The organism is Secundilactobacillus oryzae JCM 18671, assembly GCF_000740055.1.
Lineage (GTDB): Bacteria > Bacillota > Bacilli > Lactobacillales > Lactobacillaceae > Secundilactobacillus > Secundilactobacillus oryzae.
This window is the reverse complement of the sequence record NZ_BBJM01000014.1, coordinates 1-47,364: the sequence shown is the minus strand read 5'-3', so window position 1 is coordinate 47,364 and position 47,364 is coordinate 1. Positions and strand designations below refer to the sequence as shown.

The following is a 47,364-nucleotide window of genomic DNA, read 5'->3' as shown; positions in this document are numbered from 1 at the left end:
AAGATCGTCCAGCTGAAATTTCTGATCGTAATACTTCAGGTCACTTCGAAGCTGATACAGTTTTATCTGGAAAACGTAAAGGTCAAGCAGTAGCTACGTTTGTCGATCGTAAGAGTCGGCTTACCATCGTTAAACGGCTGAATGGACGAGATAGTACTTCAATGACCAAGGCTATTTTAGAATTGGCTAACCAGTTAGGAGATAATCTCAAGACCCTTACTGTTGACCATGGGAAAGAATTCGCCAACTACAGTTTGATTGAAGAACAGACCGGTGTTCCGCTGTACTTTGCGCACGCTTATTCGCCACATGAACGAGGCAGTAATGAAAATCGCAACCGAGTACTATGCCGCTTCATTCCCAAAGGTCAACCGATTGATGAGATTACCGATGATGAATTGATTCAAATTAACTGGTATTTGAATTGCCGACCACTCAAATGTTTAAATTGGCGAACACCGATTGAGATATTTTTGCGTAATCTGCGTTACTAAATTTGTTCAAGTTATTTCTTGCAATCTGCCATTTAAATAAAATTGTGACACTCAGACTCCGGTTTGAGTGTTTTTTGGTGAAAGTTGCTTGAATTAATAAGGAACTTTTAGCGTTTCACAATTTTGGGTCGGTCCAATTGTCAAAAAGGTTGACTTTTTGAAAAAACGAAGTATTATAGTTATTGTAAATTGATAATTTTAGTGATTTACGTTATCGTTACTTAGGCTACTTCGGTAGCAATTCATGTTAATGAAGGAGAGTAAAAATTAATGGCAGTAGATTACGATTCCAAAGCATATTTGGAAAAAGTCGACGCTTGGTGGCGCGCAAGTACCTACCTTTCAGGTGGTATGATCTTCTTGAAGAGCAACCCATTGTTCTCAGTTACTAACACACCACTTAAAGCAGACGATGTTAAAGTGAAACCAATTGGTCACTGGGGTACTATCTCAGGCCAAACTTTCTTGTACGCACATGCTAACCGTTTGATCAACAAGTACGGTTTGAACATGTTCTACATCGGTGGCCCTGGTCACGGTGGACAAGTTATGGTTACAAATTCTTACTTAGATGGTTCATACACTGAAGACTATCCTGAGATTACTCAAGATCTTGAAGGTATGACTCGTCTTTACAAGCGATTCTCATTCCCAGGTGGAATTGGATCACATATGACTGCTCAAACTCCTGGTTCACTTCATGAAGGTGGAGAATTAGGTTACTCATTATCACATGCAGCTGGTGCAGTTCTTGATAACCCAGATCAAATTGCATTTACGGTTGTTGGTGATGGTGAAGTTGAAACTGGTCCTGCTATGACTGCATGGCACTCAATCAAGTTCTTGAACCCTAAGAACGACGGTGCTGTATTGCCAACACTTGACCTTAACGGTTTCAAGATTTCTAACCCAACTATCTTCTCACGTATGAGTGACACTGAAATCACTAAATTCTTCGAAGGTCTTGGCTGGTCACCACGTTTCATCGAAAACGATGACATCCATGACTACATGACTTATCACGAAAAGGCAGCTTCTGTCTACGATAAGGCTATTGAAGATATCCAAAACATCCAAAGAGACGCACGTGAACACGGTCGTTACGAAGACGGTGAAATTGCTGCATGGCCAGTAATCATCGCTCGTTTACCAAAGGGTTGGGGTGGTCCTACACACAACCCAGCCGGCGAACCAATTGAAGGTTCATTCCGTGCTCACCAAGTTCCACTTGGTCTTTCACAAAAGAACTTAAAAGAATTACCAGAATTTGAAGAATGGATGAACTCATACCGTCCTACTGAACTCTTCAATGCTGATGGTTCATTGAAGGCTGAAGTTGCTGACTTCGCACCTAAGGGTGACAAGCGTATGGCAATGAACCCAGTTGCTAATGGTGGTCGTGCCCGCGGCGAAAAGCCAGAAACTTTGAAGCTCCCTAACTGGAAGGACTTTGCTAACAAGATTGACGCTTCAAACCGTGGTACTGAATTAGCTGATGCTAACCAAAACATGGATATGAACGTTCTTTCTGGTTTCCTTGCTAAGGTTGCTACTCAAAACCCAACATCATTCCGTTTCTTCGGCCCTGACGAAACTATGTCAAACCGTCTATGGGAAATGTTCAAGGTTACTAACCGTCAATGGATGGAAGAAGTTAAAGAACCATATGACCAACATGAAGCCCCAGAAGGCCGTATCTTGGATGCTCAATTATCTGAACACCAAGCTGAAGGTTGGTTGGAAGCTTACACATTGACTGGTCGTACTGGTATCTTCGCTTCATACGAATCATTCCTTCGTGTAGTGGACTCAATGATCACTCAACACTTCAAGTGGATTCGTCAAGCAGCTGACCAAAAATGGCGTAATGATTACCCATCATTGAACCTCATTTCTACTTCAACTGTATTCCAACAAGACCACAATGGTTACACTCACCAAGATCCAGGTATGTTGACTCACTTGGCTGAAAAGAAGTCTGACTTCATTCGCCAATACCTTCCAGGTGACGCTAACACATTGCTTGCTGTCTTTAACCGTGCCTTTGGCGAACGTCAAAAGATCAACCACGTTGTTGCTTCAAAGCAACCTCGTCAACAATGGTTCTCAGTTGATGAAGCTGAAGAATTAGCTACTAAGGGTCTTAAGACAATCGACTGGGCTTCTACTGTTGCTGAAGGCGAAAAGGCAGATATTGTCTTCGCTTCAAGTGGTGTAGAACCAACAATCGAAGCATTCGCTGCTATTAACTTAGTTAACGAAGCATTCCCACAAGTTAAGATGCGTTACGTAAACGTTGTTGAAATCAACCGTCTTCAAAAGAAGAACGGCCCTCTTAACGAAGACCGTGCATTAACTGATGAAGAATTTACTAAGTTCTTCGGTGAATCTGGCACACCAGTTGTCTTTGGATTCCACGGTTACGAAGACTTGATTGAATCAATGTTCTACGAACGTCAACACTTAGGTCTCCACGTTCACGGTTACCGTGAAGATGGTGATATCACAACTGCATACGATATGCGTGTTTACTCAGAATTGGATCGTTTCCACCAAGCTAAGGACGCTGTTCAAGTTCTTATGTCTGAAGGCGTTGTTTCAGAAGCCGACGGAAAAGCATTCGATGACAAGATGGACGCTATTCTTGCAAAGCACTTCAAGATCACTCGTGACGAAGGTCGCGATATTGAAGAATTCACTGACTGGAAATGGACTGCTCTTAAGAAGTAATTCGTTCTCACTAAGCTGAATATGAAAAGGTCAACCGGATTTCCGGTTGACCTTTTTTGCGTCCTAATCATTTTTCTCATGCCATTGCTTAATTTGTGCTAGGCGTTGTTTAAAACGATCCTCGTTCCCTTGAGAAGTCGGGAAGTAATACTCATGGCCTTCAAGTTCTGGCGGCATCGTCTTCATAGAAGTAAGTTTATCCTCGGTATTATGCGCATAAATGTAGTCTTTGCCATAATCCAAATCACTCATGAGTTTAGTTGGTGCATTACGAATCTGAAGTGGTACAGGTTCATTACCAGTTTTCTTAACGTCCTTCTTGGCATTTTGCCGAGCAACGTAAACTGAATTGGATTTGGGTGCTAAGGAAAGGTAAATGACGGCTTCAGTGAGATGGACATCACATTCGGGCATCCCCAAAAACTGACACGCCTGAAACACATTAATGGTTAGTTCAAGTGCCCGCGTATCGGCAACGCCAATATCTTCGCTAGCAAATCGTACTAATCGTCGGGCAATGTACAGCGGATCTTCATCGCCATCCAGCATCCGTGATAACCAGTAAATGGCAGCATCAACGTCGCTATTACGCATCGATTTGTGTAGGGCAGAGATGATGTTGTAATGCTCCTCACCATGCTTATCGTAGCGCAATGATCGCGTCTGAATGAGTTGACTTAAGTCGTCCGTTTGAATGGACACTTCGCCATTCTCTTGGTTGGCATTCAGTACCACCATTTCTAGTGTATTCAGTGCAATTCGGGCATCGCCGTTGGCAAATTCAGCGATTGTTGCCAGCGCATCATCGGCTATCTGAATTTTTAAGTTTGGGAAGCCGTTGGGATGCTTCAAGGCATTTTTCAGGACTTTCAAAATATCAGTCGACGAAAGTGAATGGAGCACGAATACTTTGCACCGCGAAAGAAGGGCGGCGTTGATTTCAAACGATGAGTTCTCAGTCGTTGCGCCAATCAGGATGATACTGCCTCGCTCAACGAACGGCAAAAATGCGTCTTGCTGGGCTTTATTAAATCGGTGAATTTCATCAACAAATACCACCGTTTTCTGTCCGATTTCTCGGTTGTTCTCGGCTTCCTTCATGATCTTTCGAATATCATTAATTCCGCTTGTTACCGCGCTAAACGTGATGAATGTTGCCTTAGTTTGATGAGCAATAATTTCGGCTAATGTCGTTTTTCCCACGCCGGGTGGACCCCAGAAGATAATCGACGGGAGGGTATCAGCGTCAATGATTTCCCGCAAAACTTTACCGGCACCAATGAGATTTTCCTGGCCCGCAAATTCGTCCAATGTTAGTGGTCGCACCCGATTAGCTAAGGGGCTATTTTTCATTTTATTCGTTTCAAAAAGCGATTCTTGTTTCAATAGTTGTCACCTCAGTTCACTGACTACCCTTATTTTAAGCTAGTTTGGCTATAAATTACATTAATTAACTTTAACCCGGGTTCTATGCTTTAAACCTATAGTACGTCATAAAAATTAAGTATTAGACGGTCGTTGGTTTTAGTCCTAGACTCAATAGTAATAGGAAGGACTGATCTGATTGACAAAGAACGAAGAAACAGTTAAAAATGGTATTTTCCCAATGGGCGACAAGAACGATGCTTACGCTCAATATTTTGTAGGCCAAAGCTATTTACAAGGCTTGGTTGCTGACCCGGATGTGAACGTGGGGGTTGGAAACGTCACTTTTGAACCTGGCACACGAAATAAATGGCACATTCATCACGATGGTTACCAAATTCTTTTGGTCACGGCTGGTGAAGGCTGGTATCAAGAAGCAGGCAAGCCAGCACAACGCTTAAAACCTGGTGATGTTATCGTAACTCATGATGGTGTAAAGCATTGGCACGGTGCAACCAAGGGCAGCTGGTTCTCTCACATTGCGATTACAGCAGGAACGCCAGAATGGCTAGAAGCCATCTCCAATGAAGAATATGCAGTACTGGAGGCGAATGATTAATGGCTAAAAAGCAAACGGCTGGTCGTGATAACCTGGGAGAATTTGCCCCAAAATTTGCTGAATTAAACGATGATGTCTTATTCGGCGAAGTTTGGTCAAGAGAAGATAAGCTTTCAAGTCGTGACCGTAGTTTGATTACGGTTGCTAGCTTATTGACCCAAGGTGTACCACAATTAGAGGCTCATATGAACATTGCTAAGCAAAACGGGGTGACCAAGGATGAAATGGTTGAATTGATTACTCATTTGGCATTTTACACGGGTTGGCCAAAAGCATGGAGTGCATTTGGTCTGGCTAAAAAAATTTACGAATCTGAAACGATTTTTCGGCGGGTCTCTTTTTAGGGATACCGCTTTTTTGTTGCTACATTAGGGAATAACCTCACAATCTTAAGGATTGACGACGGTAAAAAATGACGTTATGATGAAACCGCTTACTGAAATTGGTATATCAAAATTGGAGGTTTGAAAATGGCTTACAAAACTGTTAACCCTTTTACAAATGAAGTCGTCAAAACTTATCCGGATGCAACGTCGGAACAAGTTGAAAATGCGTTACAAGCAACCCACAAGCTTTTTAAACAATGGGAATTGGAAGGTCCTGAAACTCGGGCCGATCAGTTGCATGAAATTGCGCGCTTAATGCGTGAGGATAGCGACCATTTGGCTGAAGTCATGGTTACTGATATGGGAAAACTTTTCCGTGAAGCGAAGGGTGAAGTGGAACTCTGTGCCATTATCGCCGATTACTTTGCTGACCACGGGGCAGACTTGTTGAAACCTACTACAATCGATACCATTGCCACCGGAACAGCAAAAGTGCTTAAGCACCCAACTGGGGTCTTAATGATGGTTGAACCATGGAACTTCCCATATTACCAAATCATGCGGGTCTTCGCGCCTAACTTTATGGTAGGGAACCCAATGATTTTGAAGCACGCCTCAAATACGCCCGGTTCAGCGGTTGCGTTTGAAAATGTAGTGAAGCAATCGAGTGCTCCTGACGCCAGTTTGATTAATCTATTTGTTAACTATGACCAAGTTTCCGACATCATTGCTGACCCTCGTGTTCAAGGAGTGGCCTTGACGGGTTCTGAACGTGGCGGTCGGAGTGTCGCGACGGAAGCTGGCAAGAACTTGAAGAAGAACACAATGGAATTAGGAGGTACGGATGCCTTTATCGTGCTTGACGATACGGATATCGATACGGTCTCCGAGATTGCTTGGCGAGCACGCCTCTATAACGCCGGACAAGTATGTACTTCATCCAAGCGTTTTATCGTGGCGGACAACCTTTACGATCAATTCGTTGCCAAGCTAAAGGAGAACTTTGCAAGCGTCAAACCAGGTGATCCAATGGCAGCTAATACAACGCTTGCCCCAATGAACACAAAGCGGGCAAAGGATAAGCTCCAGTCACAAGTTGACGAAGCAATTGCCAGCGGGGCAACTTTAGTTTACGGAAATGAGCCAATTGACTTACCAGGGCAATTCTTCCAACCAACCATTTTGACGGATATCAAACCAGATAATCCTGCTTACTCAGAAGAAATGTTTGGTCCAGTTGCTGAAGTTTACAAGGTCCACTCTGATCAAGAAGCTATTGATTTGGCCAACGATTCACAACTCGGACTTGGTGGCATTGTCTTTAGTGGCAATCCAAAACGTGGTGAAAAGGTCGCTGCTCAGATTGAAACCGGCATGGTCTTTGTAAATAACTTCATGGTTTCACTACCTGAGCTGCCATTTGGTGGTGTGAAGGAATCTGGCTATGGCCGTGAAATGAGTGCAATTGGCATTAACGCCTTCGTTAATGAGCAATTAATCGTGACTGCCGATGCGCCTGACATGAGTAACTTAGCAGGTGGATTAGTGGCAACCGATCCGGAATAAATGGCATAATAAAGGAGCTATCAATACTTGATAGCTCCTTTAATCTTGATGAAAATGAGGTGGATCAGCATGTGACGTGTTCAATTTTATGGTGCAACATCCTTGGATGGCTATCTAGCCAATCGTGACCGAAGTCTTCAGTGGCTGTTTGATACGGCCGGTGGTGAAGAGGCTAATACAGACCAATTTTTGGCAGATGTTGACACAGCGGTCATGGGTCGCAAAACATACGAGGAAACCAAGCAGATTATGGCCGATGAGCCGATGTTTCCTGGTAAACAAAATATTGTGCTGTCAAGTACGCGAACCGGCGATGTGGAGGATGCGACGTTCCATAATGGGGATGTCGTCTCGCTTGTACGACAACTCCGAGAACAGGATGGCCAAAACATCTGGATTGTGGGTGGTGGCAAAATTGTCACCGAGCTGCTACAGGCCGATTTAATTGACGATTGGTGGATTCAAATTGCACCAGTTGTGCTGGGCAGCGGCATCCGGCTATTTCCTGAAGGCGACTACTTTCAAAGATTTAAGCTGGTTGATGTGACCCATTACGATCAACTCGCAGAAGTTAGATATACCCGCTTAGATTAAGCTTTTGGGCGTTCATCTACAATTTGTAAGTTGTCTTCAATGACTTCACCGTCATCCGACAGATTTAATAGATTGAAGTTTGGTTTAAAGTCGATTTTGAGGTTGTTACCAAAGAATTCTTTTGAGTAGCCTTTAGCGTAAATAGGTCCAGGTCCCAGTGGTGACTCGATTGCTAAATCATAGTCGGCGAGGGGCATTTCATCGCTAATGATGACCAACTGAAAAGCAATTTGAAGGGCAACCAAACCGTGATGAGAATAGGGGCCCACCCCGTCATCATAACTCAGTAGTAAGCGGGTATGTGGATCTAAATGAGGTTTAATAACAGCCATTGCAGCATCGGAAATTTGAATTTTCATGATCGACACTCCCTTGTTTTAGTTTCAAGCAAATTATAGCGATTTTCCGGTTAAATTAAAGTAATTAGCTTATTATTTTTAGCTGATGGAATGTTTGGGGCTGGCTTGTCAAAGTGTTAGTATGGAAAGTATAAGAAATGGAATTGAAATTCCTCAAGTTGGTTTTGGAACCTGGCAAATCCCTGGTGGCCAAACAGCTTACGATGCGGTAGCCAATGCACTGAAAACGGGCTATCGTCACATTGATACAGCGCAAGCGTACGCTAACGAAAGTAGTGTCGGTAAAGCCATTAAGGATTCCGGCATTGCCCGTGAAGACATTTTCCTCACAACAAAATTACCAGCCCGAATTAAAGGGTACCAAGCAGCCTTAGATGCGTTTGACAAGACGCTCGAAAATTTGGATATGACCTATGTGGATCTTTATTTGATTCACGCGCCATGGCCATGGGATGCAATTGGTACGGAACATGATAAGGAGAACGTTGAAACCTGGCGTGCTATGGAAGAAATTTTAAAGAGTGGGCGCGCTAAGGCTATCGGTGTTTCTAACTTTGATGTTCATGATATGAGGAACATCTTAGAACACGGCACAGTTACACCCGCCGTTAACCAAATTCAATACTACATTGGGTTTACCGAGCCCAAGATTGCGGACTTTGCAAAATCAAACGATATTTTGATTGAAGCTTATTCACCACTTGCAACCGGTGATTTATTGGATAACGATGAAGTGAAAGAACTAGCTGCGAAGTACAAAGTGAGCGTGGCACAACTCGCTTTACGCTTCTGTATTGAAAATGGGGCCTTGCCATTACCAAAGGCAACGACCCAAGCTCATATTGAAGCAAATGCACAACTGGACTTTACCATTGATAATGCTGATATGAAGCGTTTGAACAAGATGGTGGATGCGGCGCCAAGTCATTTCCATAATCCAACTCAAGGCTAAATTCATTTAGGAGGTTACCCAATGTCAATTTACGACTATGATGTCACACTCGAAAACGGTGAATCCTATTCAATGTCCAAGTACAAGGGCAAAACGCTTCTGATTGTGAACACGGCAACCAAGTGTGGTTTTGCGCCACAATTTGAGGGCCTAGAAGACCTTTATGAGACGTTTAAGGATCAAGACGTGGTTGTCTTAGGTTTCCCTTCCAACCAATTCAAACAGGAGCTAAAGGACAGTCAAGAGGCAGCAGAAGCTTGTCGCATGACTTATGGTGTGACCTTTCCTATGCATGACATTAACGATGTCAACGGGAAAAAAGCCTTACCACTGTTCCAATACCTGACGGCTGAAGCTCCAGGTGCGCTGGGAGACGCCATCAAGTGGAATTTCACTAAGTTTTTGGTAGATCGTAACGGCGTTGTTCGAAAGCGATTTACACCGGAAACGGTTCCAGAAAAAATTATTCCCGAGTTGAAACAAGTTCTGGCAGAAAGCTGAGTCTTGTCGCTAGTGTTTTAGTGGCGAGTCATGCTATGCTAAATAACTGAATAAACCAATAATGAGGTGATTTTGACCTCATTATTTTTTTGGCTGAAAGGGAATTAAAAAATTGACTAGTAAAAAAACACGTTTGATCTTATTAAGTGTTTTCTTCGTTGCCGTCAACATGCGACTACCGATCACGGCAATTCCACCGTTGTTGCCCAGCCTGCAAAAGGCAATCGGTTTGCCTAGTAGCGCGGCTGGTTTAATTACCACCATTCCACTACTGACGTTTGCGGTAATTTCGCCGATTTTAGCGAAGTTAGGTAAACGGTTTGGTAATGAACGCGTCATCTTGGCTTTCACTGTGCTGCTTGTATTGGGAAGTTTGCTGCGAGTTAACCAAAGTATGATGGCCGTTATGTTTGGGACATTTTTGATCGGGTTAGGAATTGATAGTGCCAACGTTTTACTACCGGCCGTCATCAAGGATCAAATTCCAATGAAACCCATGCTTGGGGTGAGTACTTACACAACCACAATGTTGGAAATTGGGGCATTAGGAACGGGCCTTGCTGGCATTATTGTGGTTGCCACTAATCTCCGGTTCGCAATGTTGACACTTTTTGTCATTTCATTGATTAGTTTGGTGGGCTGGTTTCCAATGGTCAAACGCCAGGTTGCTGATGATGAGATGACCAAACAGCGAAAGACAGAGAAGGGCCGCTCAGTGTGGACTTCAAAAACGGGATGGGTGATTTCCCTGTTTTTCGGTCTTCAATCATTGATTTACTATTCTTTGTTAACTTGGTTGCCTTCAGTATTTGTTTCTCAGGGGTTCACGAGCATCCAAGCTGGGACCTTTGTAACGGTGATGCAGATTAGTTCATTACCATTTGCTTTTTTAGTGCCTTTATTATCAGACAAAAAGGGTGGCGATGCCGTCATGGTTTGGGCGGTCGGAATCGGGTTTGTCGGTGGGAGTTTACTGTTTGCGATTCCTGGATTGAATGTCCTAGCCGTCACCATTATTGCTATTTTTGTCGGGATTGCTTCCGGGATTGCGTTTAACCTGTCAATTGTGTACTTTGCTCAAAAAACGGCCAATTCAGTGGAAACGGCAGAGGTCTCGGGGATGGCACAAACGGTGGGGTATCTACTTGCTGCTTCTGGGCCAATTGTTTTCGGTTATATTGAGTCACTTTTAGACTCCTGGACGCTGGTATTACTGCTCAACGCAGTCTTAGCATTTATCCTCTTTGGAGCCGGTTTATACATCAATCGGAAGACACATATTTTTGACGTAGCACACAAATAAGCCTAATTTAACGGTTTTTAAGGTGTAAAGAAAAAAACCTTTACAAGCATATAAAAGACTGGTATATTATTTATCGTTGAAAGAATTACAGGAGGTGGAAATAATATGTCAGTAAAAATTCGTTTAAAGCGTATGGGTTCTAAGAAGCGTCCATTCTACCGAATCGTTGTTGCAGATTCACGCAGCCCTCGTGATGGTCGTTTCATCGAACTTGTGGGTACTTACAACCCATTAGTTAACCCAGCTGAAGTTAAGCTACAAGAAGAAGATATCTTAGACTGGTTAGGCAAGGGTGCCCAACCTTCAGATACTGTTCGTAACTTGCTTTCAGATGCTGGTATCATGAAGAAGTATCACGAAGCTAAATTCTCTAAATAATTAAGAGATAAGTGAAGACAGATGACTGATTTCAAAACACTTATTAAAACAATAGTGGCACCGCTAGTTGAGTATCCCGAAGCGATTCGCATTGAAAAAAATGAAACTGATCGGTTTTATGAATTTCAATTGTTTGTCGATTCGAAAGACGTCGGTCGCGTTATTGGGAAGCAAGGCCACGTTGCGCAAGCAATTCGGACGATTGTGTATAGCGTTCGTGTCCAAGGTCCTAAACGTGTGAGACTGGTTATCAACGATAGTGCAAAGTAGGCTTTTGAGCGAAATAACCTTTCGCTTGAGAGCTTTTATTTTTTGGAGGTGAAAAAATGACCCATTACAATGTCGGTAAAATTGTGAATACTCACGGTATTCGCGGGGAACTTAAGATTGTGTCTTCAACGGATTTCCCTGAATCTCGCTTTAGAAAGGGCAGTGTCCTGGACCTTTTTAAGGATGAAAATAGTACACAACCGTTGCGCACGTTGACGATTAAGTCAGCTAAGAAACAAAAGAATGTTTACTTGATTCAGTTCGAGGGCTTCAACAACATTAATGATGTGGAGCAGTTCAAAGGGATGGTTCTGAAAATTTCCGAGGCTAATTTGGATGAGGACGAACTTGAAGAGGGCCAATATTACTACCATGAAATTATTGGTTTAAAGGTGGTTGATGAAACTGGTCAGCTAATTGGCACGATCTCAGATATTTTGGCGTTGGGACCAAACGATGTCTGGACGGTTAAACGTGAGAAGCAATCTGATCTCCTTTTACCAGTGATTAAGCAGGTTGTGAAAGACGTTGACCTCGAAAAGGGTCAAGTCACTGTTGAATTGATGGAAGGGCTAGACTAATGCGAATTGATGTTTTAAGTTTATTTCCTGATATGTTTAACGGCCCAATGACGGATTCTATTGTGGGTAAGGCCATTGATCGTGATAGCTTCGATATGCACGTCACGGATTTTCGAAAATACTCCACCAATAAACACGGTAACGTTGATGATTATCCGTTTGGTGGTGGTGCAGGCATGTTGTTGCAAGCCCAACCAATTTTTGACGCGCTAGAAGCCGTTAATGAAGAGGCTACTGCGGCCGGTTTCAAAACTAATCGGGTTATTCTGACCGATCCAGCGGGCCAACAATTTGACCAAAAAATGGCGGAGTCCTTTGCCCAAGAAGAACACTTAACGTTTATCTGTGGTCACTATGAAGGTTTTGACGAGCGAATTAAAAGCTTGGTAACCGATGAGGTGTCCTTGGGAGATTTTGTCCTGACTGGTGGCGAGTTACCTACCATGGTAATGATTGATGCAACAGCTAGACTATTGCCAGGTGTTTTAGGCAATCAGGAATCGGCGCCGGGAGATTCATTTTCTAGTGGCCTGCTCGAATACCCACAATACACGCGTCCAGCTGATTTTCGGGGTATGAAGGTACCAGATGTCTTATTGAGCGGGAATCATCAAAAGATTGACGACTGGCGTGAAAAAGAGGCTCTGCGGAAGACCTACTTGCGTCGGCGTGACTTAATTGACTATGATCAACTGACAGCAAAACAAAAAGAATTGTTAGCTGATGTGAAGGTCGAAGAAAACCCAGAAGATTAACTTTACACAGATTTTCAATTATGATATGATTTAACTCGGCTGTTAAGCCACATTAACAATATTCCGCTGTCGAAATGAGAATGAATGTTGATAGAAGGGTAGAAAGCAATAATGAGACAAAATGCTTTGATTCAAAAAATTAACCAAGACCAATTACGTGAGGATATTCCTAACTTCCGTGCCGGTGACTCTGTTCGAGTTCACGCCCGTGTTGTTGAAGGTACTCGCGAACGTATCCAGTTATTCGAAGGCGTTGTTATCCGTCGTCGTGGTACTGGTATCCAAGCAACTTACACTGTTCGTAAGATTACAAACGGTGTGGGTGTTGAACGTACTTTCCCAGTACACTCACCACGTGTTGCTAAGTTAGAAGTTGTACGCTTCGGTCAAGTTCGTCGTGCCAAGTTGTACTACTTACGTGAATTACATGGTAAGGCTGCGCGTATTCCAGAATCACGTCGTCCTCGCAAGTAATTTTCAACTTAAAAAGATCGATTTGGAATTTTCCAAGTCGATCTTTTTTTGTGTTTTGCGTTATTTCAATTGTTGTTCCCGTTCAGACATGAAATGTTCCAGCGCCTCTTCTAAATTAACATCGCTCGCAGTTGCAATGCTACTGAGCCACCAAATACATTCGGCAATTTTATAATCTAGTGTTGGTTCTTTGACATCCGTGGGCCAGCTGCCTTGGTCAGCCATGACGAGTCGGCTGACTAATCCAGCGTCGGATTGAAACGCTAAGGTGTCTTGTTCGATGGTCCAAGCGTGACCATCTTGTTTTAATTCAAGCTGATGGTAAGCGGAACGAATGGCCTCTGAGCGATTAACGAGTTCTTCTAAATTCAAATGGTTTTCCTTAATGGGGCTTTATTGGTTGTGCGTTTTGATTTTATAGGGATAGGTCTTGTTGAAATTGCAGTGGTGATAAATCCGTCATTTTGGTAATTAGGGTAGCTGCAAGCTCACGATACTTGGATAGGGCTAACTCAGCCACTTGGATACCTTGTTCAGTTAAGTACGTTTCACGCGCTGCACCGGTTAGTTTGGCCGCTTCCTGATCGGCCGTGATGATGGCCTCGTCGAATGCAATTCGTAATTGAGATTGGGTTGATTGTAAATCATCCTTAAATTCCTTAGGGTGACTATCAAACAAGACGCCAGCGTGTTTAAACACCCAGTAGGCAGAATCAGCAGAATAGGTACCTTCACCTTTTTGGTAGGCAGGGTGAGTGCCATTGATGCCGGCGTAGAACGGCACATACACACTTTCAGCAGCAACGCCCATAGCTAACCAGTGAATATTTGCAAGATCAGGATCAGCCATTTGGCGCATTTGCAGGATATGCGATTCTTGAGTAGCTGCTAAACTAATTGGACGGAAACGGTGGTCCTCGTGAGTGCTTGGATCCAACAAGTCGTATTTGGTACCAGCGTAATGACTGGATAAGACGACCTGAGCGTCACGAACGGCGATCAGGTGATCAGCTTTTTGGATAAAGGGAAGTTGAGTAATTGCTTCTTGGTGCAGACTAGGTGACAAAAGGCGTTGTCCTTCCCATACTCGAGGTAAGTTATAGTAGGAATCCATTTGATTATTGGTACCAAAGATTTCACGGAAATTAAAACCGGTGCGATTGGGTGAAAGGTGGTGTTCGGCAACGAATTCTTGAATGCCGGTTGCCCACATGAAGTTATCTGAATCCGTAAAATCAATTTCTTCGATAGCCATTTGATTTGCGACTACCGCATAGCTATCGTCCGGGATTCGTTGGGCGACCCACTGGTGGCCAGCAGCGGTTTCCATGTACCAAGCCTCATTTTTATCAGCAAACAGAATTCCATTTGACTCGCTAGTACCAAATTCCGCGATGATTTGACCTAAACGGGCAACCCCTTCTCGGGCAGTTTTAATGTAAGGAAGTACTACCGTCACCATAGCTTCTTCGGCGATACCATCTTTCACTAAAGGATCACATGCTAAGACTCGGTCATTAGAGTAGGTACTTTCGGTCGCGCTCATGGCGACCCCATGTTCGTTAATTCCGTCTTCCTCAAATAAACCGAATTTAAGTGTCCATTCTGGTGTTGCGGTATATTTAAAGGCTGTTTTGGGGAGTGTTAGCTCGAATTTTGAGTCATTTGATTTAAAAATGGGAGCCTCGTCGTGAGTTACACGGGGATGGGCCACAAAGTGTTTTGGCCAGGCCGCTTTAGAGTCCTCATTTCGACCAATCATGACGGAACCGTCAATGGATGCTTTTTTACCAATTAGGATACTGGTACAAGCAGAGTAATAGTTTTTATTCATAGTCTTTTTCCTCGATTCATTTCGCTTCTTCTCATGGTACCATTTATAGCGAAAACGAGAAAATAATATTTATCAGTCTAAAAGGGTTCAATTTAGCTGGAAATGTGTTTAAATAGACGTACTGATTTTTTTGAGAAAGGTGACAAACATAGTGCTGAAACAAGGAAAAGATTTACTAATTAAAATTGTGATGATGATCGGTTCATCGATTGTCAGCGCCATCGCATTGAACGAATTTTTGATCCCGGGAAAGATTTTTAGCTCGGGAATAAATGGTATTTCGCAGTTGCTATCGACGTTTGTTGAACATGTTTTTCAAGTTGATATCAACACCGGTTGGTTTATTTTGCTATTGAACCTGCCGATTGGACTACTGGGCTGGCTGATGATTGGCAAACAGTTTACACTGTACAGCTTCCTGACGTCGATTTTGACCTCCTTCATGGCAGTGATCATCCCCATCCAGACCATTTCCCACAATCCGCTCTTAAGTGCCTTATTTGGTGGCATTATCACCGGTGTCGGTGTGGCCTACCCATTGAAGTACGGTTTCTCAACAGGTGGGATGGACATTGTCGCGGTAATCTTGGAAAAAACGACTGGTAAGACAATCGGTACAATGATGATTGTGACCAATTTAGTGATTATTTTAATTGCCGGTTCCGTCTTTGGCTGGGAAAGTGCACTTTACACGATTATTTCGATTTATGCCATGTCCCGAGTGGTTGATGCCATTCATACGCGTCACCAAAAGCTCACGGCCTTTATCGTGACCTTTATGCCAGATGAGGTAGTCGCAAATCTTAATAAGACTCTGATTCGTGGTGTTACGATCATGCCTTCAGAGGGGGCTTACAAACGTCAAAAGGGTGCCGTCCTCATGGTGGTCATTTCGCGGTACGAACTCTATGATTTAGAACACGTCGTCAAATCAACCGATCCTAATTCATTCGTCAATCTGGTTAACACGGTTGATATCGAGGGTAATTGGTACGATGAAAAGGATCAACTTAAGGCCAGACAAGCGGATCAATCCGCTAACTGATTGCGCTTTGAAGCGAGTATCTGTATAATGAAATCTTGTAAAAAGTAGAAGGTGAGGGGTTAATATGCCAATCGTAAACATTGATTTAATTGCTGGTCGTAGCCAAGATCAACTCAAAAACTTGGTTAAAGACGTTACTGACGCCGTGACTAAGAACACAGGTGCACCTGCTGAACACGTTCACGTCATCTTACGTGAAATGGAAAAGAACCGCTACGGTGTTGCCGGCGTTTTGAAGAGCGACGAAGAAGCATAGATTTGACGAAAGATTGCTGAAGAGCAGTCTTTTTTTAGTTAAGGGACCCTTATTTTTGCCTTTTATAGTTGGATAAAACGCGTTAATTCGGTATACTTAGGACGGTTGAGTTCACAAAGAACACCAACAGAACGCATAAGTAGACTAAGTTGAAAATCTTCAAATAATCAATGAATGGAGAATTCAAATCATGAATGATCAACAATACATGTTAGCGATTGACGAAGGGACCACTAGTGCCCGCGCCATTTTGTTCGATCGCCACGGTCACGTTGCCGGGAAAGCTCAGCGTGAATTTACTCAGCATTTTCCTAAGCCCGGCTGGGTGGAGCATGATGCTAACGAGATTTGGAACGCTGTACAATCCGTAATTTCAGACGCACTCATTTCAACTGATATTCGCCCTTATAAAGTTCGCGGAATCGGAATTACTAATCAACGGGAAACCACTGTTGTTTGGAATAAAAAGACCGGAGAGCCTATTTACAACGCGATTGTTTGGCAATCTAAGCAAACTAGTGAAATCGCAGACGGCTTGAAGGATGCCGGTTATTCAGATTTTATTCATAACAAAACGGGGTTGGTCATCGACTCATACTTCTCAGCCACGAAAATTAAGTGGATTTTGGATAACGTTGAGGGCGCCCGTGACCTTGCAAACCAAGGTGACTTGCTCTTTGGGACCATTGACACTTGGATTCTCTGGAAGCTGACCGGTGGCCAAGTTCACGCCACCGATTACACCAATGCTAGTCGGACCATGCTCTACAACATTCACGAACTAAAATGGGATCAAAAAATTTTGGATCTTTTAGACATTCCAGCTTCAATGCTGCCAGACGTTCGTTCCTCATCCGAGGTTTACGGTTATACATCTGGCTACACGTTCTTTGGCATTCAAATTCCGATTGCCGGGATTGCCGGAGATCAACAAGCAGCCCTCTTTGGGCAAACGGCCTTTGAACGTGGTATGGTGAAAAATACGTACGGCACTGGTGCCTTTATCGTGATGAACACGGGAACCGAACCTACATTATCCGATCAAGGATTATTAACAACGATTGCTTATGGCATTAATGGTGAAATTACGTATGCCCTAGAAGGTAGTATTTTCGTAGCGGGCTCGGCAGTCCAGTGGCTCCGAGACGGTATGAAATTCTTCAGCGATGCTGCAGATTCAGAACGCATGGCGGTTGAAGCCAAGACGACAGAAAACGTCTACGTGGTCCCAGCCTTCACTGGATTGGGTGCGCCTTACTGGGATCAAGAAGTTCGTGGCGCCGTTTTCGGACTCACCCGGGGAACGACACGTGAGCAATTTGTGCGGGCAACGGTTGAAGCCATTGCTTATCAAACTCGTGATGTCATCGAAACCATGCAGGCGGATACGGGATTAGATCTTAAATCGTTGAGTGTTGATGGTGGTGCCGCTAATAACGGCTTCTTGATGCAGTTCCAAGCGGACATCTTGAACACGCCAATTGAACGAGCTAAATTAGCCGAAACCACTGCTTTGGGCGCCGCCTATCTAGCTGGATTGGCAGTCGGTTTTTGGAAGGATTTAGATGAAATCAAGCAAATGCACGAAATTCGTGATGAATTTAAGCCGGCGATGTCAGAAGATCGTCGTAATAAGTGCTATCGAGGCTGGCAAGCAGCAGTGGCTGCTACGCAAGCTTTCAAACCAAATGAAGAAGACTAAAATAAAAAAGCTGGGAATTTTCCCAGCTTTTTAAATGTCATGAATGACCCTTAGATTAAACGTTAAACTACGTCTAATTTTAAGTAATCTTGCAGGTAGGTAGCTAAACCGTCATGCTCGTTATTCAATTGTGTAACATCGTTGGCAATGGATTTTAGATGGTCATTCGCATTATTCATTGCAACACCCCAACCAGCGTATTCAATCATTGCATTATCGTTGCTTTCATCACCGAAGGCAATAATATCTTTTCGCTGAATGTGATAGTAATGGGCAATTTTTTCCACGCCCGTTGCCTTATGAATGCCCTTATGACCAATTTCAATGACATTGTGTGGACCACCCCAGGGATTTACGTCCACTAAGGAACCAAATTTAGCCTCGATATAGGTCGACAGTGGTTGTAACTTGTTTTCTGTCACTTGAATCGTTAAACTAGTAGGGTCTTCATTAAGTGATTGGCTACTTAAAATTTCGTTTGTTTCCAAAGTAGCCGGAAAGAAGTTGAGCCCGGATGGCGCTTGTTGCTGTGCCAAGAAGAGGTTCTTACCTTCCGCCGCAATAAGTTGAATCTGGTAGTCATCACGCACTGCCAACAGATCCAGAACGATTTCGCGATTAATCGTGTATTGGTATTCCTCGGACCAGCGTTGATGGGGATTGAATCCCAAACTACCATTAAAATTAATCATTGGCGATTGTAGTGCAAGTTCATCATAGATAGGCGTCGATAGCCGATTTGGTCGACCAGTCACGATACTCACAATGTGGCCAGCACTTTGAGCAGCCTTGATGACGCGAATGGTTTGCGCAGACAACTTAGAAGCATTGTTCAGCGTGGTGCCATCTAAGTCGATAGTGATTAGTTTTTTAATTTCTGACATTGTTTCACCTCAAGCGTTTAGTTATACATAACCATGCCAATCTATCACAATCGTTCACGCAATGCACGGGTTAGATTAAAAATAAGGAGAATTATTTTGAATTTACCAGAAGCTTTCATTACTAAATACCAAAAATTGTTAGGAACCGAGTCTGAGCGCTTCTTTGCTAGCTTTGAGCAGCCAGTAAAACATGGGTTTCGGGTGAACCCCTTGAAAAAAGCTTTACCCGCTACGATTGATTTAAGTGAGCCAACGCCATTTAGCCGGTGGGGCTATTTTGGTCGGGTAAAGGGGAAATCCATGGAACATCAAACTGGGGCAGTTTATAGTCAAGAACCCAGTGCCATGATGGTTGGTGAGGTGGCTGCCCCTAAGCCGGGCGACCGCGTCCTTGATCTTTGTGCAGCACCGGGTGGGAAATCTACTCATTTAGCGAGTTTTCTTAATCAAACGGGGTTGTTAGTGACTAACGAAATTATGCCAAAGCGGGCCAAAATTTTAGTTGAAAACGTAGAGCGTTTCGGTGTTAAAAATGCCCTTATTTTAAATGAAACGCCGGAATCAATTGCACGATCATTTCCAGGTTTTTTTGACGTGGTATTGGTTGATGCACCTTGTTCGGGTGAGGGAATGTTTCGGAAGGATCCAGAATCGGTAAGTTACTGGACGGAAGATTATCCAGCAAAGTGTGCCGACCGTCAAAAGACAATTCTGAATGAGGCTGTGAAAAATATTAAGCCAGGCGGTGAACTCGTTTACTCGACCTGTACCTTTGCACCAGAAGAAGACGAGCAAATGATTAGCTGGTTACTGCAAACTTACCCTGAATTCGAGCTGGTGGCGATTGATAAGCCAGCAGGGGTTGAAGATGGGCGGCCAGAGTGGGCAGATGGTAATCCGGAGCTTAAAAAGACAGCCCGACTTTTTCCTCATAAGGTTGATGGTGAGGGGCACTTTATTGCCAAGCTGAGATTTAAGTCGGCTATTTCCCCCGAGCCTAAGACACGTGAGCAGAGTGAAAATTTAACCAAGGATCAACGTCAACTCTTGAACGAGTTCATTTCAGACTACTTGCCTGATTTTGGACCTCACCGATTCATGACGTTTGGGGATACCGTGTACTTACTAAATGAAGGGACACCGGATCTTGATAAATTAAAGGTCAAACGGCCAGGACTCGAGTTAGGTGTGTTCAAGAAGAACCGATTCGAGCCTAGTTATGCTTTAGCGCTTTCGTTGGATCAGCAGGCATTTAGTCACACCATTAACATGACGCGTGATCAATGGGCTAAGGTGGTCCACGGGGATACGATTAATGTCGAGAACACCGATCAGTTTAAGGGCTGGGTGTTACTTGTGTGTGAAGGCCAATCCGTTAGCTTTGGTAAATTAGTGGGCACAACGGTAAAAAATTATTTTCCAAAGGGTTTGAGATTTCAAGCTTAACAAAAATGAGCCATGACGATTTGTCATGGCTCATTTTTTACTTGGTTAAGTGACGCTGATTCATGTAATTCATTAGTTCCAGTGAAAAGATTGGCTGGATTTGATGTAAGTCAGTAATGGATTTAGCGCCAAGGAGAACCATAATCCGTTTCAAATCCTTAAGCCATTGTGTGAGCATCGATTCAGTTTGCTCGACACCCGTTGTAATCAGTGTGTGCAAGACCACACCCGCAATGCCAACTGAACTGGCGCCTAGAGCTAATGCCTTAATGACGTCGAGTGGATTGCGGATACCACCACTTGCTGAGAAGTTGGCTTGATCTTGATAAGGTTTGGATTCCAAAAGCGCTTCGACAGTTGAAATTCCCCAATTTTGAAGGTAGTCGAGTGCCTTGTCTGAGCGACGAAAGTTCTCAATTTGAGCGAAGTTTGTACCACCACGTCCGCCAAGATCAAAATCGTGGATGCCGTTTTGAATCAAAATCCCAATGACTTCTTGATTAAGGCCGAAGCCAACTTCTTTAATCACGACCGGCACATCGACTGCCTGATGAATGTGTCGGATGTTGGCTAACCATCCATTAAATTTGCGGTCGCCCTCAGGCATTATGAGCTCCTGTGCGGGGTTCAAATGAATTTGTAGGGCATCAGCCGAAATCATTTCGACAGCGGTCTTAGCTGCCTCAGGAGGGGTTCCTGCACCAACATTTCCAAAGAGCAGGCCATTAGGATTCGTTTCTCTCGCAATACTAAAGGTTGTAGCAAGGCTAGCATCTTTTAGCGCAACGCTTTGGGAACCCGTCGCCATGACCAAATTTAAATCTTTGGCGATTGTGGCTAATTGCTGGTTCAGTTTACCAGTTCGTTCGCTGCCACCCGTCATTGCTTCGATGAAAAGTGGAAACGGCACAGAATGGCCGGCGATTGTGGTCGATAAATCAATATCTGCTAAGTCAATCTCAGGGAGCGCATTGTTCACAAAGCGAACCTGGTCAAAATCGCTAGGTTGCGTGACATCATGAAATTTTTCTGCTAGGGAAACGTGTTCATCCTTGCGATGCGATTGAATGGAAGTCATGGGAGTCACTCCTCTTAGTTCAGGGTATGGACGTTGAAGTTTAAAGGTTCAATGGCATTCTTCTGCCATTCGGCAATTAATGCCGTGGTGGGAACGTTTTTATCAATGATGACAATACCACAGTCACCACCACCGGCACCAGAACTTTTGGCAGCACCATTGAAGTGCTCAGCAATATCACAAAGTTGTTTGAGATTTTCGGTTTCGATAATGACACCACTTAAGCGTGATAGGCCAGCAAGAATCTGGCGATTGCGACTAATCTCCGTTTTAATGGCGGCAAGATCGCCCCGTTTGAAGCCTTCAATCATGGCCAGCAAGCATTTTTTGCTTTCATTCAAGAAGGTCTGGTAATCCATGTCGTCCTTCGCTTTAGCAAGTGCAACTTTATCAACCAAGTGTGAAGTTGACGCAGGTGACCCCGTCCAGCCAATCATCAATTTCAAGTCAGCAGGTGGTGTTAACAAGTCGACTTTTAAGCCTGGCCATTTTTCGGTGAGTAGCTGAGGCAAGTCATAGTTTTTACGTGCTAGTTTTAGCCATTCGCGGTCAAACGAGTGGTAGGCAATCCAACCACCGTAGACACTGGCCGCAATATCTCCAAGTGAGCCGTTACCTTGAACCTCAAAATGAGCAATGGCGGCTAATTTAAATAGCCGGTCCTTATCGAGTGGTAATTCATAAAACTGACAAAGAGCATGAATTGTGGCAACCGTCACTGCAGCAGAAGAACCTAAACCGTACTTTTTGCCATCATCACTATCGAGTTCACTGTTAATTTTTAGATGATAGAGGCCAAGCGGTTTATTGAGGGTTTTCGCATATTCTTCAGTTAACTTGATGGCAGATAGAATGTAGTGAAAGGGGTTATCCCGATCATCGAAGACCATGCGATCATTTTCACGGGTCCAATAGAGGGAATTTTCTTGGTACTGCTTGGACATAATGCTACCAAACTGGTCAGCCGTGGAAACGGTGACCTTAACGAATTGATCCAGGGCGACAATGATTGCGGGAAAGCCAGTTTCAACGACTGCATATTCGCCGGCAATATAAAGTTTTCCTGGTGCTTTTACTGAAATCATGAGGTGGGTCCTTTCAACTGAATTTAATCTAAGTAAGAAATACCTGGTCCCGGCTGGGCGAGAATGAGCTGGTCTGGTGCAAAGTCAGCTGAGAGGACGGCAGTAATTTTGGGTGCGTCGGTTGGTCGACAAATGATTTTGACATTTGGACCGGCATCCATCGTGTAGTAACAAGGAATACCAGCATCCCTTAGCTGATTGACCGCTTGCATGACTTTTAAGGAATCAGCGTTAAAGTAAGTGAAACTAGGGTCCGAACTAAGCGTCAAGGCATGCATTCGCATCGCGTTGCGTTCACTAATTTGTCCCACTTGTTCGAAATTCTGGCTGGCAATGGCTTGTTTAATTTGAGTCAGGTCTTGGGTGGCGTTTGCAACCCAAGCTGAATAGTAAGGGGAGGTCAACACTGAGCGTTTCATCCCCACACTACTACTAATCTTCTTTTCTTTGGCGGTAACCACGACCGTGAGCATGGCAATTTCCCAATCAACCGTTTCTTGAATGGGGACGGCATACGATGTTTCATCTGAGTCACCTTTTTGCCACTCCGCAAAGCCACCAAAAATGGAGCGACTGGCCGAGCCGGATCCCCGACGAGCGAGCCGAGATAGGTCGCGCTGAGTCAAATCCAGTCCTGCTGCTTTACTAGCAGCTGCAGCTAAAGCGGCAAAACCGGAAGCTGACGAAGCTAAACCAGCCGAAGTTGGCACATGATTGGTGGAAATCACTTGAGCATGCGCCGTTTGACCAGATAGTTGGCGAACGTGATCAATCAGTTGCTGAATTTTAATGGCATTCTGAGGAGCCAGCTTTTGGCCGTCCAGCTGAAAGTCATCGGTTGCAATCGATGAGTCAAAAATAACAGTCGTATCCGTATAGAAGTGATCTAAGGTCAGCGATAGACTGTTGTTCTGGGGGAGTTTTAGTTGTTCATCCTGTTTTCCCCAATATTTAATTAAGGCAATATTTGTGTGTGCACGGGCAGTTGCTTGGGTCATTTGATTAATTCCTCGGTCTTGGTAAATGGTTGAACCCAGGTGTTAGTTGCGCCCGAGTTAAGTAGAACGGACTGCAGATCTTTAGCAGCACTAACGGTATCGGTAAGTGCAATGACACAGCCACCAAGGCCACCACCGGTAAGCTTGGCACCTAAAGCGCCGTTTGCAAGTGCCACATCGACTAAATGATCAATGTGGGGATGACTCACTTGAAGGTGAGTTAAAATGCGTTGTGCTTCAGTCATGGAGTCGCCAAGTGACAACAGGTTATCCTCTTCGATGGCAATTCGCGTGAAAGCAGCCAAGTCACCTAGTTGATCAATCATCGCCCGAGTTTCTAATTGCTGGGTAGCCAGTTTGTTGGCCACGGACTGGACAGCTTCACTAGTTCGTCCGTGAATACCAGTGTCCGCAATCACTAACGCGCCGGATAAGTTCAAATTGAGTTCTGTGCTGCCCTGATTGTGGACAAACCAAACTGGATTTGTAGCGGTGGTTGTCGCAACATCAATGCCACTGGGATTGCCGTGGGTAATTGATTCAGCAATATTGGCTGACTGGGTTAAGACGTCCGCTGAAATGGTTGCTCCAAAAAAGTGATACATCGCACGAACAATGGCGACAGCGGTTGCTGCGGAGGAGCCCATGCCGCGTTCTGCGGGGACATCACTTTTAATGGTCATTTCAAAACCGGCTGTTTGTGCGTTAAACCGATTTAAGAGGGCGTGAATCAGCCGGCGATTACCATTCATTGAACCTGGAAGAGCCGCCAACGAGCCTGAGAAAAAGTCACTATTGATGAATTGGCGACCATCATAGCGACTCGTGATTGTTACCTTTGCTTCAACGGCTGGTAAGGGAAGGGCGATTGCGGGTTGGTTGTAAACAACGCTGTGTTCGCCGATTAATATAATTTTTGCGTGACTGGTGCCAGTCGAAATATTAGTCAATGTTATCGCTCACTTTCTTTACTAGACGTTGAATGATTCGATTCAAAATCCAGTCTATATCATACTCTATCTTCCAAAAAATGGCTATATTTCCTGTTTGTTGGTGAGAATTTAACACAAAATCTTTAGAATTAGCTTAACCTGTCAAGCGAACGTGGATTAATTTATGTGGTTTGTAGTATGATATGAAGAAGAACAAGGGATGGTGAGTGGCTGATGGCCTAAGCCACCCTTTTGAAAAAGAATTTGGTGGATTTATAAATGGAAACAGAAACGACGTATGCGGTGGTCGATTTAGAGACAACCGGTACAAGCCTCACTGAAGGCGGTCGAATCATCCAGTTTGGATGTGCATTCGTAAAAAACAATCAAATAATAGACCAGTTTTCCACCGACGTTAATCCGGAGATGCCGATTTCAGAGGCAATCACCCGCTTAACCGGGATTACAAACAAACGGGTAGCCAAGGCGCCAATCTTCGATGATGTCGCCGAGGTCATCTATGGGATGTTGGCTAATACCACGTTTGTCGCACACAACGTGAATTTTGACCTCCCGTTTTTGAACCACGAACTTGAACGTGTCGGCTTTCCTGCATTGACGGGACCCGCTATTGATACGGTTCAATTGAGTCAGATCTTACTTCCAACGGCAACGAGCTATCGGCTGCAGGACTTAAGCCAACTCTTTAGTATTTCACACGAGAATCCGCATTCTGCCGATAGTGATGCAGAAGCGACGGCTAATTTGCTCATTTTTTTGTTGGATCGGTTACGAACGTTACCGTTGACGACTTTGAAGCAATTGAATCAAATTCAAGCGGTGCTCACCCGAGAAACGGGCACCTTGTTTGCTGAGGCGATTCAGTACGTGAACCACCATCTGGAGCCCTTGCCGGATTATTTGTTAATCAAAAATGGACTGGCATTGCGTAAACCGATGGAACTGGCTCAGACGACGCCGTTAACGCCTAACTTAACTTATCCGAAAACCCAGAAGCAAAAGAAGCAACGTTATCAAAATCAGTTAGAATGGCGACCGGAACAAGCCAAGATGATGAACTTGATTTATCACAACTTTGACCAGGCGGATGATCAAAAACAACTATTGATTGAAGCCCCTACCGGAGTTGGTAAAAGCATGGGTTATAGTTTACCGATGGCTTATTTGGCAAAGCAACATCATCAAGTCGTCATTAGTACGGCGACGACGCTACTCCAAGATCAGCTCGTTAACCAAACGATGCCGGTGCTTAACCAAATTTTGCCGTTTAAGACTGCTGCCATTTTATTGAAAGGTAGTCAGCACTATCTTGATTTGGATCGGTTTGCAACGAGTTTAAAAGTCGTTGATCACTCTCCACAGTCACAGTTAGTGAAGATGAAGATTTTGGTCTGGCTGACGCAAACGTTAAGTGGGGATTTAGATGAATTACATTTGTCTACAGATCAAGTCCCTTATCTTGAGACCATCACACACATGGGCTTTAACTTTCAAAAGCGCCGGTCAACGTTTGGCGATGACGACTTTTTGGTTCGCCGCAACCAACGTTTGGATCAAGCGGACTTCGTCATTACAAACCATGCTTACTTAGTTAAGCACGGGGCCGACCTAGGACAGAAATTGAATCAACCCTATTTGGTCATCGATGAGGCTCAAAACTTAGCAGAAAACGCCTTAAATGAAGAACGCCAAACCGTTGAATTCAATGCCTTTCAAAAGGAAATGCGCCGATTACAAAATATTATTTCCAATCAGCACGGGAAAGATTTATTGGATTTATTCAATGAAGATGGCTTAGCCATGTCGGCGTTAGAACGACTTATGGGGATGCTTGATAAGAATCAAGTTGAACTTCAAGTGTTCGTGAACAAATTGTATAAGGAATTTTTAGGGCGACGTCGAGCAGCTGATCAAGACGGCTACCTAGAGGTTGAAGTGAAAACAGCACAGTTGCGTAGTTTCTTTGCGGATAACGTTGCACAACTCAATAGCTATCAACGTTTTAATCGGTTACTTAACGAGCTAGCCAAGAAATTGATGCATCAATACCGATTGAATGAGAAACGATGGTTGGTGACCGATAAGCTTTTAGTTGCCAAGTTTGAGAAAGTTGTGCTGCAAATTACGGCGCAATTGGATCAATTAATTGTGTTTGAAGGCCAAATTGCCGATGAGCAAACCAACCGAGTCTTTTGGTTACGTGTCAACCACGTGGGAGATACCAGTAGTTTACAGTTAATCAGTAACCTGTTGACCACGCACAATTATCTGTCCAGCAAGATCTATTCCCATTTTCAACCCGTGGTGTTGACTGGTGCGTCACTGTTATCATCAAGGAATTCACCATTCATCTATGATCAGTTGGATGTGGACAGAACCGAAACCAAGACCCGTAAGATTAAGTCGGATTTCGATTTTAGTCTGCAAAGTCAGCTTTACATTGCCACGGATTCGCCGGACCCAGTCTCAACCATCCAACCACAGTACGAAGCCTATTTAGTGAATGCTTTGTCTAAATTATTGGTGGCCTCAAATAAGCAGACGCTGGTACTGTTTAACTCCTTAGAGACCATCCAGCATGTATACGGTGGTTTACGCGCTAATCCTCAACTCGCCAAACGCGTGATTTTAGCCCAGGGCGTCACTGGAAGTCGGGAGAAAATCATCAAACGATTTAAATCAACTGGCGAAAATGCTATTATACTTGGAGCAGCTAGCTTCTGGGAGGGTCTTGACTTTCCTAGTTCACAACTAGAATTACTAGTGGTTACCCGGTTACCATTTGATTCACCGGGGATGCCAATGGTCAAAGCAGTTTCAGATATGTTAAAGGAACAGGGCAAGAGTCCGTTTTATAGTTATGCTTTACCGAAAGCAACTTTGAAGCTTAAACAGGGGATTGGCCGACTCATTCGTTCCCGCCAAGATACTGGTGTTACCGTGATTTTGGATAGTCGCATTCAGCAGCGCCAGTATGGGCATACCATGCTAAGTGCGATGCCAGATGGCTTACCCATTTTTAAAAAGAAGCTTGATCAAATTACTGAAGAAATGAAGTTATTCTTTGAGCAGCACAATCATCCAACAAATGAAGAATGAGGAATGATAAATTGAGAAGAGAAGTTATGAAAAAGCCACGTTCCAGCTACCGGCGGCCTATTATTCTCACTTTAGTCGTGGTATTGGTGGTGATGTTGGCCGGCGTGTTCATTTTAAATCGGTCAATTGCGCCTAATGCGCGAGCAGAAAATCAAGCTAGTTCACTTGCTAAGAAGTATGCGGGGGTAACCGAAGTGTCTGACGTTTATTGGACGAACCTGCATAAGACTTACTACACGGTAGACGGGGTGAACAAGGAGAAGCAAGCAGTTTACGTCGTTGTTCCCCAAAAGGGTGGTAACTTGGTTGTCTTAAAGCAGAAGGATGGTTTGACGCGTAACCAAGTCTTACAACGTATCTGGAGTTCACGCAATCCCAAGAAAGTACTCCGAGCGTCAATCGGAATTTTTAACGGTAAGCCGGCCTGGGTGGTCACTTATCTAAGCCAAAAGGGCAAGTTGAATTACGAAACGATTCGGTTTACTACTGGTAAATCACTGCAGAAAATAATTAATCTCTAGGAGGACCCGCTAGTGAAATTATCAAGACGGATTCAAGACATTCAACCCTCAGCAACGATGAAAACGTTGGGGCTGGCTAAGCAGCTTCAGGCCGAGGGTGTCGACATGATTAATATGGGGATTGGTGAGCCGGATTTTACCACCCCAGAAGTGATTGAAACAGCCGCAATTACCGCCATCAAGACGGGTAAGGCTAGTTTTTATACGCCGGCGAGTGGCCTAAAAGAGCTGAAGCAGGCCATAAGTGACCATTTTGCTGATGCTTTTCATCTTAACTATGATTTAGATCAAATCGCCGTGACGACCGGGGCTAAAATGGCGCTCTATGCAACATTCCAGGCAATTCTTGATCCAGGGGATGAAGTTTTGCTCCCGGAACCGTATTGGGTGAGTTATGCCGAGCAAATTAAGCTGGCTGGCGCTAAACCTGTAGCCGCGCCATTGGATGCCAATGGTCGATTAACGGTGGATCTGTTGGCTGCCAAAGCCACAGATCAGACCAAGGCAATAATTTTGAACAGCCCGCAAAATCCGACTGGTGAGATTTATAGTCGTGATGAGCTTATCGCGTTTGGTAACTGGGCGGTCCATCAAGGCATCGTGATTATCTCGGATGAAATTTACGGTGAATTGGTTTATAACGGCCAAACTTTCCATTCGATGGGGGCTCTCGGCGAGCAAATTAAAGCGCAAACCATCATCATTAACGGGGTGTCGAAGACTTACTCGATGACCGGATGGCGGATTGGAATTGTGATGGGGGATGCTCAAATGATTAAGGCAATTAGTGCCTTTGTCTCCCATGCAACTGGTAATCCTGCCGCTGTAAGTCAATATGCTTCGATTGAAGCTTTTCGTTCGGGTGCCACTGCAGCTGAAAAAATGCGAAAAGAATTTGAAACTCGTTTGAATACGATATATCCTAAGTTAGTTGCCATTCCGGGATTTAGGTTAACTAAAAAACCGGAAGGCGCCTTTTACCTGTTTCCAAACATTGAGGAAGCTTTGGCGCTCACCCAATTATCTAGTACAGAATTCGTATCCGGCTTGCTGACAGAGGCCCACGTGGCCGTTGTTGATGGTATCGTATTTGGTGTGCCTGGTCATATCCGGCTAAGTTATGCACTTTCGCTTGAACAGCTAGAAACTGGTGTTGAACGGATTAAAAACTTTGTGATTAAAAATAGCAGTGGAGGAAAGAACTGAAATGAAGCAAATTAATATCGTTGATTCAAAAAATCATGTTGATGAGAAGGTCCAGATTGGGGCTTGGCTCACTAACAAACGGTCTAGTGGTAAAATTGCCTTCTTGCAACTACGAGATGGTACCGAGTTCTTCCAAGGCGTTGTGGTTAAGGCCAACGTCGACGAAGCCACTTTTCAACTAGCCAAAGAATTAAAGCAAGAAACAAGTATGTTGATTACCGGTGTCATTCATGAGGATGCCCGGTCTAAGTTTGGTTACGAAATCGAAGTTGAAGCGATTGAGGTTGTTGGCGAAAGTGCTGAATACCCAATTACGCCTAAAGAACACGGAACTGATTTTTTAATGGACCATCGCCACTTATGGCTACGTTCAAGTAAGCCTCACGCCATCATGACAATCCGGAACGAAGTGATTCGGGCAACATACGAGTTCTTCAACAAAGAGGGCTTCACCAAGATTGATGCCCCAATTTTAACGGGGAGTGCGCCAGAAGGGACATCAGATCTCTTCCATACGGAATACTTCGATCGTGACGCTTATCTATCACAATCAGGTCAATTGTATGAAGAAGCTGGGGCAATGGCCTTTGACAAGGTCTTTTCATTCGGTCCAACCTTCCGTGCTGAAAAATCAAAGACGCGTCGTCATTTGATTGAATTTTGGATGATTGAACCAGAAATGGCCTTTATGCATCAAGAGGACAGTTTACAGGTTCAAGAAACCTATATTGCCTATCTTGTTCAAAATGTGATTGATCACTGTGCCTCAGCGCTGAACACGTTGGAACGTGATGTGGACACCTTGAAGAAGTATACGCAATTGCCTTTCCCACGAATTAGCTATGATGAAGCGATTGACTTGCTGAAGGCCAATGATTTTGATATCGAATGGGGTGCCGATTTTGGTTCGCCTGAGGAAACTTTCCTGGCCGACCATTTCGACAAACCAGTTTTCGTATTAAACTATCCAAAGGCAATCAAGCCGTTCTACATGAAGCCACATCCAACGCGTGACGACGTGGTCATTTGTGCCGATTTATTGGCACCAGAAGGCTATGGTGAAATTATTGGTGGGTCAGAACGGGCAACCGATTATGACTATCTCTATAGTGAAGTTGTGAAGGCAGGATTGGATCCAAAGGAATACAGCTGGTACCTCGACTTACGTAAGTATGGTAGCGTCCCTCACTCAGGATTTGGTTTAGGGCTCGAACGCGCAATCACTTGGATTACGGGTGAGGAACATGTTCGGGAAGCTATTCCATTCCCACGTTTGTTAAACAGAATTTATCCATAAAACAGCATGAAAGAAATTGGGTGATGATATGACGAACTTTTTTAAAACGTATGTAAAAGCTGGTAATACGGTTCTGAACAATTTGCTCATCGCCAATTATCGTCGTCTTAACATGACCCATCAGGAGTTTTTGGTCTTCATCCAAGTTAAATCTTTCATTGATAACGGCCAAGATTTCCCCGATATTCAGCAAATTGCCCAACACATGGATGAGTCTGAACAGGCTATCTACCAACTTCTGCATGAACTCATTAAAAAGAAGCTTTTAACCATTGATAGTTTAAAAGGTGCTGATGGCTTGACCCATGATGTATATGACTTCTCGTTGCTTTACGAGAAGTTAGCCGTTTTGGAAGAGCAAAGCATCGAAAAAGTCCAGGTAGAAACCCAGCAAACCACTCGGCGTCAGTTGTTTGCGCAATTTGAATCAGAATTTGGACGAACGTTATCGCCAATCGAGTTGGAAACGGTTGGTAATTGGATTGATGAAGATCGTTATCAACCCACTTTGATTCAATTAGCCCTTAAAGAGGCGGTTTTAAACCAGGTTTATAACTTCAAGTACATCGATAAGATTTTGATGAACTGGGAGAAACGGAACATTCGAACCCCTGAAGAGGTGCAAAAGTACCGAAATGCACATTCAACCGGTAAAGTTGAATCTAAGGTGAACAAGGGGTCTCAACCAAAAATTCCGATTTTTAAGATTACGGATCAAAATCCGAATCATTAGCCAACCTGTTTGATCAGGAGGACGACAAAAAAGCCACTAACCATCAAGTTTAATTGATGATTAGTGGCTTTTCTTATTCTTCAGTAGTCGAGGTTGAATTTGCATTACTTGATTCGTTGTTTGTACCATCGCCACCAGGTGTTTGTTCAGTCTGCGTATTCGATTCGCTATCGTTTGATGAGCTAGTTGAACTTTCGCTTTCTGAATTAGTGGTTGCCTGGCTGTTGCTACTGTAACGAGAAGAGCTAGAATTGTTAGTACTACTATATTGATTTGTGGCTCCGGAGTTGGCAATAGCACTTGTGCCTGGGTGTCCAGAAACGTAATATTCGGTGGTGCCGTTTCGTTGAACTGGCACAACATCGCTAGGCGCCGTCCAATTTTCGTTTGTTGAATTTTGTGCCATATAAGTCATTTGACTCTTATAAATGAGCTGAGCAATCTTAGTTTGGTCCTGAGTGATGTAGTGACCAGCCTTAAACTGGTGATCATAACCAGTCCAAACTGAGAGGGAATAATTCTTAGTATAGCCGGTCATCCAAGAATCCATGACTGAACTATCTGGAACGGAGCTGGCGTATTCGTCAGGGTAAGCGGTGGTCCCAGTTTTACCAGCTTGGTAGAGTCCTGAAATGTCAGCAGCTGTTCCGGAGCCATTTGAATCCGTCATAACACCCTTCATCATATCAGTCAGCATAAATGCTGTGGCTGGTGACATAGCTCGTTTGCCTTTGCTCTTGAAGGACTTAGACTCACCATCCGAAGTGACGACTTTGCTAATCAGGTATGGTTTATAGTAGGTTCCACCATTTGAAAAGGCGGCGTAGGCAGCAGCTTCCTGTTCAGATGAAATATATGCACCGATACCATTTTGTAGTTGAAGCTCATCCTTGAAAGTCATGCCCAATTTGCCGAGGAAGGTTGTTGCTTTATCAATTCCGACGGCTTCCAAGGTTCGAATAGCAGGAATGTTTCGTGATTCGACCAATGCTTTGCGCATCGTAATGGTGCCTTGATACTTACGGTCAAAATCGTAAAGCTGTTTGTTGGTTCCAGAATACGTATACGCTGTATCGCTAACCGGTTGGTAAGTGGGGTACTTCAGATATTCGATAGCAGGACCGTAATCCATGAGCGGTTTCATTGTAGAACCACTGGAACGGTCGGTTCGAGTCGCTCGGTTGAAACCAAAGGAGACATTGCCGACTTTTCGACCGCCAATCATTGCGACTACTTTACCGTTCTTTGCATTAACCATTGTCGCACCAACTTGAAGCTTATTATCTGGGAAACCAATGGTTGAGTCATTATTAACGGTGTTATATAGATGCTTTTGCGCGCTTAGATCCAAGTTTGTGTAAACCTTGAGACCGCCCGTATTAGTGTTATAACCTTTTTTCTTCAGTTCGTCGTAAACATTCTTAAGATAAGAGTCAATCACTTTAGCGTTGGTGTTGGTTCTAGATGAATCAGAATGACGGGTGACTAAATCGGTTGTGATGTCCACTGATTTAGCCTGGTTAGCTTGCGCTTCGGTAATGACGTTGTTGGACGCCATTGCTGTTAACACCGTATTTCGACGTTGGGTAGCGAGTTGAGGATACTTGATTGGATCATAGGAAGTTGGAGATTGTGGCATTCCGGCTAAGGTCGCCAATTGGGAGAGATTCAAGTTGCTAAGCTTCGTATCATAGTAATACTTAGCAGCTGTTTGCATCCCGTAAACGCCGTTACCCATGTAAACTTTGTTGATATAAAACTCGAGAATTTTATCTTTCGAATACTTCCGTTCAACTTGTAATGCTAGCCAAGCTTCCTGAGCTTTTCGTTTGATTGTTCGGTCGGAAGCGGCCGTTGAGAAGACGGAAAGCTTAACGAGCTGTTGGGTAAGGGTACTTCCACCTTGTAAACCAAGTGATGAACCGGTTAAATCGGCAACCGCAGCACCCATAATACGGGTAGGATCAACACCATGATGTTTATAGAAACGCTTGTCTTCGATTGAAACAACGGCTTGCTTCAGTGTGCCAGGGATATTTTTACTTTTGACGTAATTACGATCTTGGGCCCCTAACTTGGAAATGACAGAACCCGAGGCATCATACACCTTCGTTGAAGTATCGCTGGCCAATTCGCTCTGCGTGACTTTAGGCGCACTTTGCGCGTAGAAGAAGAACAGTCCCATGCCCATTAAAAGAACGACAAATAGGGCGGCAAAAACGATATACAAGGTCTTCTTGACGCGTTGCCAACCCCGACCCGTGCCAGGTGCCTTTTTTTGTTGCTTGCTCCGGCTCATTCGAGTCGGTTGATTTGAATTATTTGATGACATGTTGTTTCCCCTTTGTTAGCTAATCTCATTGATTAGTTGGTCTACCGCACTTAAATAAGGAATCAGCGGTTGAATCTTATACTTGATTTCGGTGCCTAGTTTCTGAACGTCAGCTAATGGAATTGACTTGCGACCGTCGTCGTTTTCCATCGCGTCCCAGTAACTGAATAAATCCGATGCTTTAAGCAAGTAAATTTGGTCTAGAAAAACGAATTTAATTAATGCAAAGCAAATTCCCCCGTGAGCAATACACTGTCGCATATGATCGATTTGATGCTGATGAAAATTATGCAATGGAAATGCGGTTTTATTTTGGGTCTCTTTTACATCAAAGTCAATGTAAAAGCCACGATAAACACCATTATAATCAGTCGTGGATGCTTGTTTGAAGTAGGCTTCCTTAATCACGGCAGCACTTCGTTTAGGATAATCAACATTCACAATCTGAATGGGCGTTGGTTTCTTATGAATAACCGCGACATCATGACTGAGGTAGTAGGTATTGCTTTGATTGATTTCTTGCTCAAGTGTCATCCCACGATCGCTGAAGCTCGCTTTGGAAAGCGGTGACTTCTTGTGGGAGCTGACGTTGTCTGGACTATGGAACGGTTTGCCGTTCGGATATCGAATCGCCACCAGAAGCATCACCTTTCAAGATTATAGTGTAGACACATAATACTGGTATTATACAGCAAACCGGAATTTTATTGTATTATAGAAGTAGAATCTTAAGGGAGTGTTGAGAATTCCCTGAATGTATCTTAAGGAGGCATTCGAATGAGCCGACTCTGGCTAACGGGTTATCGAAATTATGAGCTGGGTGTTTTTGGAAATGAAGATCCTAAACTTAAAGTGATTCACTATGCACTTAAAAACTATTTAAAGGAAAGTATTGAAACTGGCGTCACTTGGTTAATTACCGGGGGACAGCTTGGCATTGAGCAATGGGCGATAGAAGCGGGTGCTGAATTAAAATCAGAATATCCCGAATTTAAAATTGCCATGATGCTCCCTTTTAAAGACTTCGGTTCGAATTGGAACGAAACGAATCAAGCGAAACTAGCTCAGGTCAAATTACAAGCTGATTTTGTTGATTCGGTGAGTGCAAGTCCTTACGAGAGCCCGCAACAATTAAGAAATTACCAAACTTTCATGCTTTCTCATACAGAACGGGCAGCTTTAGTATATGATATAGAGAAAGAAGGCAAGCCTGAGTACGATTATCAGGTGATAAAAAAATACATGGCTCAACAGCAATATGAGTTAGCGTTGTTAGATTTCGATTGGTTGCAGGAAATGGCAACTGAATACCAAGAAAATTTAAATAATGGTTTTCAAGGTGACTAAAATCTGATAACATATATAAATGTTGGTGTTTGACAGATGATGAGGTGTAACTAACGATGGAAAATATTAATTTTACTCCTAAAGATATCTTGCAAAAGGAGTTTCGTCAGAAGATGCGTGGCTATGATCCTACTGATGTTGACAGCTTTTTGGATAACGTCATCAAGGATTACGAAAGCTACAGCAAGGCAAATCAACGTCTTTCTGAAGAAAATGCGCGGTTGTTGGCCAAGGTCGACGAATTAACTAAGCAACTTTCTGTTGGCGGGTCAATCCCTCAGCCAAATACACAACCAGCTTCTAACGCTTCCAATATGGATATTTTGAAACGCTTATCCAACTTGGAAAGACACGTTTTTGGCTCACAATTAGATAATAATGCGAATGATTCACATCGTTTGTAATATTAAATCAGGTGTAAACTTTGAGTAATCGCGGTCGGCTTATGTCGGCTGAGGAAAGTCCATGCTCGCACAGGCTGCGATGCCTGTAGTGTTCGTGCTCGGTGAAAAAATAAGCCGGGGAATCCAATTTATTGGATTACGGCAAGAGAAAGAGCTAAGGCTTCGGCTATGCTTGATTATCTTTGAAAGTGCCACAGCGACGATGACGTTGTTGGAAACAGCAACGGTGGAACGCGGTAAACCCCTCGAGCGGGCAACCCAAACTACGGTAGGGGCGCTTCACATATGGAAATGAACGAAATGTGGGGGGAGAGCTTTTGCTCTCGAGATAGATGATTACTACCTTAGTGAGACTTCCTGACCTCACTAAGGCACAAAACATGGCTTACAGAGGTTTACACCTTCAGGTAGCGGGAGCTTGCTCCCGCTTTTTTTATGGCTAAAATTATTCTAAATGACTCTATAGATAGACAGGAGGACAACGTAATGGAAACTTTTCATTTATACGCTGCAACTGCGGCCGGAATTGAAGCAATTGCTGGACGCGAATTAAAGGATCTGGGGTACCAAACACAGGTTGAAAACGGCCGAATTAAGTTTGACGGTACGATGGAAGACATTATCAAGGCCAACTTATGGCTGCGGACAGCTGATCGGATTAAAATTATCATCGCTGAATTTAAGGCGACCACTTTTGAAGAGCTATTCGATAAGGTTAATGCCTTGCCATGGGAACATTTCATGCCAATGGATGCTGCATTCCCAGTAAACGGTCGTTCGAAAAATTCTAAATTGCATAGTGTGCCGGATATTCAAGCGATTTCCAAGAAAGCTATCGTAAATAAGCTAAGTGCTGTTTATCATCGCCGGACGAGATTGCCTGAAACTGGTGCAACATTCCCAGTTGAAGTTGCCGTGCGTGATGATCAAGTGATGGTCACACTGGATACCACCGGTGACAGTCTTTTCAAACGTGGCTACCGGCAAGCTAAGGGTGCTGCGCCAATGAAGGAAAATATGGCGGCTGCACTAATCAAGCTGACTAGTTGGTGGCCAGATATGCCATTAGTTGATCCTACCTGTGGTTCTGGAACAATTCCGATTGAAGCGGCTTTAATTGGTCGTAACATCGCCCCTGGTATTAACCGTTCGTTCGTTTGTGAAGACTGGCATGCTGACTATAAGGAAATTAGTCAAAAATTGCGTGAAGAAGCTCGGACACAAGAAAATCACGAAATTGATTTAGATATCTATGGTTCTGATATCGACGGTTCCATGATCGAGGTTGCCAAGGTTAACGCTAACGCAGCCGGTGTCTTACATGATATCGAGTTTAAGCAGGTCGCCGTTCAAGATTTCAAGACGGACAAGATCAACGGTGTCATCATTTCGAACCCGCCTTACGGTGAACGAATGAAGGATAAGGAAAAAGTTGAAGTGATGTATCGCCAAATGGGAAAAGCATTCAAGCCTTTAACGAGTTGGTCGAAATACATTATTACAGCTGATCTTGATTTCGAACAATTTTATGGTGAACGGGCAACTAAGAAGCGAAAACTATATAACGGAGCTCTGAGAACAGACTACTTCCAATATTGGGGTCATAAAATTAGATAAATGGTCAAAATTAACACTTTTCGCTTTACTAACAAAAAGTAAGCTGTTATTATTTTAATTAACGGGGTGCTAACGAACAATAGCATCTAATAATTAATTAAGGTGGATACGAAAATGACTGAATTTTACGATTTACAAAAGAAGCGTCGCTCAATTTATGCTTTAGGCAAGAACGTTAACCAATCACAAGACGAATTGGTTAAGACTGTTGAAGGTGCCGTTCAACAAGCACCAACTGCATTTCACAGCCAAACTGTTCGTGCAGTAACCTTATTTGATGGTAGTCATGATAAGCTATGGGACATCGTTGCTGACCGTCTTAAGTCAGAAGTACCTACTGAAGAAGCTTATCAAAAGACCCTTCAAAAGATTAACGGCTTCAAGTCAGCATACGGTACAGTTATGCTTTTCACTGATACTGATGTTGTTAAGGGCCTTGAAGAAAACTTCCCACTATACGCTGACAATTTCTACGACTGGTCAGAACAAGGCTTAGGAATGGCCCTTTACTCAATCTGGACAACCTTTGCTGAAATGGGAATTGGTGCTAACATCCAACATTACAACCCAATCATTGACGACTTAGTTAGAAAAGAATTCAACATTCCAGAAAACTGGCGTCTTCGTGGTCAACTTGACTTTGGTTCTATTGAAGCCCCAGCCGGTGACAAAGAATTCATGTCAACTGACGAACAATTCAAAGTATTTAAGTAATAAAAATTGCCGCTCCCGAGACCGGGGCGGCTTTTTTTGTGCCATCGATCATAACTGGATGTGCTAGTATAGAGTTAGATAAATTGATGTGGAGGTTTTTTAATGACACAAAAAGTGGCAATTATTGGCGGTGGCATTGTTGGTGCAACAGTCGCTTATTATTTAAGTCAATTACCAGGGCACGAGCAACAAGAGGTAACCTTGTACGATGATGGAACTGGTCAGGCAACAAAAGCAGCGGCTGGGATTATTTCACCTTGGCTTTCTAAGCGTCGAAATAAGCAATGGTACGAGCTAGCTAAGCGAGGCGCAGAATTATTACCCCAATTAGCACGTGAAGCTAACTTTGATAACGAGGTTTATCAACAAACTGGGACAATTATTACCCGAACTGATGAAGCGGATTTAGATGCCTTGTACTTGCTGGCTGAGAAGCGACGAACAGAAACGGCTCAGATGGGTGAGGTGCTTAAGTTGAGTGCTGAAGAGGTCGCGCAACGAATCCCCTTACTAACAAACGCTCAACCCGGTGTCTTCGTTTCCGGTGGCGCCCGTCTTGACGGATCGAAATACATTGACGCGCTTTTGAAAATTGCAACGAATCGTAATCTAACCATCAAACAGCAGCGGGTAACCCTCAATTCTGATGGTAACGTGATGATGGGGAGTAAACTAGAACGATTTGATCGCGTGGTTGTCGCGACTGGCGCTTGGATGAAGGAGACACTAAAACCGCTGGATATTGACGTTGATGTTCGTCCTCAAAAAGGGCAATTAATTGAATTGAGTGTTAAAAATATTGAAAGCCATCAAGTTATGCCGGTGTTGATGCCTGAGGGAGAGCGTGACTTTATTCCGTTTGGCAATGGTCAACTAGTCGTGGGCGCCACCCATGAAGATGACGCTACCTTTAATCTAGAAGCAACCGGCGAAGCAAAAGACGATTTGTTCCGCAGTGCCAAGCAAATGATTGCTGATTTAACCATTGATAAAGTAACTGGCATGCGTGTGGGAACTCGGGGCTACACAAGTGATTTCGCACCATTCTTTGGTCCCATTCCGTTCTTCAATAAGGTGATGGTTGCAGGCGGGCTTGGTTCTTCAGGTCTGACTACTGGCCCAATTATTGGTAAATTATTGGCTGGTTCTGTCATCTTTGGTGGCCAACCAGATTGGTCGAAGTTTGAGAAGGATATTAACCTTTACATCAGTAAAAAATAAGAACCTCATTCTTGAGAATGAAGTTCTTGAAGGGCCAAGTGATGAGCGCCTTGATTTTGTTTTTCAGGTACCCACTGAGTTAAGACGAAGGCAAATTGATCTTGTAATCCAAGTAAGTCGTCCAATAGGGATTGATAATGCTTGGCATATCGTTTCTGAATACTATCTGCTAATAACTGACTGTCCGTATAAAAACGGACAGTCTTTTCACTAGGGATCATGTATTGGTAAATAAGGGCTTCAAATCCCTTAATAGCTGCACGAAATTCGCTTTCGTGATTATCACCAGTAGGTAAGGAAAATTTTAATTGTTGTTGCTGATTATTTTCAATTATTAAGACTCCGCAAGCACTCACTTTAGTTTTAGGATTCGTTGCGGCATCAGTGTATAATGTAATCATATTACTCCTCCTTGAAAGGATCGTTGTTATGTTAACTCAAGAGCGTCGATTTTTATATCAACCAAGTCCGCTTGTCAGCATTATTAACTGGAGCTGGACGTTTATGATTTTTCTTGCCGGCGTCGTTGTTTGGCTTGAGATTACCCACTTTCAGTGGATTACCTTTGCATTTTTTGTGGTGTTTGCACTAATTAGTTGGATTGAAATCCACTATCGCCACATGGTGATTAAGGACCACACGCTGATTATCAAAAAAGTGATCAATCGAGGCGGGGCACAGATTCCGTTAGACGGTATTTCGACCGTCACAACATCTAAGTACCGAATCGGCTTTGTCGCAAACGGAAAAATTTATAACTTTATTATGCCACGAAACTCGGTCATTGAACTACAAGCAATTATTTCAAAATAGGGGGTTATTCAGTTGAAAACAGATATTGAAATTGCACAGGCGGCTACGGGCGAGCCTATCGATGATATCGCGGCTAAATTAGGTTTGGCACATACAGATATTGAGCACTATGGTGAAAACAAGGCCAAGATTAAGTTACCCATTCAGGGGAAGACAGCTGGTCATAAACTAATACTAGTCACATCGATTAACCCGACGCCTGCTGGTGAAGGAAAATCGACCGTGACGGTAGGGTTGGGTGATGCGCTTACCAAAGCTGGTAAGAAGACCGCAATTGCACTACGGGAACCCTCATTGGGACCGGTAATGGGCATGAAGGGTGGCGCTACAGGTGGCGGTATGGCCCAAGTCATTCCCATGGAAGATATTAATCTGCATTTTACGGGTGATTTGCATGCCCTGACAGAAGCTCATGATACGTTAGCGGCGCTGATTGATAATCATATTCACCAAGGCAATGAACTGGGAATTGACCCTAGGGCCATTACCTGGAATCGCGTCCTCGATATTAACGATCGTGCACTCCGAGACGTCGTAACCGGTCTTGGAGGTCGAACGGGCGGGGTTCCACGCCAATCAAGCTTTGATATTACCGTTGCCAGTGAATTGATGGCAATTTTATGTTTGGGTACGGACCTGATGGACTTGAAACGGCGCGTAAATAAGATTTTAATTGGCTACACTTATGATAAAGAACCCGTGACCGTTGCCGACTTACAAGTTGGCGGTGCGATTGCCTTATTACTAAAAGATGCCATCAAACCTAATCTAGTTCAAACGCTGGAGCATACCCCAGCCATTATTCATGGCGGTCCATTTGCCAACATTGCGCACGGCTGTAACTCTATTTTGGGCACTAACGCTGCTTTAAAATTAGCCGACTATGCGGTAACTGAGGCGGGCTTTGGCGCCGATTTAGGGGCTGAAAAATTTTTAGATATCAAGGTTCCTAATTTAGGAAAAACGCCCGATACGATTGTCATTGTCGCAACCATTCGTGCACTTAAATACAATGCAGGAGTTAAATTACCAGAGTTGGGTGTCGAAAATCTGGAGGCATTGAAAGTTGGAAGTGCGAACCTCAAACGGCATGTCGCCAACATGCGCCAATATGGCGTTCCGGTCGTAGTGGCCATTAACCGCTTTAGCTCGGATACCGATGCCGAAGTGGCAACGCTGAAGGCACTAGTCGAGACTGAATTGGGTGTCACTGCCTATGATACGACGGTCTGGGCAAACGGTGGTGATGGCGCAACTGAACTAGCTGCGGGAGTTATCGAGGCCTGTGAGACCAAGCCAACGACCTTCAAGCCACTTTACAACGACGACGATGATTTGATGACGGAAATGACACAGATTGTCACTCGAATTTATGGTGGTGCAAAGGTTGAATTATCGGCTAAGGCTGCCCGTCAACTTAAAACGTTCCAAGCACGGGGCTGGGATCAGTTACCCGTTTGTATGGCCAAAACCCAGTACTCATTCACGGATGAAGCCAGTGTTTTAGGGGCACCAACTGATTTCACCATTCATGTACGCGAATTCATTCCTAAGTTAGGGGCTGGCTTCATCGTCGCCTTAACCGGGAAAATTTTGACGATGCCTGGATTACCAAAGAAACCTGCTGCACTAAATATGGATATAGACGAAAATGGTAAGATTACTGGCTTGTTCTAAAATATCCGACATTCAAACTGGAGAAGACTATGATTATTTTATTTACCTTACTCATGATCGGACTTATCGTGATTGATCAACTCATTAAGCATGCGATTGTTGCCGGTGTTGCTTTAGGGGCGACTAAAGTTTTGGTACCTGGGGTACTTTCACTTACAAACTTACAAAATGACGGTGCTGCCTGGAGTATTCTGAGCGGCCAACAATGGTTGTTCACCATTATTACTGTTTTTGCGCTTGCCGTCATGATTTATTACTTTTGGGTTTTCCGCCATTATTGGCCATATGCGCTTTCAATTTCACTACTGATTGCCGGAACATTGGGCAATTTTATTGATCGTGCAACACAAGGATACGTTGTGGACATGTTCCAACTTGATTTTATTCATTTTCCCATTTTTAATTTTGCGGATACTTGTTTAACAGTAGGGGTTGTTCTCCTGCTTACATTCATGCTGTTCGAAGAAAGAATGAAGAAGTAATGGAAACTGAACAATTTGAAATTACGACGGAATCAGGGCGCCTCGATAAAGTTATTAGCGAGCATTTTGCTGACTGGAGCCGTTCCCAAGTTAAAAATGCCATCGAAGCTGACCAAATTAAGGTCAATGGAAAAACTGAAAAGCCTAAGTATGCCGTGGCTACTGGTGATTTAATTGAGATTCAAAAACCAGATCCCGTGGCCATTGATGTGCAGCCTGAAGCCATTCCCTTGGATATCGTTTACGAAGATGATGATGTGATTGTGGTCAACAAACCGGCTGGCATGGTGGTGCATCCATCGGCAGGTCATCCCAACCATACCTTAGTAAATGCGCTGCTTCATCATAGTCCGCTATCAACAATTAACGGTGAATTTCGGCCCGGTATCGTCCACCGAATTGACAAAGATACGAGTGGCTTGTTGATGGTGGCGAAGAACGATCATGCACACCAGTTTTTAGCTGCTCAGTTGAAAGCTAAGACCAACAAACGCGAATATCTCGCACTGGTCCACGGAATTGTTAAAAACGATTCAGGGACTATTGACGCACCAATCGCGAGATCACCAAAAGATCGTAAGCAAATGGCCATTGTGGCGGATGGGCGACCAGCGATAACGCATTACCGAGTTTTAGAGCGCTATCTTCACTACACCTTGATTGCCTGCCGTCTGGAAACAGGACGGACGCATCAAATTCGCGTGCACATGAAATCGATTGGTCATCCATTGGCGGGAGACCCACTATATGGGCCTAAGAAGACGCTGCCAGGGACCGGCCAATATTTACATGCAAAGGAATTGGGCTTTACGCATCCAACAACCGGGAAAGAGATGCTATTTACGGTTCAGGTGCCTGAGGAATTTCAAGCCATGGTGACGAAACTTCGGCACCAAGCTGGAATTAAGCAGGACGACCACCTTTAAAAAAGCTCGGTTTTATGCTTTACTTAATTTAATAAACTTTTTGAGATTTGACGTGACCAACAATTTATTTTAGGAGGATATCGTAATGGCTAAAGCAGTCGTAGACGCTATGGCAATGCAACGGGCACTGACCCGTATTACCTATGAAATTATCGAACACAATAAAGGTATTGATGATTTAGTCATTTTAGGCGTGAAGACGCGAGGGTTTTACCTTGCTCAAAGAATCGCAAACCGACTTAAACAGCTAGAGGGTACTGAAATTCCAGTGGGCGAACTTGATATTTCAATGTATCGTGACGATATCGAGCACGATAGCAAGGAAACCGATCCAAAGGTCACTGCAGAAAATGTTGATTTTTCTGTTGAAGGAAAAAAGGTAATCCTTGTCGATGACGTACTTTATACTGGACGCACAATTCGGGCGGCCTTAAGCGCAATTATTGATATGGGTAGACCCGAAAGTATCAATCTGGCTATTTTGGTTGATCGTGGCCATCGTGAACTGCCAATTCGGGCAGATTTTGTCGGTAAAAATATTCCAAGTTCTCAAAAAGAACGTATCCGAGTTTCTGTAGAAGAAATTGACGGACGAGACGCGGTCGACATTATACATAAATAAAGATTGCGGTCATGTATTTAGGAGAGGATTTAAATGACGGAACGATATTTAATACTTGAAGATGGCTCCGCATTTAAAGGAGAAGGCTTCGGGTCTGGTGCGACGACAACGGGACAGGTTGTCTTTAATACAAGCATGACTGGGTATCAGCAAATCGTCACCAATCAAATTTATCACAATCAAATTATCGTTTTTTCTCAGCCAACGATTGGTAGTACTGGGATTACACATGATAGTTATGAATCAATTCTACCGACCGCAAAGGGTATGGTGGTGCGAGACTTAGCCAGCATTTCGAAAAATCGACACCGGCGACTCTCGCTTGACGAATTCTTGAAACAAAACAATATTCCGGGTATTAGTGGTATCGATACACGTTACCTCATTCGTAAATTACGACAAACCGGTACCATTAAAGGAAGTATTGTTGACGTGGCGGATGATCATGCCTTCGATCAATTAAATGCGACCGTTTTGACGAATCAGCAAGTGGCTCAGGTCTCAACACCCAAGCCTTATCCCAACCCCAACACGGGGCGGAATGTCGTTGTGGTGGATTTTGGACTTAAAAATGGTATTCTACGGCAATTATCCAAGCGAAACTGTAACGTAACGGTATTGCCTTGGTCTGCGACAGCGGAAGAAATCAGTAATCTTGATCCAGATGGTGTTATTTTATCAACGGGCCCCGGATCACCATTTGACATGCCCAATAGTGTGTTGGAGATGATTCAGGATATTCAGTCAAAAATGCCATTATTTGCGATTGGCTTAGGCCATGAATTATTTGCGCTTGCAAATAACGCGGAAGTCACAGAAATGGCTTCCGAACACCACGGTGCCAACCATCCAATCCGTCGCATTATTACGAACCAAGTTATTTTTGCTGCGGAAGGACAGGGTTATGCCATTGATCCTAAATCAGTTGATCGGGACCAGCTCATCATTACCCATATCGATTTAATTAATGGAACAGTTCAGGGGTTAAGACATCGGGATTATCCTGCTTTTTCTGTGCAATTTTTCCCAGATGCGGCTCCTGGACCAGATGATGCCATTGATATTTTTGACGAATTTGTTGAAATATTAGATGGCAATCGAGAATAAAAACGAATCAAATCATTTTGATTGCGCTAGAGAGGAGTGAGCATGATTAATAAAATTCAAAAGGTCCTAATCCTTGGTGGTGGTCCAACTGATATTGGCCATGAAACTGAACTTGATAGTGTCATTTTTCAAACCATTCAAACATTTCAAAGCTTGGGGATTAAAACTTTACTGCTAGATAACAACCCGTATTCTGTTGCGCTGGAATCGGTTCAGCCTAGTAACATGTTTATTCAAGCAGTCAATGTTGATAATGCTCGTAAAATTATTGAAAAAGAGCAGCCAGATGCCATTTTACCAACTGTTGGAGGCTTACTCGCTATTCGTGTGACACAGGAGCTTTTAGAAACGGGGATATTAGGTGAAAATCAGGTTCGTATTTTAGGTATACCACCAGTTGCACTGCAACAAGTTAGCAATCCTGCCTTGATGCAGCAATTTTTGAATCGTATCAATCAACCAGTCATTCGCTCGAAAGTGGTTCAGGATTTTGACGAGGCTTTTGATGTGGTTCGTGAAATTGGATACCCCGTGATTGTAAAATCCGTGTCACCTCGGGGTGATGCCAATCGTAAGCTCTGCGAAAATGAATCTGATTTAGATGACGCGCTTGAAACTGGATTTGAAGAGTCGCGAGTGCATCAAGCAGTCATTGAGCAAAGTATCGTGGGTAATAAAGAAATTGAAATGGTCGCAATTCGAGATTCGAGTGGTACAGGGGTTTTGATTAGTGGGATTGAAAACATGGACCCCATTGGTATTCACTCTGGTGACTCCATTTCATTTATTCCAACGCAAACGTTGACTGATTTGGAGTTTCAATCATTACGAACGGCCACGTTGCAGATTATTCAGGCGCTTAAAATCACTGGAGCACTACATGTTCAATTTGCCCTAAATAGTGAAGATCACAGTTATTTTATGACTAAAATTAGTCCTTACGTCGATAGGAGTGTCGCTCTAGCCGCTAAGGGAACCGGATACCCACTTGCGACTGTCATCGCTAATTTAGCGACCGATTTAAAGCTAGCGGAGATTAAGTTACCAGACAACTACGCCAAGCAAATTACCATTATGGAGCCAACGGTGGACCATGTTTTAGCTAGAATGCCGATTTGGCCATTTCAAGATATTCCTGAAGCGGACGACCATTTAGATACGATTATGAAATCTGTTGGTTCAACTGTTGGTGTGGGACGAAGTACAGAAGAAGCTATCTTAAAATCACTGCGTTCTTCACAGTTAAGTCCAAAAGACTTACTCCCAAAGATCCAGCTGTCCGATAATCAACTTATTGACCAACTGATTCACCCGCGCTCTAATCGAATTTATGTGTTGTTTGAAGCACTTAGAAGAAATTACCAAGTGGATGAACTTTCTGAGTTAACCAAAATTGATCCATTTTATTTTTATAAGTTGAAGCACATCATTGAACTTGAAGCTGAAATTCAAGATCATCCAATGGATGTCAGCGTTTTGGAACGTGCCAAGTACTTTGGTTTTGGTGATGGGATGGTTGCTGGTATTTGGCACATGCCATTTGACGATCTTCGTCAGTTAGAGCGTGACAACCATATTTTACCGACCTATAAATCAATTGAACCCACGGCGGGTGAATTCGAAAAACTTTCGACGATTTTCTACAGTACCTTTGAGATCGAAAATGAATCGCAGAAATTACCTGAAAAATCGGCTTTGGTAGTGGGACGTGGTGGTAATCAACTTGGACCAAACTCTGCTGCCGATTATTTTACGGTGACACTATTGAACCAACTGCGTAAGTTGAATTACCAGACCATTATCATGAATATCAATCCTAATGCAACTTCCTTGACGCCTCAGTTGAGTGATAAACAGTATATCGAGCCGATCCAATTGGGTGAAGTTTTGAATATTATTGAGCTCGAAAAACCGGAAATTATTTTCATTCCCGGAAATCGACATTATCTGACTCGTGAACTCAAAAAACGGCATCAAAAAATTGTCATTTTACCACCAGATCAAGCATTGGGCGTTGAACTGGCAGAACGAGCTAATTTGAGTGTGAGTCTGTTTGTTACCGATAAACAAGCGGTCCCAATTGAATTGACGCGTTTGGTCAGTCAGGATCATTCCAATCAGCTGGACCGAGTTGCCGGATTTAAGACTCCGCCAACATTGAAATCAGAAGAGCAACAAGTCCTAATTGATAAGGCAATGAAAGAGGCCAACTCACGTGATTTGAGGGGGATTGTCCAAGTCTTGTTCCTGCAAACTGAATCTGAAATTGAATTGACTGGGATTAGACCGGTGAGACTAACCGAATTGGCTTTTCTTAATAAGGTGACAGGTATTAACTGGATTCGTATTTTAGCTCAGCAAAAGCTAGGTCTTCTTGACGAGGATATTCTGACTGAATTTAAAGTGAATTTGAAACCAGATCGGGTCGCTGTCATGTCGTTTACTTATCCATTTGAGCAGTTACGAATCAATCAAGTTTCAGGTACCTCCCAGCAACAAATCGGGGGCGAAATTGCCTTTGGCTCTACAATAGAGAACGCCCGCAGCGAATTAACGAATGATATTTAATTGTTGGATACAAAAAGCATCTGAGAAAAAAATGGCTCTTTGTCAAATCCTGTTGATGAACAATTTATAGAGTAATTTCAAAGGCTAAACAGCCCTTGAAATTACTCTTTTTTTGGTTCTTGCTTGGTTC

General features: G+C 43.6%; 47 protein-coding genes and 1 other RNA gene. 36 read left to right on the top strand and 12 right to left on the bottom strand.

All coding sequences use genetic code 11. The annotated features are described in order from the left end of the window. On the top strand, positions 1 to 494 hold a 494-nt coding region (locus tag LOSG293_RS04990; protein ID WP_034527761.1), incomplete at its 5' end, for an IS30 family transposase. A 270-nt stretch (positions 495 to 764) separates the two neighbouring features. Then, complete coding sequence (locus LOSG293_RS04985) at positions 765 to 3,224, top strand: phosphoketolase family protein (RefSeq protein WP_034527759.1); 2,460 nt, start codon at positions 765 to 767, stop codon at positions 3,222 to 3,224. Between the two features lie 63 nt (positions 3,225 to 3,287). On the opposite strand, the gene LOSG293_RS04980 is transcribed toward LOSG293_RS04985, so the two are convergent. Continuing rightward, a complete protein-coding gene (locus tag LOSG293_RS04980; protein ID WP_034527757.1) occupies positions 3,288 to 4,610 on the bottom strand; it encodes a replication-associated recombination protein A in 1,323 nt (440 codons plus the stop codon). A gap of 178 nt (positions 4,611 to 4,788) precedes the next feature. Here LOSG293_RS04980 and LOSG293_RS04975 point away from each other — a divergent pair, with 178 nt between their 5' ends. From LOSG293_RS04975 to LOSG293_RS04960, 4 genes are all read left to right on the top strand, one after another. Then, a complete protein-coding gene (locus LOSG293_RS04975) occupies positions 4,789 to 5,208 on the top strand; it encodes a cupin domain-containing protein (RefSeq protein WP_034527755.1) in 420 nt (139 codons plus the stop codon). Continuing rightward, positions 5,208 to 5,552 carry a carboxymuconolactone decarboxylase family protein gene (locus tag LOSG293_RS04970; protein ID WP_034527753.1) on the top strand — a complete coding sequence of 115 codons (345 nt, stop codon included), beginning with the start codon at positions 5,208 to 5,210 and terminating at the stop codon, positions 5,550 to 5,552. Before LOSG293_RS04975 ends, LOSG293_RS04970 begins: the two co-directional genes overlap by 1 nt. 126 nt (positions 5,553 to 5,678) lie before the next feature. Next, positions 5,679 to 7,100, top strand: coding sequence for an NAD-dependent succinate-semialdehyde dehydrogenase (locus LOSG293_RS04965; protein WP_034527751.1), 1,422 nt, complete (start codon positions 5,679 to 5,681; stop codon positions 7,098 to 7,100). A 102-nt stretch (positions 7,101 to 7,202) separates the two neighbouring features. Then, positions 7,203 to 7,694, top strand: coding sequence for a dihydrofolate reductase family protein (locus tag LOSG293_RS04960; RefSeq protein WP_235786819.1), 492 nt, complete (start codon positions 7,203 to 7,205; stop codon positions 7,692 to 7,694). On the opposite strand, the gene LOSG293_RS04955 is transcribed toward LOSG293_RS04960, so the two are convergent. Then, positions 7,691 to 8,053, bottom strand: a complete 363-nt coding sequence (locus tag LOSG293_RS04955; protein ID WP_034527749.1) for an iron-sulfur cluster biosynthesis family protein — start codon at positions 8,051 to 8,053, stop codon at positions 7,691 to 7,693. The genes LOSG293_RS04960 and LOSG293_RS04955 overlap by 4 nt on opposite strands. Before the next feature lie 121 nt (positions 8,054 to 8,174). Between LOSG293_RS04955 and LOSG293_RS04950 the strand changes: the two genes are divergently transcribed. The 8 genes from LOSG293_RS04950 to rplS all read left to right on the top strand — a co-directional run bounded on the left by LOSG293_RS04950 (position 8,175) and on the right by rplS (position 13,267). Then, the gene (locus tag LOSG293_RS04950; protein WP_235786817.1) at positions 8,175 to 9,005 is read left to right on the top strand and encodes an aldo/keto reductase; all 831 of its coding nucleotides are present in this window, start codon (positions 8,175 to 8,177) and stop codon (positions 9,003 to 9,005) included. A 21-nt stretch (positions 9,006 to 9,026) separates the two neighbouring features. After that, positions 9,027 to 9,506 (top strand): glutathione peroxidase, encoded by a 480-nt coding sequence (locus LOSG293_RS04945; RefSeq protein WP_034527745.1) that lies wholly within the window; start codon positions 9,027 to 9,029, stop codon positions 9,504 to 9,506. 112 nt (positions 9,507 to 9,618) lie between these two features. Next, entirely contained in the window at positions 9,619 to 10,809 is a 1,191-nt protein-coding gene (locus LOSG293_RS04940) for an MFS transporter (RefSeq protein WP_051907224.1), read from the top strand. Between the two features lie 105 nt (positions 10,810 to 10,914). Next, the gene (rpsP, locus tag LOSG293_RS04935; RefSeq protein ID WP_034527743.1) at positions 10,915 to 11,187 is read left to right on the top strand and encodes a 30S ribosomal protein S16; all 273 of its coding nucleotides are present in this window, start codon (positions 10,915 to 10,917) and stop codon (positions 11,185 to 11,187) included. A 21-nt stretch (positions 11,188 to 11,208) separates the two neighbouring features. Beyond that, positions 11,209 to 11,457 carry a KH domain-containing protein gene (locus LOSG293_RS04930; RefSeq protein ID WP_034527741.1) on the top strand — a complete coding sequence of 83 codons (249 nt, stop codon included), beginning with the start codon at positions 11,209 to 11,211 and terminating at the stop codon, positions 11,455 to 11,457. A 56-nt stretch (positions 11,458 to 11,513) separates the two neighbouring features. After that, positions 11,514 to 12,038, top strand: coding sequence for a ribosome maturation factor RimM (gene rimM, locus LOSG293_RS04925; protein ID WP_034527739.1), 525 nt, complete (start codon positions 11,514 to 11,516; stop codon positions 12,036 to 12,038). Then, the gene (gene trmD, locus LOSG293_RS04920; protein ID WP_034527736.1) at positions 12,038 to 12,793 is read left to right on the top strand and encodes a tRNA (guanosine(37)-N1)-methyltransferase TrmD; all 756 of its coding nucleotides are present in this window, start codon (positions 12,038 to 12,040) and stop codon (positions 12,791 to 12,793) included. The genes rimM and trmD overlap by 1 nt, the downstream gene beginning before the upstream one ends. A 111-nt stretch (positions 12,794 to 12,904) precedes the next feature. Next, positions 12,905 to 13,267: a 50S ribosomal protein L19 gene (gene rplS, locus LOSG293_RS04915; RefSeq protein ID WP_034527735.1), complete on the top strand. Its 363-nt coding sequence runs from the start codon at positions 12,905 to 12,907 to the stop codon at positions 13,265 to 13,267. A gap of 60 nt (positions 13,268 to 13,327) precedes the next feature. Here rplS and LOSG293_RS04910 read toward each other — a convergent pair whose 3' ends face one another. Together LOSG293_RS04910 and LOSG293_RS04905 are read right to left on the bottom strand one after the other, a co-directional pair. Next, positions 13,328 to 13,639 carry a MazG-like protein gene (locus tag LOSG293_RS04910; protein ID WP_034527733.1) on the bottom strand — a complete coding sequence of 104 codons (312 nt, stop codon included), beginning with the start codon at positions 13,637 to 13,639 and terminating at the stop codon, positions 13,328 to 13,330. Between the two features lie 43 nt (positions 13,640 to 13,682). Then, positions 13,683 to 15,101 carry a C69 family dipeptidase gene (locus LOSG293_RS04905; protein ID WP_034527731.1) on the bottom strand — a complete coding sequence of 473 codons (1,419 nt, stop codon included), beginning with the start codon at positions 15,099 to 15,101 and terminating at the stop codon, positions 13,683 to 13,685. 190 nt (positions 15,102 to 15,291) lie between these two features. Here LOSG293_RS04905 and LOSG293_RS04900 point away from each other — a divergent pair, with 190 nt between their 5' ends. The 3 genes from LOSG293_RS04900 (at position 15,292) to glpK (ending at position 18,104) form a co-directional block, all read left to right on the top strand. Then, positions 15,292 to 16,146: a YitT family protein gene (locus tag LOSG293_RS04900; RefSeq protein ID WP_081919901.1), complete on the top strand. Its 855-nt coding sequence runs from the start codon at positions 15,292 to 15,294 to the stop codon at positions 16,144 to 16,146. Between the two features lie 64 nt (positions 16,147 to 16,210). Further along, a complete protein-coding gene (gene thmT / locus LOSG293_RS04895) occupies positions 16,211 to 16,402 on the top strand; it encodes a 2-hydroxymuconate tautomerase (protein ID WP_034527730.1) in 192 nt (63 codons plus the stop codon). 190 nt (positions 16,403 to 16,592) lie between these two features. Continuing rightward, positions 16,593 to 18,104, top strand: coding sequence for a glycerol kinase GlpK (gene glpK / locus LOSG293_RS04890; protein ID WP_034527728.1), 1,512 nt, complete (start codon positions 16,593 to 16,595; stop codon positions 18,102 to 18,104). 62 nt (positions 18,105 to 18,166) lie between these two features. Here glpK and LOSG293_RS04885 read toward each other — a convergent pair whose 3' ends face one another. Then, the gene (locus LOSG293_RS04885) at positions 18,167 to 18,988 is read right to left on the bottom strand and encodes a Cof-type HAD-IIB family hydrolase (protein WP_034527725.1); all 822 of its coding nucleotides are present in this window, start codon (positions 18,986 to 18,988) and stop codon (positions 18,167 to 18,169) included. Between the two features lie 96 nt (positions 18,989 to 19,084). Here LOSG293_RS04885 and LOSG293_RS04880 point away from each other — a divergent pair, with 96 nt between their 5' ends. Continuing rightward, on the top strand, positions 19,085 to 20,434 hold the full coding sequence (locus tag LOSG293_RS04880; protein WP_034527723.1) for an RsmF rRNA methyltransferase first C-terminal domain-containing protein: 1,350 nt from the start codon (positions 19,085 to 19,087) through the stop codon (positions 20,432 to 20,434). A gap of 37 nt (positions 20,435 to 20,471) precedes the next feature. Here the strand turns inward: LOSG293_RS04880 and fni are convergent, their stop codons facing one another. From fni to mvk, 4 genes are read right to left on the bottom strand one after another with little or no spacing between them, the layout of a single operon-like run. After that, on the bottom strand, positions 20,472 to 21,512 hold the full coding sequence (gene fni, locus LOSG293_RS04875; RefSeq protein WP_034527720.1) for a type 2 isopentenyl-diphosphate Delta-isomerase: 1,041 nt from the start codon (positions 21,510 to 21,512) through the stop codon (positions 20,472 to 20,474). A 14-nt stretch (positions 21,513 to 21,526) separates the two neighbouring features. Continuing rightward, positions 21,527 to 22,597: a phosphomevalonate kinase gene (locus tag LOSG293_RS04870; protein ID WP_034527718.1), complete on the bottom strand. Its 1,071-nt coding sequence runs from the start codon at positions 22,595 to 22,597 to the stop codon at positions 21,527 to 21,529. 23 nt (positions 22,598 to 22,620) lie between these two features. Further along, on the bottom strand, positions 22,621 to 23,595 hold the full coding sequence (gene mvaD / locus LOSG293_RS04865) for a diphosphomevalonate decarboxylase (RefSeq protein ID WP_034527716.1): 975 nt from the start codon (positions 23,593 to 23,595) through the stop codon (positions 22,621 to 22,623). Continuing rightward, entirely contained in the window at positions 23,592 to 24,545 is a 954-nt protein-coding gene (mvk, locus tag LOSG293_RS04860) for a mevalonate kinase (RefSeq protein ID WP_034527713.1), read from the bottom strand. Before mvk ends, mvaD begins: the two co-directional genes overlap by 4 nt. A 261-nt stretch (positions 24,546 to 24,806) precedes the next feature. Here mvk and LOSG293_RS04855 point away from each other — a divergent pair, with 261 nt between their 5' ends. Genes LOSG293_RS04855 through LOSG293_RS04835 form a run of 5 tightly spaced genes read left to right on the top strand, consistent with a single transcriptional unit; the run spans position 24,807 to position 31,404 of the window. Beyond that, positions 24,807 to 27,647 (top strand): helicase C-terminal domain-containing protein, encoded by a 2,841-nt coding sequence (locus LOSG293_RS04855; RefSeq protein ID WP_034527711.1) that lies wholly within the window; start codon positions 24,807 to 24,809, stop codon positions 27,645 to 27,647. Between the two features lie 11 nt (positions 27,648 to 27,658). Beyond that, the gene (locus LOSG293_RS04850) at positions 27,659 to 28,168 is read left to right on the top strand and encodes a cell wall elongation regulator TseB-like domain-containing protein (RefSeq protein WP_051907223.1); all 510 of its coding nucleotides are present in this window, start codon (positions 27,659 to 27,661) and stop codon (positions 28,166 to 28,168) included. Between the two features lie 12 nt (positions 28,169 to 28,180). Next, positions 28,181 to 29,374, top strand: coding sequence for a pyridoxal phosphate-dependent aminotransferase (locus LOSG293_RS04845; RefSeq protein WP_034527705.1), 1,194 nt, complete (start codon positions 28,181 to 28,183; stop codon positions 29,372 to 29,374). 1 nt (position 29,375) lies between these two features. Beyond that, a complete protein-coding gene (gene asnS, locus LOSG293_RS04840; protein ID WP_034527702.1) occupies positions 29,376 to 30,671 on the top strand; it encodes an asparagine--tRNA ligase in 1,296 nt (431 codons plus the stop codon). A gap of 28 nt (positions 30,672 to 30,699) precedes the next feature. After that, positions 30,700 to 31,404: a DnaD domain protein gene (locus tag LOSG293_RS04835; protein ID WP_034527700.1), complete on the top strand. Its 705-nt coding sequence runs from the start codon at positions 30,700 to 30,702 to the stop codon at positions 31,402 to 31,404. A 73-nt stretch (positions 31,405 to 31,477) separates the two neighbouring features. Here LOSG293_RS04835 and LOSG293_RS04830 read toward each other — a convergent pair whose 3' ends face one another. After that, positions 31,478 to 33,736 carry a PBP1A family penicillin-binding protein gene (locus tag LOSG293_RS04830; protein WP_034527698.1) on the bottom strand — a complete coding sequence of 753 codons (2,259 nt, stop codon included), beginning with the start codon at positions 33,734 to 33,736 and terminating at the stop codon, positions 31,478 to 31,480. Between the two features lie 15 nt (positions 33,737 to 33,751). Beyond that, positions 33,752 to 34,372 (bottom strand): Holliday junction resolvase RecU, encoded by a 621-nt coding sequence (gene recU, locus LOSG293_RS04825; RefSeq protein WP_034527695.1) that lies wholly within the window; start codon positions 34,370 to 34,372, stop codon positions 33,752 to 33,754. A 141-nt stretch (positions 34,373 to 34,513) separates the two neighbouring features. Between recU and LOSG293_RS04820 the strand changes: the two genes are divergently transcribed. The 6 genes from LOSG293_RS04820 to LOSG293_RS04795 all read left to right on the top strand — a co-directional run bounded on the left by LOSG293_RS04820 (position 34,514) and on the right by LOSG293_RS04795 (position 39,039). Next, positions 34,514 to 35,083 (top strand): SLOG family protein, encoded by a 570-nt coding sequence (locus LOSG293_RS04820; RefSeq protein ID WP_034527692.1) that lies wholly within the window; start codon positions 34,514 to 34,516, stop codon positions 35,081 to 35,083. Positions 35,084 to 35,139: 56 nt separating this feature from the next. Then, on the top strand, positions 35,140 to 35,487 hold the full coding sequence (gpsB, locus tag LOSG293_RS04815; RefSeq protein WP_034527690.1) for a cell division regulator GpsB: 348 nt from the start codon (positions 35,140 to 35,142) through the stop codon (positions 35,485 to 35,487). A gap of 16 nt (positions 35,488 to 35,503) precedes the next feature. Further along, an RNA gene (rnpB, locus tag LOSG293_RS04810) (RNase P RNA component class B) lies at positions 35,504 to 35,880 on the top strand. A gap of 93 nt (positions 35,881 to 35,973) precedes the next feature. Beyond that, complete coding sequence (locus LOSG293_RS04805; RefSeq protein ID WP_034527685.1) at positions 35,974 to 37,104, top strand: THUMP domain-containing class I SAM-dependent RNA methyltransferase; 1,131 nt, start codon at positions 35,974 to 35,976, stop codon at positions 37,102 to 37,104. 114 nt (positions 37,105 to 37,218) lie between these two features. Continuing rightward, positions 37,219 to 37,818, top strand: a complete 600-nt coding sequence (locus LOSG293_RS04800) for a nitroreductase family protein (RefSeq protein WP_034527683.1) — start codon at positions 37,219 to 37,221, stop codon at positions 37,816 to 37,818. Between the two features lie 102 nt (positions 37,819 to 37,920). Then, on the top strand, positions 37,921 to 39,039 hold the full coding sequence (locus LOSG293_RS04795; protein ID WP_034527681.1) for an NAD(P)/FAD-dependent oxidoreductase: 1,119 nt from the start codon (positions 37,921 to 37,923) through the stop codon (positions 39,037 to 39,039). Between the two features lie 5 nt (positions 39,040 to 39,044). Here the strand turns inward: LOSG293_RS04795 and LOSG293_RS04790 are convergent, their stop codons facing one another. Next, complete coding sequence (locus LOSG293_RS04790) at positions 39,045 to 39,440, bottom strand: ribonuclease HI family protein (protein ID WP_034527678.1); 396 nt, start codon at positions 39,438 to 39,440, stop codon at positions 39,045 to 39,047. A 28-nt stretch (positions 39,441 to 39,468) separates the two neighbouring features. Between LOSG293_RS04790 and LOSG293_RS04785 the strand changes: the two genes are divergently transcribed. The 7 genes from LOSG293_RS04785 (at position 39,469) to LOSG293_RS04755 (ending at position 47,234) form a co-directional block, all read left to right on the top strand. After that, positions 39,469 to 39,852 carry an EbsA family protein gene (locus tag LOSG293_RS04785; protein ID WP_034527676.1) on the top strand — a complete coding sequence of 128 codons (384 nt, stop codon included), beginning with the start codon at positions 39,469 to 39,471 and terminating at the stop codon, positions 39,850 to 39,852. A 12-nt stretch (positions 39,853 to 39,864) separates the two neighbouring features. Then, complete coding sequence (locus tag LOSG293_RS04780; RefSeq protein WP_034527674.1) at positions 39,865 to 41,529, top strand: formate--tetrahydrofolate ligase; 1,665 nt, start codon at positions 39,865 to 39,867, stop codon at positions 41,527 to 41,529. Between the two features lie 32 nt (positions 41,530 to 41,561). After that, complete coding sequence (gene lspA, locus LOSG293_RS04775) at positions 41,562 to 42,011, top strand: signal peptidase II (protein ID WP_034527764.1); 450 nt, start codon at positions 41,562 to 41,564, stop codon at positions 42,009 to 42,011. Next, positions 42,011 to 42,937, top strand: a complete 927-nt coding sequence (locus LOSG293_RS04770; RefSeq protein ID WP_034527671.1) for an RluA family pseudouridine synthase — start codon at positions 42,011 to 42,013, stop codon at positions 42,935 to 42,937. The genes lspA and LOSG293_RS04770 overlap by 1 nt, the downstream gene beginning before the upstream one ends. 85 nt (positions 42,938 to 43,022) lie before the next feature. Then, complete coding sequence (pyrR, locus tag LOSG293_RS04765; protein WP_034527668.1) at positions 43,023 to 43,559, top strand: bifunctional pyr operon transcriptional regulator/uracil phosphoribosyltransferase PyrR; 537 nt, start codon at positions 43,023 to 43,025, stop codon at positions 43,557 to 43,559. Between the two features lie 33 nt (positions 43,560 to 43,592). After that, on the top strand, positions 43,593 to 44,666 hold the full coding sequence (locus LOSG293_RS04760; RefSeq protein ID WP_034527665.1) for a carbamoyl phosphate synthase small subunit: 1,074 nt from the start codon (positions 43,593 to 43,595) through the stop codon (positions 44,664 to 44,666). 42 nt (positions 44,667 to 44,708) lie between these two features. Next, positions 44,709 to 47,234 carry an ATP-binding protein gene (locus LOSG293_RS04755; protein WP_034527663.1) on the top strand — a complete coding sequence of 842 codons (2,526 nt, stop codon included), beginning with the start codon at positions 44,709 to 44,711 and terminating at the stop codon, positions 47,232 to 47,234. Positions 47,235 to 47,364: the final 130 nt, after the last annotated feature.

Bases quoted from the DNA above. Each gene is read 5' to 3' on its own strand.
- pyrR (WP_034527668.1), top strand. From the start codon at position 43,023: ATGGCTAAAGCAGTCGTAGACGCTATGGCAATGCAACGGGCACTGACC.
- LOSG293_RS04870 (WP_034527718.1), bottom strand. From the start codon at position 22,597: ATGATTTCAGTAAAAGCACCAGGAAAACTTTATATTGCCGGCGAATAT.
- LOSG293_RS04930 (WP_034527741.1), top strand. From the start codon at position 11,209: ATGACTGATTTCAAAACACTTATTAAAACAATAGTGGCACCGCTAGTT.
- mvaD (WP_034527716.1), bottom strand. From the start codon at position 23,595: ATGACCCAAGCAACTGCCCGTGCACACACAAATATTGCCTTAATTAAA.
- LOSG293_RS04985 (WP_034527759.1), top strand. From the start codon at position 765: ATGGCAGTAGATTACGATTCCAAAGCATATTTGGAAAAAGTCGACGCT.
- rpsP (WP_034527743.1), top strand. From the start codon at position 10,915: ATGTCAGTAAAAATTCGTTTAAAGCGTATGGGTTCTAAGAAGCGTCCA.
- LOSG293_RS04945 (WP_034527745.1), top strand. From the start codon at position 9,027: ATGTCAATTTACGACTATGATGTCACACTCGAAAACGGTGAATCCTAT.
- LOSG293_RS04950 (WP_235786817.1), top strand. From the start codon at position 8,175: ATGGAAAGTATAAGAAATGGAATTGAAATTCCTCAAGTTGGTTTTGGA.
- LOSG293_RS04885 (WP_034527725.1), bottom strand. From the start codon at position 18,988: ATGTCAGAAATTAAAAAACTAATCACTATCGACTTAGATGGCACCACG.
- LOSG293_RS04795 (WP_034527681.1), top strand. From the start codon at position 37,921: ATGACACAAAAAGTGGCAATTATTGGCGGTGGCATTGTTGGTGCAACA.
- LOSG293_RS04835 (WP_034527700.1), top strand. From the start codon at position 30,700: ATGACGAACTTTTTTAAAACGTATGTAAAAGCTGGTAATACGGTTCTG.
- LOSG293_RS04770 (WP_034527671.1), top strand. From the start codon at position 42,011: ATGGAAACTGAACAATTTGAAATTACGACGGAATCAGGGCGCCTCGAT.
- LOSG293_RS04830 (WP_034527698.1), bottom strand. From the start codon at position 33,736: ATGTCATCAAATAATTCAAATCAACCGACTCGAATGAGCCGGAGCAAG.
- LOSG293_RS04970 (WP_034527753.1), top strand. From the start codon at position 5,208: ATGGCTAAAAAGCAAACGGCTGGTCGTGATAACCTGGGAGAATTTGCC.
- trmD (WP_034527736.1), top strand. From the start codon at position 12,038: ATGCGAATTGATGTTTTAAGTTTATTTCCTGATATGTTTAACGGCCCA.
- gpsB (WP_034527690.1), top strand. From the start codon at position 35,140: ATGGAAAATATTAATTTTACTCCTAAAGATATCTTGCAAAAGGAGTTT.
- glpK (WP_034527728.1), top strand. From the start codon at position 16,593: ATGAATGATCAACAATACATGTTAGCGATTGACGAAGGGACCACTAGT.
- asnS (WP_034527702.1), top strand. From the start codon at position 29,376: ATGAAGCAAATTAATATCGTTGATTCAAAAAATCATGTTGATGAGAAG.
- rimM (WP_034527739.1), top strand. From the start codon at position 11,514: ATGACCCATTACAATGTCGGTAAAATTGTGAATACTCACGGTATTCGC.
- rplS (WP_034527735.1), top strand. From the start codon at position 12,905: ATGAGACAAAATGCTTTGATTCAAAAAATTAACCAAGACCAATTACGT.
- LOSG293_RS04900 (WP_081919901.1), top strand. From the start codon at position 15,292: ATGATGATCGGTTCATCGATTGTCAGCGCCATCGCATTGAACGAATTT.
- LOSG293_RS04855 (WP_034527711.1), top strand. From the start codon at position 24,807: ATGGAAACAGAAACGACGTATGCGGTGGTCGATTTAGAGACAACCGGT.
- LOSG293_RS04820 (WP_034527692.1), top strand. From the start codon at position 34,514: ATGAGCCGACTCTGGCTAACGGGTTATCGAAATTATGAGCTGGGTGTT.
- LOSG293_RS04965 (WP_034527751.1), top strand. From the start codon at position 5,679: ATGGCTTACAAAACTGTTAACCCTTTTACAAATGAAGTCGTCAAAACT.
- LOSG293_RS04760 (WP_034527665.1), top strand. From the start codon at position 43,593: ATGACGGAACGATATTTAATACTTGAAGATGGCTCCGCATTTAAAGGA.
- LOSG293_RS04955 (WP_034527749.1), bottom strand. From the start codon at position 8,053: ATGAAAATTCAAATTTCCGATGCTGCAATGGCTGTTATTAAACCTCAT.
- LOSG293_RS04800 (WP_034527683.1), top strand. From the start codon at position 37,219: ATGACTGAATTTTACGATTTACAAAAGAAGCGTCGCTCAATTTATGCT.
- fni (WP_034527720.1), bottom strand. From the start codon at position 21,512: ATGACTTCCATTCAATCGCATCGCAAGGATGAACACGTTTCCCTAGCA.
- LOSG293_RS04755 (WP_034527663.1), top strand. From the start codon at position 44,709: ATGATTAATAAAATTCAAAAGGTCCTAATCCTTGGTGGTGGTCCAACT.
- thmT (WP_034527730.1), top strand. From the start codon at position 16,211: ATGCCAATCGTAAACATTGATTTAATTGCTGGTCGTAGCCAAGATCAA.
- LOSG293_RS04785 (WP_034527676.1), top strand. From the start codon at position 39,469: ATGTTAACTCAAGAGCGTCGATTTTTATATCAACCAAGTCCGCTTGTC.
- LOSG293_RS04790 (WP_034527678.1), bottom strand. From the start codon at position 39,440: ATGATTACATTATACACTGATGCCGCAACGAATCCTAAAACTAAAGTG.
- LOSG293_RS04905 (WP_034527731.1), bottom strand. From the start codon at position 15,101: ATGAATAAAAACTATTACTCTGCTTGTACCAGTATCCTAATTGGTAAA.
- LOSG293_RS04805 (WP_034527685.1), top strand. From the start codon at position 35,974: ATGGAAACTTTTCATTTATACGCTGCAACTGCGGCCGGAATTGAAGCA.